Raw genomic sequence first — 57,671 nt, 5'->3', positions numbered from 1 at the left:
CAAGTCGAGTATTAATCCACCGGTTTTTTATTCGTCGGTCTTTTTTATCACATTAATGGTGATGATCTGCGCCATTTGGCCGACCGAGGCCAATCACTTTTTCAAATCCATGCAGTCGTGGATAGAGGCGAAAGCGGGCTGGTTGTATATCCTTGGTGTAGCGATTTTTCTGATTTTTATCATCTTTGTTATGGTCAGTCGCTTTGGCGATATTAAGCTAGGCCCCGATCATGCCGTGCCCGACTATAGCTATAAGAGCTGGATTGCCATGCTGTTTTCGGCGGGGATGGGGATTGGGCTGATGTTCTTCGGCGTTGCCGAGCCTGTGATGCATTATCTCGCGCCGCCCGATGCAACGCCTGAGAGTTTGGCAGCTGCCAAAGAGGCCATGAAGATCACTTTCTTCCACTGGGGCATACATGCTTGGGCCATATATGGCGTAGTCGCCCTGAGTTTGGCTTATTTTGCTTATCGGCATAAGTTGCCCTTGTTACCTCGCAGCGCACTCTATCCCTTAATCGGTGAGCGCATTCATGGCCCGATTGGCCACTGCGTCGATACCTTTGCGGTATTAGGGACTATGTTCGGGGTGGCGACTTCCCTCGGATTTGGGGTGTTGCAGGTTAACTCGGGCCTAAGCTATTTATTCGAGCAACTGCCTAATAACACCACGGTGCAAGTGTCGCTGATTATTGGCATTACCTTACTCGCCACTTTGTCGGTATTTTCGGGGCTCGATAAAGGGGTGAAGCGCTTAAGTGAGCTTAACTTAGGCTTGGCCCTTATTCTGCTGCTGATTGTGTTAATTCTTGGCCCAACGGTAATGTTGCTACAGGCCTTTGTGCAAAATACCGGTAGTTATCTGAGTGATATCGTTAATAAAACCTTTAATCTGTATGCCTATCAGCATAAGGAAGACTGGCTTGGCGGTTGGACGCTACTCTACTGGGGCTGGTGGATTTCGTGGTCACCTTTTGTCGGCACCTTCATTGCACGGGTGAGTCGCGGCCGTACCATACGTGAGTTTTTAGTCGGCATTTTATTTGTACCTTCGGCGCTGACCTTTTTGTGGATGACGGTATTTGGTAACTCGGCCATCGACGCCATTATGAATCAAGGCGCGACCTACCTAAGCGAAGCGGTGAATACCAATGTGCCTGTGGCGCTGTTTGTGTTTTTTGAACATATGCCGTACCCGCACCTGTTGTCGGGCATTGGGATTTGTTTAGTGGTGACCTTTTTTGTGACCTCATCTGACTCCGGTTCCTTAGTGATCGACAACCTGACCTCGGGGGGCGATAACAATGCGCCTGTCTGGCAACGGGTGTTTTGGGCATTGCTACAGGGTGTGGTGGCCTCAGTGCTGCTGCTTGCGGGTGGCTTACAGGCACTCCAAACCGCCGCCATTGCCAGTGCGATGCCATTTTTATGCGTGATGCTGCTGATGTGTTTAGGGCTGTATAAGGCGCTGAAAGATGATTGGCTTAAGATCAACAGCGTGCAGCTCCATACCACCAGTGTGCAATATGCTAAGACCAATATCAGCTGGGAGGAGCGTATCGAAGTTTTAGTGTCGCATCCCACCGAAGATGAGGCGCGTATCTTCCTCAATAATGTCGCGACACCAGCGTTATCTAAGGTGTGTCAGCAATTTATGAGTAAGGGCTTAACGGCGGATCTTGAGTATCTCGACGGCAAAGTGCGATTGGTGATCAGCAACGAAGCCTATCAACCCTTCGTTTACGGTGTGCGGATGCGCTGCTTTGAAATCGTTAATCCGGTCGGTGAAGAGTTAGAGCAGGGCAATAATTGGTATTATCGCGCCGAAGTGTACTTAGAGCAGGGCGGCCAGCACTATGATGTGATGGGCTATACCGAAGAGCAGCTATTGGCGGATGTGGTTACCCAATACGAGAAATACCTGCATTATTTGCACTTGTCCAATGCCGACCAAGGACATGTCGCCTAAACGCTTTGCGTGTTAGAAATATTGCCCCAAGGAATAACTCGGATTATCCTTGGGGCACTTTTTTAGGGGTCATCAGTTAGGTGTAAGCATGTCAGCAAATCCAGGCCAGAGTAAGTTAGATCAAGTCTTAGCCCAAGAGCGGGAATACCGTGCTAAACGTGAGGGCGGTTACCGCGAGCAAGCGCTCAAATTGTATCCTTGGATCTGTGGCCGCTGTACCCGCGAATTTACCTCAAAAAATTTAAGCGAGTTGACGGTTCACCACAGAGATCACAACCACGACAACAACCCATCCGACGGCTCGAATTGGGAATTATTGTGCCTCTATTGCCACGATAACGAACATTCACGCTTTGAAGAACTGATCCGCTACGGTAGTACCACAGAAACCAAGCAAGCGGCGGCGACCTATAATCCCTTTGCCGATTTAAAAGCGATGATGAAAAAGTAGCGATAAAAGTAAAAAGCCTGAAATTTAGGCTTTTTTTGCAAGTCGTGCCTCGGCTTCCAGCCATTTAGCGCGGCTTAGCACCTGTTGATTTTCGTCGCCTTCGAAATGGGCTTTGCGGGCAGGGAGCTGCGCAATAATCGCAGTGTGTTCAGCATCGCTGGCATTGCGCCAAGCGACAATCTCATCAATATGGCGAAAACAGCCCATGCAATAATCTTCATCATTTAAGCCGCAGCGAGCGACACAGGGGGAGAGCATACTTTTCCTCTAAAACTCTTCTCTTTAACTGGCTTTTTTGTGTATACACACACATGGATTGCCAACTGGTATAGCAAGTTGGCCAAAACTGCGGCGATACTAGCAGCTTTAGCCGCCATTTGGGCAGCGATATTAAGTGAAATGCACCTTGATATTCGTAAAGGCTTAATGACGGCTTGGCGACTAAGGCCAATAAGAGAGCCAAATGGAACACATCAGAGTGAAGCAAATTTAGCATGGCAATTAAGCTCGATAATCATAAGCAGGCAAGGGTCGAGCGTCAGGACAGGCTCAGGGCGCACTTTATCCAATTGGATAAGCTACTTGAGCAGAGCCGCGCCCTCTGGCAAGTCCGTGCCTTTGAGGCAAAAGCACTGCCTTGGGCGGCACAATTTCCAAGGCTAGCAACCACCCTTTGGGCGCTTGATGATGCTGTGCTCGATAGTTTGGATGCCGAGCAATCGGCGTTAGTCGATGCCTTATCTCCTGCACTCAAGCAGGATCTTGCCGCGTTAGGCTTAGACTGGGATCTGTCTTTACTCCTATCCTCCTTTGCCGAACTTTCGCTGGGCTCAGATATTGATTCAGATATAGGCTTTGATATTGGCTCTGATGATATTGAAACTGCTACTTCACCTCGTATTGATCTTACCGAGCTGGCTCACTTTAGCGCCCATATAAAAGGCCGTAAGTGGGAGCAGATCACTGCCTTTGTGCAGCATTTGCCCGATGCGGGATTACCCGTGCTGGAGTGGTGTGCGGGCAAAGGCCATTTAGGCCGCTTAATAGCCAAAGCACGTGGTGTGGATGTGTTAAGCCTCGAGTGGCAGGCGATGCTCTGTGAAGAGGGCCAAGCCTTTGCTGATAAATGGCAATTATCACAGCGATTTCTCTGTGCTGATGCCTTCGCTATCGAAGGTAATGCTTGCGAAAATTCCACTCATCAAACCAATCCTTTTCGCGCCCAGCAACAGGCGGTGGCGTTGCATGCCTGTGGCGATTTGCATGTGCGTTTACTGCAATTAGCCGCAGCGGCGGGCACCCAGGCTCTGGCGATTTCACCTTGCTGCTATCATTTAATTCAAGCTAATCAATATCAAGGCTTATCGACACTCGCCAAACACAGCGCTCTACGTTTAAGTCGCCATGACTTGCAATTGCCTTTACAACAGAGCGTGATTGCAAATCCGAAACAACAGGCGCTGCGGCATCAGGAAATCGCCTGGCGGCTGGGTTTTGATGCGTTGCAGCGAAGCTGTCGTGGCATAGATGCTTATTTACCTTTACCCGCAATAAAGCAAAGTCAGCTGAGTGGTGAGTTTGCCGAGTTTTGCCATTGGGCGGCGGCGCAAAAGGCGGTAACCTTAGCCGCAGATTGTAATTTTGACGCTTGGCTCGAGATAGGCAAACAGCGACAAAGGTTAACCCGACGCATCGATTTGGCGGCGCATTTATTCCGCCGTGCGCTGGAGCTGTGGTTAATTCTCGATCGTTGCTGCTTTTTGCAGGAAAGTGGCTATCGGGTGACCCTGAGGGAATTTTGTGCAAACAGTGTGACACCCAGAAATACGCTGATTTTGGCGCAAAAATTGAGCGAGTAAAAAACAATCTACTATTTAATGTTATACCTGACTGTTTTTTATAAAGTATTTCTTTATTAGTTCATTTTGAATTAACGGATTGGCGGCATGATCGTCACAAGGGTTTATAAACCCTGTGAGACAAGTCTAAGGCGAAAGATGGTTTTTTATTGAATCATCGGGCTTTTCTTGTTCAAATGTCGCCTTAATGACACATAACAACTAAAAACTGACCTAAAAGATCAGTGATCCTAGTGAGCGAATAAAACAGTTTCATGAAATATTCCCGCGTATTTATTAATAGCCTTGCCTATGAACTGGCACCTGTGGTGGTTTCCAGTAGCGAGCTAGAATCTCGCCTCGCGCCTCTATATCAAAAATTTCGCATTCCTATGGGGCAACTTGCGGCGTTAACGGGCATTACCGAACGCCGTTGGTGGCCTAAAGGGCATCAATTATCCGATGGAGCGATTAAAGCGGCGCATAAGGCGATTGCAGAAACGGGAATAGAAGTCGCCGAACTGGGCGCTGTGGTGTATACCGGCGTTTGCCGTGACCAACACGAACCCGCCACCGCTTGTCGGATTGCGGCGGCATTAGGTGTGTCGAAGGACACTGCGATTTACGATATCAGCAATGCCTGTCTTGGGGTGTTATCGGGCATTTTAGACATTGCCAACCGTATCGAGCTTGGCCAAATTAAGGCGGGCATGGTGGTGTCCTGCGAATCGGCGCGGGATATTGTCGATGTGACCATTGATAATATGCTGGCCGATCCGACCATGCAGAATTTTGCTCAGTCGCTGGCGACCTTAACCGGCGGCTCTGGCGCGGTGGCGGTGATCCTGACCGATGGCAGTTTGCCGCTGACGAACGTGCGTAAGCATCAGCTGCTTGGCGCCTCCCATTTATCTGCGCCGCAGCACCATCAACTGTGTCAGTGGGGCCTGCAGGAAGTGGGGCACAATATTTACCGTGAGTTTATGCGTACCGATGCGGTGACCTTACTGAAAGAAGGGGTCGAGCTGGCAAAGCACACGTGGGAGCATTTCCTCGCTCAGCGGAATTGGTTGGTCGAGCAGGTCGATAAAGTGATCTGCCATCAGGTCGGCGCTTCAAACCGTAAACAGGTCTTGAGTGCGTTAAATATTCCGCCTGAAAAAGAATTTCCAACATATCAACTGCTTGGCAATATGGGCACAGTTTCTTTACCCGTCACTGCGGCCATGGCACACGATCAAGGCTTTTTACGCCCAGGGGATCAGGTGAGCTTTTTAGGTATCGGCAGTGGTTTGAACTGCATGATGCTTGGCATTAAGTGGTAGTTTTTCAAGGATTGTTATTTGCCTTAGCCGACGCTTGAGAGCAAGGTTTGCTAGGGCATTTTTATGCTTATTGGTTTAGCGATGGGCATTAGCACTGAGCATAGGTAAAGGCGAATTTACCTGCACAGGCTACCAATACAAAATAATTAAAACAAAAGATAGGAAGCGTCATGTTAGACACTCTGTTGCCGTTTAAACGTCATTTTCTTAGCCGTAATGGCAACAAGCTGCATTACATCAATGAAGGCCAAGGTGAGCCTGTGGTCATGGTGCACGGTAATCCAAGTTGGAGTTTTTATTACCGTAATCTCGTGAGTGCCCTTAAGGATACTCACCAGTGTATCGTGCCCGACCATATTGGTTGTGGCTTGTCGGATAAGCCGGATGACAGTGGTTACGACTACACCCTTAAGAATCGCATTGACGATTTAGAGGCGCTGCTCGATAGCCTAAAGGTAAACGAAAACATTACTTTAGTCGTCCACGACTGGGGTGGCATGATCGGCATGGGCTATGCGGCGCGTTACCCTGAACGAATTAAACGTCTGGTGATTTTAAATACCGGCGCCTTCCATTTACCCGAAACTAAACCTTTACCGCTGGCGCTGTGGATTTGCCGAAATACGCTGCTTGGCACCGTATTAGTGCGTGGTTTTAATGCGTTTTCATCGATTGCCTCCTATGTTGGGGTAAAGCGTCAGCCGATGTCCAAGTACATCCGTGAGGCCTATGTCGCGCCGTTTAACTCCTGGGCAAATCGCATTTCGACCCTGCGTTTTGTGCAGGATATTCCGCTAAAACCGGGTGACAGAAACTATCAGCTAGTGTCGGATATCGCTTCTAGCCTGCCAAAGTTTGCCAAGGTGCCGACACTGATTTGCTGGGGTTTACAGGACTTTGTGTTCGATAAGCACTTTTTAGCCAAATGGCGCGAACATATGCCCCATGCACAGGTGCATGAATTTGCCGATTGTGGTCACTATATCCTCGAAGATGCGAGCGATGAGGTGATTACCCATATCAAACACTTTATGGCTGAGGCGCAAACGCCAGCGGCAGAAGTGCAGCACGTTGAAATGGTGCCGGTCACAGAGCCTGAGGCAGAGACTCAAGCGCCACAGGCCGCACATTAATGGCTAGAGTGGAGGATGCGCAGCTCGGCCATGGGACATCTACCGCCGAGCAAGCAAGCGATGCCAATATCTGTCGGCATTTAAAGCAAGCCGCCCATCACATTCCCCATCATCTTGCGGTTGCGGTGCAACAGGGCAAGGGTAAATCCCTTGCCAATCTGACTTACCAAGAATTCGATTTTATTAGCCTCGATAAACAAAGCGATGCCATCGCCTTCGCGCTCAATGCCCATGGGCTGACGCGGGGAATGAAGGCGGTGCTGATGGTCACACCGAGTCTGGATTTTTTTGCGTTAACGTTTGCGCTGTTTAAGGCGGGGATTATCCCCGTGCTGGTTGACCCGGGCATGGGCATTAAAAACCTTAAGCAATGTTTTATTGAAGCTCCGCCCGATGCCTTTATCGGTATCCCTAAAGCCCATATCGCCAGACGTTTATTAGGCTGGGGTAAGGCCAGCGTGCAGCATCTTATCAATGTGGATAGTAATCCAAGCGGACTTGCTGGCACGCTATCGCGCTTACTTACGGGCGCGCCAAGTCTAGCGTCGATACTCTTATCTACAGCTAAGTCGTCTACAACTAAATCATCAACAGCTAAGTCATCAACAGCTAAGTCGTCTGCGGCTAAATTGGCAGAACAGGGCGAGTACCCGATGGCGCTGCTTAGGCATGACGAGATGGCGGCGATTCTCTTTACCAGTGGCAGCACGGGGACGCCAAAAGGCGTTGTCTATAGTCACGGCATGTTTGAGGCGCAAATTCAGGCGCTAAAGCAGGATTATGGCATTGCACATGGCGAGCGTGATTTAGCGACATTTCCGCTATTTTCCCTCTTTGGTCCAGCGCTCGGTATGGCATCGATTGTGCCTGAGATGGATGCTAGTAAACCGATTACGGCCAATCCTGAATTTTTATTTGCCGCTATTGAGAAATACCAATGCAGCAATATCTTTGTCAATCCTGCCTTGCTTGAGCGTTTAGGCCGCGCCGGTGAGCAAACCGAGTCGAAGCGCCAACATAAACTCAGCAGTGTGAAACGCGTAATTTCCGCTGGCGCGCCCGCGACTATTGCCTCGATTGCACGCTTTAGCAAAATGCTCAGTGACGGCGTGCCTGTACTCAATTCCTATGGCGCTACCGAATCCTTACCCATCAGCATGATCGCCAGCGATGAGTTATTTACGACTACTCAGGTTACCGATAATGGTGGTGGGATTTGTGTCGGTCGCGCCATTGATGGTGTCAGCATCGCGATTATCGCCATCACTGAGGATAACATCCCTGAGTGGGATAATGGCCTGCGTCTTAACGCGGGGGAAATTGGCGAAATAGTGGTAACAGGCCCTATGGTGAGCCAATCCTATTATCGCCGCGAAACGGCAACGACGGCGGCTAAAATCTGGGACCGCGAGCGGCAAACCTTTAGGCACAGAATGGGCGACCTTGGCTATCTGGACGACAGCGGCCGGTTGTGGATGTGTGGCCGAAAAGCCCATAGAGTCGATGCCACCCAAGGTGGGCAGTTTGTTAAACGGTACTATTCCATTCCGAGTGAGCGTATTTTTAATACTCATCCGAATGTGAAGCGTTCGGCGTTAGTGGGGATCAAAGTGAAGGGGCAAGGCGGCGCGAGTGAGATTGAACCCCTCATCTGCATCGAGCTTGACCAATCTTTGGTATGCAATAAGAGTGCGCAGCTCTATCAAGAGCTGATGGCGATTGCCGAGCAGTATAGCCACACTCAGGGGATTAGACGTTTTCTCATTCATCCCGATTTCCCTGTGGATGTGCGCCACAATGCCAAAATATTTAGAGAAAAATTAGCCGTTTGGGCGCAATCGCAAACCAAAGGCTGATGTTCATTTAAGGGACTTTTAACCTTACTCGTCTAGATTTTCTGTTGCTTTTTAGTGGCATGGGGATGAAATATTATTCCATTGCATATAAGCGCTGAACTTAATACTGTAAACGACACTGTGTGTCTCGGAATAGCAAGATGACCGATAATTGTTCCATTTCTCTCGCCCCTACGGACTTAGAATGTACGCCGTCGCAACCAACAGGCCTAAACCAAGTGGGCGGTGACCAAGCATGTAGCAAACTGAGTCTCGATAAGCGTGAGCAAGTCGCGCTTTATGCCTTGGCTGCTAAGGTCAGCCATGCCTTTGTGACTGGTGCGGGGGGATTTTTGGGTAAGGCGATTTGCCTACGCTTACTTGCTGCTGGGATTAAGGTGACAGGGTTTGCCCGTGGCCATTACCCTGAACTTGAAGCTCTTGGCGTGACTATGGTTCAAGGGGATTTAGCCAATCCTGAGCAAGTCAAACAGGCGATGCAGGGCTGCGATATCGTGTTCCATGTGGCCTCAAAAGCGGGTGTATGGGGCGACAGGGACAGCTATTTTTGCCCTAATGTGAAGGGCGCCGCTAATGTGATTGCTGCTTGTAAAGCGCTTAAAATCAGTAAATTAGTTTATACCAGCACCCCTAGCGTGACCTTTGCCGGCGAGGATGAATCGGGTATTGATGAGTCGACGCCCTACGCCAGCCGCTTTTTAAATTATTATGCTCATTCCAAGGCGATAGCCGAGAAGATGATGCTCGATGCTAATCAAATCTCTTCAACTGCATCGGCGTATGCGCTAAAGACCGTCGCCCTGCGGCCGCATTTGATTTGGGGTCCTGGCGATCCCCACCTTGTGCCGCGGGTACTGGAACGTGGCCGTTTAGGAAAGTTAAAACTGGTTGGCTGTGAAGATAAACTGGTCGATACTATTTATATCGATAACGCCGCTTATGCCCACATTCTGGCGGCCGTTGAGCTTTGCCAAGTCTCGCCTAAGTGCCAAGGGAAAGCCTATTTTGTCAGTAACGACGAGCCTGTAACTATGGCCAAGATGCTGAACCTCATTCTAGCCTGTGATGGATTGCCGCCAGTGACCGCGCGCGTGCCACAGACACTGGCCTATGTGGTGGGCGCAGTGTTAGAAATGACATATCGACTGCTGAATAAACAAGAAGAGCCGATAATGACCCGCTTTGTTGCCAAACAGCTCTCCTGTAGCCATTACTTCGATATCAGCGCGGCAAAACAGGACTTTGGTTATCATGCCTTAGTGTCGATAGAAGAGGGTATGAGGCGCCTCAAGGCATCGCTCTAGTGCGGTATTTAGCACAGGACAAACTTGGTGATATCTTATGCCGTTACGGTAAGCTAATGGATTAAAACGTTAATGGCGTGCGACGATTGTAATACTTCGATTTTTCGGCAAAAGATTGGCCGCTGCAAACGCTGCATGTGGCAGTTGACGTTGCTGTCGCTTATCGGTTGGCCGTTGTGGTGGTATCTCTACAGTGACACTCCACGTGAGGTCAACTCCATCGCCTTACTGTTTTTCTGCTCAGCTTTTACTGGCCTGTTGTTACTGCATCTTGTGGTATTAGTCGTGCGTCGTCTGCTCGGTCGCGAATAGTTTTTTCGCTTCCCATCGAATCTCCTTTTTATCCTTTGTGGTGAGCGATCACACACGCCATTTACGCTATTTCAAGCGGCCATTCTTGCCCGCGGATTTTTCATTTTCGCTTAATACTCAAGTGTTAAACAGTGCGCTCAAACAGCTCGCTTTTCACACCGTTAGCGCAAACGCTATCGATTTGTGCTGGCTAAGGCGTGAGTAGTGATGATCCCGTGAGCGTTAGGACTAGGCTTAAATCTGATAAGAGTACGATAAATGCTCCGAAGATAGGGTCTAGTGCAACTAGTTGTTTTGGCTGTTTAGTATGGATTTAAACAAATTTTAATCTGCTATTTTAAACTTTTTACCCTGTTTCACTGTTTTTGGTGTCGCTAAGTATTAAGATCGAGCATAGCGATGTGGCCGAGAAAACTCGGTATTTTTAGGTTTTAGGGAGTGTTATGGAGTTTTTTACCACGCTATTTGTGGGTTACCCGATATGGGTTTGGTTAATGTTTTTTGGCTTTGTGTTGGCATTGTTAGCCTTCGACTTAGGCGTGCTACACAAAGAGCAACACGAAATTACCGTGGCAGAGAGTCTTAAGTTATCGGCCTTTTATATCTGTATGGGTCTGTTGTTCGGCGCTTGGTTATGGTGGTACAAGGGCTCCACCGCGGGGATGGAATACCTCACGGGTTACCTTATCGAAAAATCCTTGTCTATGGATAACGTCTTCGTTATCGCGCTTATTTTCAGTAGCTTAGGCATTCCCCGTCTGTATCAACACCGAGTGTTATTCTGGGGGATCATGGGCGTTATTGTGCTACGTGCCATTATGATTGGCTTAGGCGCGGCGCTGGTGGCGCAATACCAAGGCGTGTTGGTGTTATTCGGCCTGTTCTTGATTTTCACCGGTATTAAGATGCTCTTTTCCGATGATGAGCATGGTGATATCCAAGATAATAAGTTTTACAAATGGTTACGCTCTAAAATGCGTTTTACCCCAAGCCTTCATCAAGAGAAGTTTTGGGTAAGGGGAGAGGAGCATCAACTCAGCAAAGGCTGGTGGGCAACGCCTCTGTTTTTGGCGTTGATCTTAGTCGAAACCGCGGATCTGGTGTTTGCGGTGGACAGTATTCCGGCGATTTTTGCGATTACCCAAGATCCCTTTATCGTCTATACCTCTAATATCTTTGCGATTTTAGGTCTGCGGGCATTGTATTTCGCCCTCGCGGCCATGGTGCATCGTTTCGAGTACCTCAAGTATGCGCTATCGGTGGTATTGGTGTTTATCGGTGTAAAAGTCGGACTGGTGTACTTTAATCATGAAGGCATTGTGGACTTTAAAATCCCAACGGCCTTATCCCTTGGTGTCACCTTCGGCCTCTTGCTGGCGGGGGTATTATTCTCCCTGTGGAAGACGCGCGAGCAGAAGTAAGCTAATGTTTTTCTAACTAAAACTGGCGCCATAGTGCGCCAGTTTTTTATTCGGTCATCTCAAAGATAGGTTGTGATTGCCTGGGTTATTGACCGATGAAATAACTTCTATTTGCGGTTTTTAGGTTTGGTAAAAGTGTGCAAACTGTTCTATTTTTCGTATAGACAGTCGTTTGGCTCGGGCTTTCTTTCTACTTGGGTAATCGTTCGCCTTACAGCGCACTGAGCCAAATATAGATAGTCTGTTTTCATCAATTTTGCACTAATAACAATAAATTATTAGCACCATCAAATTTGTGGCTTAGCTCTTTATCTGCCGGAATGGGACGACAGTTTGGCTCATTCTGAGATGTTGGCCATTACGCCACGCCATCATTACAAATAATCGAACAGATGACCGCGAACCAGGCCGTTAATGCCGAGGATCGTACGAGGAGAAAGATCATGTCTATGGTGAGTGCGAAGGAATTTGCTCATTGGCTAAAGAAACGCTTCGAGGGTGTTGAAAAGGGCGTGAGTTTAACTCGAGAAGATATCAATCAGCTGACCGGACGCCAAAATTTTTCATTGGTGTTTGTCCATGATATTCACTACGAGTTGATGCGTTTTGGCATCGCCTTTGTGACAGACACGGGGCGCGATACATATTATCTTGTGCGGGTTTTCGATAAACCTTGGCGAAATCAATTGGAGCAGGACTCTGAAAAGGAGCTGTTCTCTAACGTAGTGTCGATTAATTTACTGCGTTAAGACGTCAATTCGTGGCATTTATCAGTGCAATTTTGCTTGAGGTGGTGAGTGCTTTCGAAGCACCTCGGCGCGCTGCTGCGCAAGCACGACAGCCCCTGTTACATGAGGATTAACAGGGTTAATAAATCGCGTCTTTACGTGACTTAACTTCTCCTAATTTCGTTACACTTTCTCTCTTTACACTTAAATCCGCCGCGAAAAGTGCAAATTTGCTTGTTCTTCGGCATGGATTTTCCTAAGGTAATTGAAAATGATTTTCACTGAGGCTCCTATGAATACTCATCTGCAATTACAGGTTAAGCATTGGCTCGAAAATGACCCCGATCCCCGCACTCAGGCACAACTGCAAGCCTTAATCGACACAGGCAATGACGCCGAACTCGAGGCACGTTTTGCTGGACGGTTAGAGTTTGGTACCGCCGGATTACGCGGTGTGGTGGGCGCAGGTCCTATGGGCATGAATCGCTTGGTTATCCGCCAAACGTCTGCAGGGCTTGGTGCCTATCTACTCGAACAAATTAAAGATGCCGCCGAGCGCGGGGTTGTGATTGGTTACGATGGCCGCCACGATTCACGCACTTTCGCCCATGATACCGCCAGTGTACTCACCGCGATGGGGATTAAAGTGCGCCTCACCGCCAAAGTGGCGCCAACGCCGCTGGTGGCCTTTGGGGTGAAACATTTTAATGCCGCTGCGGGCATTGTGGTGACTGCCAGCCATAACCCGCCACAATACAATGGCTACAAAGTGTATTGGGAAAACGGCGCGCAGATTATCCCGCCCCATGACTCAGGTATCGCCGCTAAGATTGAGCAGGCGGCAACCCAAGCAATTCCGTTTATGGATCAGGCTGATGCCATCAAGCACGGTAAATTGATTTGGCTTAATGACGATTATTACGAAACCTATCGCCGCGGCGTGATGCACGCTAATGTGCTGCAAAATCACACTGCGCCCGAAAAAGTTAGCCTTGCCTATACCGCTATGCATGGTGTGGGCGCTGAAATGGCTGAAACTGTGCTTAAGGATGCGGGTTTTACCCAAGTCTACTCGGTGGCGGCGCAGCGCGAACCCGATGGGGATTTCCCAACGGTTAATTTCCCGAATCCGGAAGAAAAGGGTGCGATGGATTTAGTCATTGCCGAAGCGAAAAAGCATGGTGCCATGCTTGCCTGCGCCAATGATCCCGATGCCGACAGATTTGCGGTAGCAGTACGTAAGGATGATGGCGAGTATCAAATGCTAACGGGTGACCAAGTGGGTGTGCTCTTTGGTCATTATCTGTTAAGCCATGCGAGCAAGGATCAACGTCTGGTGGGCACGACTATAGTGTCTTCTAGTTTGTTATCTAAAATCGCCAAAGGCTTTGGTGTTGAAAGCTATACCACGCTCACCGGTTTTAAGTGGCTGATGAATGTGGGGATTGCGCAGAGTCAGCCTGAAAATCAATTTCTGTTTGCCTACGAAGAGGCGCTGGGTTACACCGTCGGTAACATGGTGTGGGATAAGGACGGCCTGTCGGCCTTAGTCGCCTTCGCCCAATTAACCGCCGAGCTTGCCGCCAAAGGGCAAACTATTTGGGATAGACTCGAGCAGATATACCGCGAGCAGGGTTTCCATCTCAATGCTCAAGTTAGCATTGCCTTAAAACCCGATACTCCTAATATCGGCGCCTATCTGCGTGAACATCCGCCGCTGGCAATTGGTGAACATGCCGTGGTGTCGACCGATGATCTCAAGGCGTTAGAGCGCCGCTTTGCCGATGGCAAGGTTGAGAAAATCAATCTGCCCGCCAGTGATGTATTAACTTACCGCTTAGCCAATGGCGCGCGGGTGATAGTACGGCCATCGGGCACTGAGCCTAAAATCAAGTGTTACTACGAGGTGGTCGAGCCTATGACGGCGCAAGACACCTTGGCCACGGCGCAAGCGAGAGCGACTAAGGCGATGGAGGCGTTTATTTCAGCCCATCAGGCAAGCCTGCCTAAGTAATCCTGTTATCCTTCGTTAAATAAATTCACTTTCACTCAAAGGCTACTGACATGATGCTGTCAGTAGCCTTGTTTTATTCTTGTTGTCGTCCGCTGGTGATCCACATTTATAACGTGATGAATCATTGGCATTTTTCAACAAGGAGAAAGTGAAAATGTTATCAATTGCACCGTTAGTTTGGGGTGAAATTCCTGTCAGTGATATGGATCGTGCCATCGCTTTTTATCAACAACATTTCGGGGTTGAATTTAAGCGTGATGATATGGAAGACATGCAATACGCCACGATTGAAACAGAGGATGAAGGCGCACCAAGCATTGGCCTCGTTAAATGCAGCATGAGCAAACCGTCGATGGACGGTAGCACTGTATACTTGCATTTCAGCGCTCAATTGCAACCTTTAGTGGATAAACTCGTGGCCGCTAATGTGACTATGCTATTGCCTGTGACACCTATCAAGGATGGTGGTTGTGGCTATATCGCCCTGTTCGTGGATAGCGAAGGCAATAAGGTCGGCCTCTGGTCGCAAAACCAGTAATTGAAACCTTGCGGAGTCGTGCTTTGGCACGACTTTTTGCTCTCTGTTTTACATTGATATTTATAAGATATTGTTGGCTATCGGCGTCTGGCTATGCACCTAAAACAATAGATATTAAATGACAGGCCTTAATTAATAACCTTAAGTGATGGTGAAAGTGAACACGACAATGGAACTGGTTTATTTGGCGGCTCAACCTATGCTTGGGCTGAGTACGCGCACCAACAATAGCGCAGAACTGGCGGGCGAATGTGGCAAGATTGCAGCGCTATGGCAGGCTTTTTTTGAATCTTCACAGCTGACATCTATGCTCGATTCTCCCATGTATGGGGTTTACTACGACTATGAATCCGATATGACGGGAGACTATTCGGTTTTAGTGGGTAAAAGCGTCGAGTCTGTCAGCGAGACCGGCCCTTTTACGGCGTTGCAGCTGCGAGAAGGAAACTACCTTAAGTTCAGTGCGCAAGGGGAAATGCCCCACTGTGTGGTGGATCTTTGGGGACAGATTTGGCGCTACTTTACCGAGCCAGATTGCTCGCACCAGCGCTGCTACCAAACGGACTTTGAAGTCTATCTAAGTGCTGATAAAGTCGAGATTTATATTGGGATTGTGTAGTTTTAAACGATAAAGCAGGCAGATGCACTATCGCTTGGGCGGCTAAGCTTTAGCGGTTAAGATCCCAAGCTTTTGTAGCAAACCTAATTTGAGGTGTGATTACTGTCCATGCGCCGTGCCGACCGCCTATTTCAAATAGTGCAAATTCTTAAACATCGACGACTGACGACCGCCCAAGAGCTGGCGGATCGTTTAGAAGTCTCGACTCGCACGGTTTACCGCGATGTGCAGGATTTGTGTTTGAGCGGCATTCCCATTGAAGGGGAGGCGGGCGTGGGTTATCTACTGCGCCACGAAGTGAATGTGCCGCCACTGATGTTTAACGAGGCCGAATTAGAGGCGATTCAAGTTGGCATGCGTATGGTGCAAACATGGGGCGGCAAAGAGCTTGGCAGTGCAGCGCGCCAGGCGATGATAAAAGTGGAGGCCGTGCTACCTAAGCGTTTGCAAGCCTATCAATCCTTGATGTTCTCGCCGGATTTTTATCTAGATTCCAACGAGTTTCAGTTTCTCGATCCGCTCCGTAATGCGGCCCAGCGCCGTGAATACGTCAAACTATTCTATCAAGATGTGAATAAAACCCTGACAGAGCGCGAAGTGCGGCCGCTCGCCATCTATTTTTGGCGCGGCACTTGGACCTTGTTGACCTGGTGCGAATTACGCCAAGATTTTCGCAACTTTCGGGTCGATCGAATCACAGGATTATTAAGGCTTAACTGCCATTTTGAACCGACGCCGGGACAGGAGTTAGAGGATTATATTTGTCTGATGGATTCACAAAATGCACAAAAATAGTGCAGTCTATTACTCGCTGTTGATACGTTCTGCTAGAATCAAACGATAGGGACAGCTTTCATATATGTAGTGGGCATGTACATGATGATATTTAGGCATTTTAGTTTTTTAATTATGCTGGTTTATATTGGTACATGCTTTTTTCCTTCACAGTCATTCGCAACTGACGCTTTTATCATTAATACTCCTGAGTCCAATAATGATCATAGATATCAATATACCTATGATCTATTGGCATTGGTTATTGATGCAACTAAGGATGATTTTGGTGAGGCTACGCTAGAGATGTCTGGTGTTGTTATGAGTCGGAATCGAATCTTTAGGGAGTTATTAGAAGGTAAAAATATTAATGTAATGGCAGAAGCCTCTAATGCTACTTGGGATCAGCAGCTTATTCCCGTAAAAATACCAATCCGCAAAGGGATCCAAGGATTTAGACTATTTATTATCAAGAAAGATAATTTACCACTGATGGCGAATGTAAAGACTTTAGCAGAGTTAATGGCATTAGATACGGGCTCGGGTAGTCAATGGTCGACTAAAGTTGCCATGCAAAAAGCAGGATTCAATGTGATAGAGAGCACTCAATATGATAATTTATTCAATATGTTATCTGTTGGGCGTTTTGTTACATTTGGTCGGGGAGTTAATGAAATCTTTCAGGAAGTGGAGCAATTTAATAAAAAATATCCCGATTTAATCGTAGACGATAATATTTTACTTTATATTCCATTAGCTACCTATTATTACGTATCTCCAAGTCAACCTCATTTAGCAAAAAGAATACAAGTCGGCCTACAGCGAATTATTGAAAATGGCCAGTTTGATACATTTTTTTACCAAAGACACTGTGATCTTTTATTAAAAAGCAATATTAATCGCAGGATCGTTTTTAAGATTAATAATCCACTGGTTTCTGAGGCGGAAATGACATCTATTGTTGGCAAGGACTTCTTAATCAATCCAAGTAGTGACTTTTCGGCGTTATGTGAGAAGTACCATTAATCCCATATTTAATGGGAATATTAAGTTTTTTATTGTAAAAAAGTTAAATGGTTGTTAGCTGAACTGTGTGTGCTATTGATGGTTTTCATTCTTTAAAGAGGATTGGATTCTGTAACCAGATTAATACTGTTAACTGTATAGCATATAAAAATTTTTCTTTATCCTCATTGCTAGCTATTGCTGTTTTGTTGGAGCATCATTATGCTAATTTCTGTTGTATTTTCACTGATTTGCATTATGAAGTAGTTGCTAGAGGAAATGATACGTAAGATGTCGAGACAGTTGTTGAGCTCCTCGACGCTGCATTTGCAGTGATTTGTCTGTGAGCAACCAATCGATCCTCTTAAATAGCAGGAACCAGGTCGTGTCTGTTGGGATATCGATAGCGCTATTTAGGGGGCAATCGTTGTTACTACAATCATTGGCAATTGCTAATGAAGATGGTTAAACAGTAATCGTAAGTCGTATTAATGAAAAACGCTGCGGAGGCGCTATGTTGAAAATTAGTTCTAACTTATTGATGTGTTTGGTGTTGTTTGCTTGTAGTTCTATGCCGAAAGATTGGTCTGGAATGTCCGCCGATGAAATATCTGCTTGGAAGTCGGCAGGTTTTAGTTCTGAAGTTGCTCAAAAGTGGCATCTTAGTGGATTTGATGCAGCGCAAGCGTCTGACTGGAACAAGGCTGGATTTAATCTAAAGGATGCGATGGCGTGGGGAGCACAGAAATTTGCCCCAGAAGAAGCTAAAAATTGGCGCGATTCAGGCTTTGACTTAGACGATGCTATTGAGAGTCGTAATAAAGGTTTGACCCCAATTAAACGTAATTAATCGTCTAATCTTACTGCAAAAATGGACGCATTATTTTGCGTCCATTTTTTAGCCCAATATCCTAATCAGGATGATTACTTGTTTATCATTGGGTTTACGGGAGTTAAGCGCTAGCTATACTGCCAACAGTTATTCCTTTGATATCGGCAAAGGTTTCACCTTTTCACTTGGAACTCGTTTTGTGGGTGTCGCTTGTTTAATCTGCCAGCTGCAACTTAGTGAGTTCTGCGCCAGCGATAGCGCTTAAGTGCTGCGTGATTTTCTCAATCGGCCAATCCCACCATGCAATAGCAACGAGCTTATCTATCACAGTTTGCTCGAATCTTAGCTTAATAATGGTGGCAGGATTACCACCCACAACAGCATAGGGCGGTACATCTTTTGTGACGACAGATTGGCTCGCGATAATCGCGCCATGGCCAATCTTCACCCCAGGCATGATTGTGGCGTTATAACCAATCCAAACATCGTGACCGACACAGGTATCACCCTTAAAAGGAAAGTCTTCTGGCTTAGGTGTTGCCTTCTCCCAGCCGTTACCGAAGATATAAAAGGGATAAGTGGAAAAGCCCGACACTTGGTGATTGGCGCCATTCATAATGAATTTAACGTCCCGTGCAATGGCACAAAATTTACCGATAATCAGCTTATCGCCAATAAAGTCAAAGTGATAAAGCACATTTGACTCGAAACGTTCTGGCCCCGCAGGGTCGTCATAATAGGTGTAATCGCCGACGATAATGTTGTCACGGCTAATAAAGTTCTTCAGAAACCCCACCTGAGGGAATCCTTTTAAGGGGGATTTGTCATTCGGGTTAGGTCCAAGTTGGGATTGGGAATGCGTCGGCATGTTTGCCTCCCTGATGATTTAATGGTTAAGAATTGGGTCGTCGCGCAGTTAAAAGTAGAGCGCAGTTAATAACAGAAAAGCTCAGTTATACCTGCTGGTGGATCTTTTTACTCACAATAGGCCGCTTCCCTTGCCAATATGGCATGTTTACGGGTTTCACCCCAGCGATAGCCGCCAAGTTCACCACTTTGACGTAGCACTCTATGGCAGGGGATAAGTAATGCCACCGGATTGGCGCCAATCGCGGTGCCGACCGCGCGTGAGGCCTTAGGCTTACCAATGGCCTTGGCAATATCTCCGTAGGAGGCGACTTCTCCCTTAGGTAAATTCAGTAGGGCGCGCCACACATTAAGCTGAAAATTAGTGCCTTTTACCCAGAGTGAGAGCGGGGCAGGCTCGCCTTGGTGAATTGCCTGAGTATTGGGCGCTGTTAAATTCAGCGCTGCGGCACTCGAGCCCGCAAAGTACTGGCTAAAAAGGTGATCAATTAAGCTTGCTGTTTGCGCTGTGTCCTCATAAATGGTGGCCTGACTCCAGCTCTGCTTTAAACGTTCTAATGGCAATTGAATTTGCTGCATATCGACAAAATCAAACTGGCAAATGCCCCGGGCCGTTTGGGCGATAAAGGCCAACCCGAATGGCGTAGGATGATAGCCATAGGCAATGCTGATCCCTAAACCTTTTTGTCGGTATTCGAAGGGGGTGACCGCCTCGAGTTGCACAAAATGATCGTATAAGCGCGAGCCACTGCTCAGGCCTAACTCATAACTGGCACTCAAGGTCGAGTGGGACGGCTGCTGCAATAACTGTTTTGCCCGCTCTAGGGTTAAGGCCTGCAAGTAACGTTTGGGAGTGATCCCCGCCCAGCGACTAAAGAGCCGCTGGAAATGGAATTCACTTAAATGGACGTGCGCCGCAATCTCCGCCAGTGAGGGTTGATGACCCACATGCTGACGAATAAAGTCAATGGCACGCGCAATTCGCTCGTAATCTTGGGTCATCGTTATCCATTCCTTAGGTTTTACAGATGGACACACCACCATCGACCAATAAGGCTATCCCTGTGGTAAAACTGGCCGCATCGGAGGCGAGATATAGCGCCGATTGGGCAATTTCCGCGGGATCAGCGAGGCGCTTGAGGGCATGGAGATTCTTCACAAAGGCCATGGCCTCTGGAGTATTAGCAAACTCCCGCCCCATGGGTGTATCAGTGCCGCCAGGCAATAGCGCATTGACCCTAATGCCGCGCGCGCCGTATTCAACGGCCAAGGATTGGGTTAAGCCAATCATCCCCGCTTTACTCGCCGCATAGGCCGCCGTTTGCGGAAAGCCTATGGTATAGCCAACAAAGGAGGATGTAAAAATAATCGACCCTGCGCCACGTTTAAGCATTTGTGGCAATTGGTATTTTGCCGCTAAAAATGCACTGGTAAGGTTGGTTGTTAGGGTGTTTTCCCATTCGGCACGGCTAAGCGCATCCGAATCTACGCCTAACTCACCATTAATACCGGCATTATTAAAGGCGATATCCAATCCACCATACTGCTCAACGGCAAGTGCCACTAAATCACTGGCATACACCTCGTCGGTCACATCGCCCGCCAGATAAACCGCTTCACCGCCTTGAGTGATGATCTCATCCACCAATGAGGCCAATATGGCGCCGCGGCGCGCCCCCAGTACCAGTTTTGCGCCTTCACGGGCAAAGCGTTTTGCGGTGGCATAACCAATTCCCGAACTTGCCCCAGTAATGATTGCGACCTTTCCCTGTAACACTGCCATAGATATGTCTCCATTGATTGCCTCGGCCAATATGCGCCGATAGAGACATAGTGAAGGGTTAGGGCAGGTTACTCGACCCGAATCTTGCGCTTTTACACTCGGCGCTAAAGTCGTGGAAGTTGGGCGGATTGTCACTGAGTTTTAGACAACGCCAGCAGCATAAATCAGTAGCAAAGACAGCGGGGCGGAAACAACACCGATTAAGCGAAATTGATTCTTAAACGCTTGGGCTGACCATAGGGCAAATTTACGATGTTTACTCGGCGGCGTGCATGCCAAGCCTATTCCAACGCAGAGTAAGACAATGCCTATCGCAAAAAAGAGCGCTGGAAATCGGGTATCGGCGCAATATTGGATAAAAATCACACCCGCAATAATACGGCTAACCACTTCAACAATATGGAAGTAGGGCTGTTCGCTAAATGCAATGATACCGTTAGCAAACACCGCAGGTTTAAAGACCATTACAAGGCTAAAGAACAGCATCAATAGGCCAAAAGCCGCAATAAAATACATCGTCATTCCTTGTATTGGTTCTTATCTATTTGGCATGGGAAGCGTGAGTGGCTGCGCTTTATCTATTTTAACTTGAGTCGTAATTGTTCTATTTGCCTATCGATAGACGCAACCTGTGTATCAGCTTGCTGCGCTACCGCCGACATTTCTTGTGCCAAGCTTTGCTCCCAAGTCGCACCGGCAAGATTGTTATTGGCGTAACTTCTATCGTTTCTCAGCGCGACAATACGTTTATCCCTTTGGTCGATAATGAGTTTTCGGTCGTTCTCTAGTTTAGTGATTTCACGGCTAATACGTTGTTTATCAATAAAATCGGTTATTTCTTGTTTTTTATCCGAGTGAGTAACAGCGTTTGCATGGGCAATATCAGGGCCTTTAACCACGCTACCGATGCCGCTGAGATCTACGGGTTGGCTATTTTCATCACAGGGATCGGCCTGATATTTTCCGTCGGCACATTGGTATACGGCGGCATTGGCCGAAAAAGGCAAGATAAGTGTCACTAGCAATAATGATTTTCTGTCCATAGAACACCCCATTGTCGATTTTGGCTAGATTACTCTGTCGTGGTGTAAAAACCAACAGCGAGGTCATGGGGTTTCACCCCACAGCCTAATGCCGTTAAGCCGTTGGTATGGCAGATGGTCTGTTACTTACAATTAGGACATGCCAAGAATTTAACAATGGGTGTTTTGTTAAATTTTTTCTTAGAGCTAACTTAATAACTAATTGCTTGAACGTAAGTTGAAAGCACATTATGTTATTGTTTTGAAAAGGGTTGCTCGATTTTCTGTAAAAAAGGATAAACAGTGAAAATTATTCCCACGGTACCGAAAAAATCTAAATTAATGAGCTGGTTGAAGCAGTTACCAATTTCTTTGCAACTAATATTAATCATATCTTTATTCTATCTGACTTGGCACTTTAGATACTTTGTTAGCGGTGTTAATGAATCTGAACTTGTAAAAGTAGAAGGTATTCTTTACTCGATTGAATGTAAGAATAAAATTGCAGGGGCGGATAGTATTATTTTGTATACATCCTTTCCTGAACGAGAGGTATGGTTTAGTGGTTGGCAAAAGTGCAAAAATTTATCTAGAGCATTAAATGAGTTACGTTTTCCCGAAAAAGTAATCTATTATACCAAGAGGTATAATGGTGTTTTTAGCCAAAATAGTGAAGGAGCTTTATGGATTTATGCCGTTGATCTTGCGAGCACGAACGAGCCATTAATTTATCCCGTAAATGGATTAGGTGTTAATTACGAGCCGAATATTTGGTGCTTGGTGTTTCTCTTCATAGCACTATCTCTAATTGAGTCATTAAGAGAGCGTTGGTCGGATTACAGAAAATTAAAAATGAGTTAAGTAACCATTAATGACATACAAACGGAGATATATAAACTAAAAAAGTGGGTGAAAATATTGACTCCCAACTTTAATAGCGTGGCAGTGAACCTCCGGCTATACCTTGGTTAAACATTGAATAAGAGGTTTGTATGCCGCGCACTCTCAAGGGGAGAAATTCTACTCCTTAATATCCTCCCATAGTTACTCTTTTACTGCATAATTCCTATGGGAAGTGGTGAACAATGCAGCACTGTTATCATAGTATTTGTCCTAAATATACAACAGATTAAGCCGTAATTTGTTTAGGCGAATTCTATTACGGGCATGACCTTCAATAATATGGATGTATTCGAGAACCACCATGGATGGCTTTACGGCGTGTCACACAAGCTGCTGAATTTGGCGTATTCGCTATTTGAGCATATGAACCTAATCGTCATCGACTGGAAAATAGTAGGAAAAAGAGTGAGGCTACCTTCATCTTCCACGCTGGCCATTTGTTGTATTGGGAGTTGCACGTTTGAAATATACTATTTTTAATGACTTGGAGCTTTTTTATGTCTTTGATTTAAAATGTATAGCTGGATTTATTACCTCCTTGTGTTTTTTATTACTTTGGTTAAAGCAATTTATGCCATACGGGTTGTAGGTAAACTGAAAGTGCATTATGGTATGAGATAAAATGGTTGGCTAAATTTTTAATACCTAGCTAAGGATTTCGTATCTAAAAATATAGCCAAGATTAATTTGCCATAAAGGAGAATTGTTGATGCATTACTTAAATAATCAAATTGGATACCCTTTTATTATAATTTATTTCGTTGTATTGCTGTCTGTTTTTATAGTCAATAAAATTTTTCTGCAAGACTTTAAAGGTGAAAACGATTTTATTATTTTAATAGTAATATTGAGTATCATACTATTGATGACCTTTAAGTTGAGGGTGAGTATCGAAGATAAAAAGCTTACGCTAAGCTACGGAATTGGTTTATTTAAAAAGAGATTTGATCTTTCAGATGTTGCCAATGTGTCTATGGTAAAAAATAAATGGTATTGTGGTTGGGGTATGCGAATTTCATCTGAAGGAGCAATATATAATATATCCGGTTTCGAAGGTGTTAAAATTGACTTCCGTTCAGGCGTTTCAATTGTGGTTGGAACTAATAAACCATTAGAACTATATCAAGCACTTAAAACGTTTACCTCTTAATGTATCCTGCGAGTGAAAAGCACTATCGTTAAAGAACTCTTCATTGTTTAGCCCTAACATAGGCGAGTTTTCACTAAGAGGCTGTTCATAATTCTGTGTCAGGTTAATTCGATTGCTGACGTGACCTTCGATGATATGGATATCATCGCAGAGCCGCCATGGATGGCTTTACGGCGTGTCACGGAAGCAATGGAATTCGGCGTGTCCGTGACGAGATCAGAAGTGCTTTGAAAAGCCTTATATTTTTAACCTAACCTTCTTTCATCCCAGCTCTGCAAACAAAAACAGCCGCAAATATTTGCGGCTGTTTGTGATTAACACTCTGTATTTGAGTGAGATTTAAAGCTTGCACTAAATCACTCGCTATTCATTGGCCATAGCTAATAGTGCAGGTAAGAACTCTTTATCCAATGCGGCAATTTCGCCTTGCTCGATAAGCACTCGATTAAGGATCTCATGGCTAGTCAAAGGATTAGCTAATACGACGCGAAACACCACTGTGGGTTGTCTAAAGTAGCGCGCGGGTTGAATGCGGGTACGGGAGACAAAGGATTTGCCCTGTTCGCGTTGATGTTTTTGAATAAATTGGGTTAGGCCATCGAGCAGCTCATTAAAGCGAGCGAGTTTCACCTTATCGCCTTGGTCTATCGCCACTTGCATGGCGGCCTGCACCTCCGCGGGTACATAACGATAGGTGAGCAGGCACAGCTCTGGCGCGGTGACTAGCTCAAAGTCAGGGTGTGCGTCGATTTGTTCGGCAAAATAACGGGCTTTTTCAAGGCTGTTGTTGATCAGGATTTCGTAACCATCGCGGCCAATAATCTGCAAACAGGCATGCACTAACATGGCCATGCCGGGGCGTGAGCCTTCGAGCGTTTGGCTGCCTAAATCCTTAGAGCCTCGGCGCAGGATATATTCGGCGTGGTGGGCAATGGCATGGGCAAACTCAGGATTTTTAAACAGCACCATACCCGCGCCCATGGGGACATACATTTGCTTATGAGCATCGATGGTGACTGAGTCTGCCAGTTCAATACCATCGAGTAAGTGACGGTATTTATTGGATAATAAGCTTGCGCCGCCCCAAGCCGCATCTACATGGAAGTGGCAGTTTAACTCACTTGCTAAGGCGGCAAGTTCGCGCAGTGGGTCGATATTGCCCGTCTCGGTTGTGCCTGCTACCCCAACAATCGCCATGACTTTGATGCGTTTATTCGCCAGTTCGGCGGCAACTTCGCGCATTTTGGCAACGTCGACTTTGTTATTGCCATCGGTTGGGATGCTGATGATATTGTCGCGACCGATACCGAGCAGATCGACGGCCTTACCTAAGGAGTAGTGGCCGCGCTCGGAGACCAGAATTGCTAAATCATCGAAGCCATAGTGGCGCAGCGCCTTGATTAAGCCTTCGCGGGTCACGCCTTTAAAGTCGCCATCGGCCTTGAGTAATTGGTTGCGGGCAATCCACAGGGCGGTGATGTTAGCCACTGTGCCGCCGGAGCAAAATGCGCCGAGGGAATGGTTGGCACTGTGCATCCAATTACGATAAAAATCATCATCTTGAGCGTAAATCAAATGGTGCATCATGCCGAGCACTTGACGCTCAAGCGGCGTAAAGGCTTTGGAGGTTTCAATTTTGACCAAGTTTTGATTCAGCCCCACCATCATCTTCGACAGTGGTAACACGAAATAGGGCAGCGCCGAGGTCATATGGCCGATAAAACTGGGCGCCGCCGTATGCACCGAATGTGCCACCAGATTTTGCATGATTTCGTCGGTATAGTCGGAGACAAAACGTGGCTGGCTTGGAATTTCAAAGGCTTGAAAATCGGTTTCGATTTCGGAGAGCGGCTTTTCCAGCGCGGCAATGCTGTCACCCAAAAAGCCGGCTAAGTCCTCGGAAAGCTTCTGCTCGATGATGCTTAAGGTGGATTCCGCATCTTCGGGCACAGTGAAAATTCGCATCAAACTGTCTTCGGATGCGATGGCTTGGCGAGGGAGTTTTTGGGTCATGGGGCTTGCCGTCTATTAATTCTTATAGTGAAACCGCAAAGGTGATTAAGAGTATAACCAAATACATGGCGCTTAAACCCGTTTACGGATTACCAAAAAGGGAGCTCACTTTACTGCAAGGCCTTTTAGGCATCAAGCACTAAAATACCGCTTAAGTCAGTGCTTGGGTTACAGAATAAACAAAGGCGCTATGAATAGCGCCTTGGGTGTATGTCGTGAGCTATCACAACACTAAGGTAAAGTTAGCGCTTGCCCAGCATCAAGACGGCGCCAATATTACGGGCAGTATTGGTCAGATTGGTTTTGGCATTCGCCAGTACATCGTCCAGTGGACTTAAGTGTGGAATGATGGGGAAAATCGCCGCCATACCTTGCTCAAGCACGGCATTGGCATTGTCGCCAAGACAACCCGCAACCCCGATAGTCGGAATATTTTGCAGCTGCGCTTGCTTTAAGACGCCCATCGGGGTTTTGCCAAAGATGGTCTGGCCATCGATTCGGCCTTCGCCCGTGATAACAAGATCCGCGCCGCGAATTTTGTCTGCTAGTCCTACTGTTTGCATCACAATCTCAACTCCGGGTTTAAGCTCGGCGCCTAAAAAGGCCATAACGCCAAGTCCCATTCCGCCTGCTGCGCCCGCGCCAGCTTGGTTGCGGTGATCGGTGACACCACTTTGGGCGATCACATCGGCATAGTGACTTAGTGCAGCATCTAAGGTGCTCACCATCTCGGATGTTGCGCCTTTTTGCGGACCAAATATGGCAGAAGCGCCACGCTCGCCACACAGCGGATTATCGACATCGCAGGCCACTTCAAAGGTGCATTCTTTCAGTAGCGGATGGGCGTTGCTCATATCGATACTGGCAAGCTGAGATAGCGCTGCGCCGCCCGCACTTAAGGTTTTACCTTGTTTATCCAGCAGTAAAATATCCAGCGCTTGGGCCATACCTGCGCCGCCATCATTGGTTGCGCTGCCGCCCAAGCCTAAAATAATGTGTTTTATCCCGCGATTGAGCGCATCACAAATCAGCTCGCCCGTACCATAACTGGTGGTGATCAGCGGGTTACGCTGATCCCTTGGTACATGGTGTAAACCCGAGGCGGAGGCCATTTCAATCACCGCAATCGTGCCTTTGGCTTGCTGGCCTAAAATGCCGTAATGGGCTTTGACTTTATGGCCGAGTGGCCCCATGACCTCTAAATTGACAATGCTGCCGCCAGTGGCATCGACCATAGATTGCACTGTGCCTTCGCCGCCATCGGCGACGGGGATTTTGACAATCTCACAGTCTGGGATCACTTGTGTTAAGCCTTGTTCGATTGCGTTAGCCACATCGAGTGCGCTTAAGCTCTCTTTAAAAGAATCGGGGGCAATAACTATCTTCATTCAAAATCCTACAGCTTTTTGGGCGCTTGGTTGCGCCCAAGGACAAGATAACAGCGGCTTAGAGCAGCACTAAGCTTAGTACATACACGGCCAGCATGGAGGTTACACCTTGGATAAGGGTCGCCATGGTTTGGGCTTTATAGGCTTGTTTAACGCTCATGCGGCTAAATTGAGTCACCACCCAGAAGAAGCTGTCGTTGGCGTGGGAGACTGTCATGGCACCGGCACCAATGGCCATTACGGTTAACACGCGGCCCATTTCGCTGCCAAGACCGATATCGCCCAGCATTGGGGCGACTAAGGCTGAGGTTGCCACTAAGGCAACGGTGGATGAACCTTGAGCCGATTTTAATGCTGCGGCGACGATAAAGGGCATGAAAATCCCAACGCCGAGTGCTGATAATGAGCTGCCTAAAAAGTCACCAATAGGTGTGGCTTTTAACACGGCGCCGAAGGCACCACCGGCACCAGTGATCAAAATAATCGGTGCTGCGGCGACTAAGCCTTGGCTAATGCGCTCGCTAAACTCGGCGATCTTGTTATCGCTTTTCAGTAATAGCAGTGACAGGAATAGACCGATAAGCAGGGCGTTAACGGGTTGACCGAGGAAGACTAATAGGCTGAATAGGCCTTCTTTGCCCAGTGGTGCAGAAGGGAAGTTAGCGATAGAACCTAAACAAATTAATAGGATAGGCACAAAAATCGGTGCAAATGCCTTTAATGGGCTAGGGAGTGTGCCGTAGCTTTGTTTTAAGGTTTCAAAATCAGCAGCTTGAGCTTTGAGTTCTTCCGCGCCTTCGCCATCGGGTTCAACCCCTGCAAAGCGGTTCGCCCATAGCATGCCCGCAAGTGAGGCAATGGCAGCAACAAATAAACCAACACCAATCACTAGGCCTAAGTTGGACTCTAAGCCAAGGTTACCCGCCGCGGCGATAGGGCCAGGTGTGGGCGGTACAAAGGTGTGAGTCGCATAAAGACCTGTCGCTAACGCCACGCTCATGGACACGCTCGAGACCTTCATGCGGTTCGCCATGGATTGTTTAAGCGAGTTTAAGATCACGAAACCCGAGTCACAAAACACCGGAATCGACACTAAGTAGCCGATAATCGACATAGTGAGTGTTGGGAAGCGTTTACCCAAGACTTTAATCACCACGTCTGCCATGGTGATGGCGGCGCCGCTCTTTTCGAGGATGATACCGATAATGGTCCCGAGCACGATCACCAGACCGATATAGCCGAGGATATTGCCAAAGCCAGTGGTGATGGTTTTAGCAATATCGCCACTCGGTAAACCATAGGCGAAGGCGCCAATAAAGGCGGCCAGAATTAAGGTTAAAAACGGATGGAGCTTAAATTTTGAGGTCGCGATAACAATAAATGCAATCACGCCGATGAGGATGAGCACTAAGTTCATAGATTGTCCCGTTCAGTCTTGGCTGAAGTTCTTAAGTGGTTCTGGCTGTTTTTGTAGGGCGCGGCTGTTATCTGATCCTAAGTTCAAATAAAGGCTGCTTTGAGGTCATCCTATTATTGAATACTGCGAATTGAATAGCTTTGGTTAAACTGACGGAATTACGGCATAAACAGGTCATTATTTTGTGCGTGTGCACAAAATAATGCGTGTGACTTCGAATGCAATAGCAGAAATATTGTTGCGAGGGGTTGGTAAACCTGCGGTTTACCAACCTTAAAAGTGTAGCGTTTAATATCTTGAGTTATTGACGACGAATAAAAGACTCAACATAAGCCGCCGTTCTAGCATTAAGTATCGGATCGGCTGAGGGGGCAATGCCCTTAGGTAATAACAGTGGGTTAAAAATGCCTTTATCACACTGTTGCACTTGGGAGTCGCTATCGCGGTCCCCGTTAATCACCACTTGGCCGACCAGTAATCGCTTACGAGTCTCAGGCCAAATCACCGTTGGATTATTAATGTCATCACCCGATTCAGCCAGTTGAATATAGAGGTTCCATTGTGCTGGCTGGGTATTAATGCGCTGGAGTAATTCTGCCTTTAAAAAATCATCACCCAGATTAGCCAGTTCGCTGGCAGAAAGGGCTGCTGTGCCGGCTACGGGTTCAAAAATCCATTTACCCGCAACGCTGTTATTTTGCTTGTCGGTAAACAAAAAGCTGTTTACGCCAAAGTAGCGACTATTGGCAAAGCTGGGGCTGGGTGGCAGTTGTTTTACATAGTCGAAAAAGGCTTTGGCGTCGGGCTTATTATCGATAAGCCATTGTTTACCTTCGGCGCCTTGTTTCACTTTGGTCTGAAAGGTAAAAAATCATCCAGATTACTAGCAAAGAACACTGGCACATTAGTGGTGACAAAGTTCAGGTTTTCTTTATCGCCCTCAATTTTGAGTGACATAAAGCGCCCTGGTGTTTTGTCGGAGATTTGAGGATTGGTGCCACCAAGGGAAAAACGAGCAGTAACCTTAATTTGGCTTTGATTAAAGAACGGAATTGATAGTGAATCTTGTAACTCTGGGGTGGGCGCAAAATAGCCCGAAGTACAAAATCCTTTAGTGTGATTACGCAGTTTCACTTTTTTGCCGGCTTCGCGACTCGCCGCATCCGGCGTGCCATTGACGGCATCAACTAGCTCAGGAATGGTTTTTTCGGCGGCGATTAATGTGGGTGAAGTTAGTGCTAAGCCTGTGATGATGCAGGCTTGGGCGAGTAAAGTCAGCTTGAATAGGGTCATTGTGATTCCTTCAATGGATTGTAACGAGCGTTCGAAATGTCGACGCGAGAGAGTTATCCAGAAATATAGGACAGGAGATACGGTATAAATCTTTCACCGAATGTATTGCTTACTCAATAGTGTAGTAATAGTGCAGTAAATGAGGTTAGCTTGAGACATGATTGCGATATCCATTGATTGCTTAAGCCATGAGAGTTAAATACTCAGTCGTTGAATTCGGTGGCTAAAGGAGCGTCTGGTTAAACAGAGGCCGCTACTTTGGGTTCGCAGAAGTATCAAGCAGTTGTCCCAGATACAGACTTAATAAGCCGTGTAAGGATTGAATATCAGTTTTGGTTAATTGCTGAATTTTATCTAGACGATATCTTAAGGTATTTCGGTGGATAAACAGGGCATTGGCGCATTGCTGCGCATCACCAAAGTGGGTGATGTAGGCGGCTAAAGTTTTACGTAATTGGCCATTTTTATCGGCCTGTGTTAGTTGCTGATAGGGACTTGCTAGCGCTTGGCCGCGCCAGTCATGCTTGAGTCCTGAGAGCAGCACTTGTAAGGAATAATCCTCAAATAGGTATTTTGTGCCTTCAGGGTTGAGCTGTTTACCTAAGCTCAACGTTTCTTGCGCGGTTTGATAGGAGCGTGCAATCCCACCTTTTACGGGAAAAAAGTGGCCCAAGGCAATTTTAAAATTTAAGTCCATCTGCGCAGGTAATCGTTGCAATAACTTATCAATACGTTGGTTTTCAAGCTCGGGATCCCATTGTTTTCCATCTAGAAAAGCGGGTTTTAGGATCACCAGCTGTGACATGGAGGTCATGGCAATTAGGTTGCCGCGGTCGGGATTTTGCAGTAGATGCAGTACTTGCTTGAGGGTTTCGCTGACTCTGGGATTGCGCTCATCACCGCTTAGCTCGTTATCTGTTGATGTGTTTACCTGCGATATCATTTTGTAGATGGCGGAGGGTTGTTTTTCACTGACTTCAATAATGGCGGCCACTCGTGGTAGCGTGATATCAATATCGAGCTGCTTGGCCCAGCGATGCAATTGCTCATCGTCATCGGTTTGTGCCTTGATAAGTTGCAGAATAAATTCTTCACGCTGGCGGTTTTCCCACTGCAATTTATCCTGTTGATTGGCTTGCTCGACAATCATCTCGGCGGTCATTTTTAGCAGCTCGCCGTAGTGGGTTAGTTCTGCCGGGTCGCCAGTAATGCCAATCACACCAATAATTTGCCCTTGGTAATGCAAAGGTAAGTTGATGCCTGGTTTTACGCCATGAAGACCGGAGGCGACTTCTTCGCTCAATTCCACATTGCGATTTTGCGCTATGGCTAATAATGCGCCTTCGTGGACTGAACCCATTCGTTTGGGATCGCCTGATCCTAAAATCACCCCCTGACCATTCATCACATTGATATTGTGTCCGATGATTTTCATCGTACGACTGACAATTTTTTTGGCTATGGCGGAATCGAGCAGATACATGGTCTGTGCCTATTTCAATTAAGCATTTAATAATGCCGCGATACGTGATCTTATCTTAGGTATAAGCACTCGTTCAAATTCGGGATGCTGTTTTAGCCAAAGGTTGTTTCGAGGGCTAGGGTGAGGCATGACCATCAATTGAGGCCAATACAAGGACCATTGCTCAATCGCTTGGGTTACTGTGACTTTTGGGGGCGACAATGGTGTCGATAACGTTAAGTCCGGTGAGGTTAACTCCCTGCATGCTGTACTAAGACGAGCCTTAACACGTGGCAGATGGTAATCAATTGCATATTGGCCAAGGACGAGCACTAACTCTACCTGTGGCATCAAGGCTAATAACTTTTCATGCCAAGTCGTGGCGCACTCTGGGCGCGGCGGCTTATCACCTTGCTTTTTACCGTTTCGTTCAATGGTTCCCGGAAAACAAAACCCCATCGGTACTATGGCGAACAGGGCGGGATCATAGAATTGTTCTCTGCTGACATTAAGCCAAGTGCGCAGACGCTCGCCACTGGCATCATCGAAGGGAATGCCCTTGTGGTGAGTTTTTACACCGGGGGCTTGGCCCGCAATTAAGATCCGTGCTTGGCTACTGGCTTGCAAGATAGGTTTTGCTGGCAGTGGAAGCTCGGCCTGACAAAGTTGGCAGGCGCGAATTTGCTTGAGCAGTAAATTGAGTTCTGTTGAGCAAGCGGGCTCGATACTTGGGTGTGGGGCGGTTGTCATCGTTAAGCCCCTAGTTTGCTCAATAGATGATAGAGCCAATAACCAAAGAGTACATAGGAGGCGGCTAATACAAGATAACTCAATGGCTTGGCACCCAAGGATTTAGTGGGAGTTTTGGCATGAGAGGCTAAAGCAATATGGGCCAAGATGATAGCAAAGAGCGCGCAGGGCGGCAGTAGATAACTGATGCCGAGAATCAATAAGGCGCCAAGACTCAGTAACCAGCCCGCATGTTGATTGCTGGGCTGATTAAGTTGGCGTAACTGCAGCGGCAATAAAATCAGCCCAACGCCTACAATGATCATCCCAAGATTGAGTGCAAAGTCGCTCCAAGTGCGGTGTTCATAAAGGGTAAAGGTAAAAGCGAGCAGTGGTACTATCAGTGCGGTTAGTACGTGGCGTTTGGCAAAGATGGGATTACGATACTGACCCGCAAAAAAGAACAGCCCTTGCATTAAGCTATTGATCAGGGTAAATCCACCCAGACCGACAATGATAAATAAGCTTGCTGTGCCACCGCTGGAATCAAATGCCATGGCAGGGGTAGAGAACAAACTTAAACCTATCAAGGCGGGTACAGGCGATAAACGCCAAAAAGAACAAGTGAAGGACGACATCTGATATCCACTGATAATTAACGGGCTGAATTAACATCCGCTAAAGTGCTTGTAAACTCAAGGAATACCTTATTTTGAGTGCGAGTTTTGCCCCAGATTCTGATCTTATTCAAGATTTTGTGGGTTGGAATAGCGAGATGGTGTAACAAAAGTGCGGTGAGTTTTTGTATAGTTTCGCGAGCACGAGCTTGCCGGAACGAATAATATTTACTCTCGAAACTTCAACACGTTCTAATAAAAAAGCCCGCAGAGCGGGCTTTTGACCATCAATAACGCAGATTAGAGCTTGTAGCTCATACTCAGCATTAGCATTTGTGCGGTGTAGTCATGGTTGTTAGTACCAAAACCTACGACGTTCCAAATGCCATCAACAGCGATATCATTTGCGGCGTCATTGTCCTTATAGTTCTCAACTTTGTAATCGAAGCGCAGCGCGAGTTTTTCGGTGGCTTGATATTGAGCATATAAGTTAATGTTATGTACTTTGGCAAAATAATCGCCATAGTCGCCAGTGATACCTTGTCTGACTTGAGTGTTACTGTCGGAGTTGGAATAGGTGTAATCCAGTCCTAGGCGTAACTTGTTCTCCAGCAGGTTGTTGTAGCTAATACCTGCACCGACCACATCTACTTTGTCTTCAATAAAGCCAGTCCACGTCGGGGTGCTGTAATTGTTGCTACCCACCTGTTCAGACTCAATGATCTGGTAGTTGTAGAAGGCGGTTGCCAGTAAGTCTGCGGTGATCATATAGCTGATATTGGCATCATAACTGGTGTCTTTTGACTCAGTTAAGCCAATCACAGTATCGGTATAATCATCCAACGCGTAACGGGCACCAACATCAATGGTCAGGCTTTCAAGCGGCGAATGGGTGATGCGCGCTTCGACTTGGGTTCTGTCACGGTCAGCCAGATTGTACTTACGTAACAGGCTGTTAGTTTCAGAAGAAGTCCATTCAGACGCTTGGTATTGTGAGCCGTCACGTTTTCCGTAACTGCCTTTTACCCACATGTCCCACATATCGAAGCTATTGACGCGTAAACGAGCCCAAACGGTATTTTCATCCGTGGTTTCACGGTCTTGATAATCACGTTGGTCACGTTTGAAGTCATAACCACCATCAAGTTTAATATCGCGGGTAATACGATAATCTGCCGCGACTTTAAAGCGTTGCGTACGATTATCATAAGGCGTGTTATAAGCCACCTTACCGTTGACATTGTTGATGCTGATCTGGGTCCATTCTTCAACTTGGGTATTATTGTCACGGTCGTAATAATCGTAACTACCTGTCAAGCGAAGATCTTTGCTGACTTTGCTAACGACTTTAAGGTTCATGCCCAATAGATCGACTTTCGCATCAACCGCATCGCTTGTTAGCTGGCTGGAATAACGATAGTTATCCGTTACTAACGCCTGATCTTGGCTCATTTGTCCAGTAAGAATACGACCCGATAGGGCGTTACTGCCATCGTTGTACTGTCCCATCAATGACACTGTGTGTGCCTGATTATCGGGATCAAGCGCCAACGTACCTTGGGTTTGGGCACCAAAGGTAGGATTGAATGCACTATCAAAGTCCAATTGGTTGTATTCGTTTTTGAATATAGACCCATTGTAACTGAGCGCTGTGAACCAACGATCACCCTTGAGTTTGACACCCGCTTCAATGGTGTCAGTAGTGTAATCCACTGGCTCTGCTAACATCATCGATTGGTTGAAGAAGCTACCAGAGGCTTGTTTTAAGCCAGTTTTTTCTTCACGCATGTAGTTAACATAGGTGCTCCACAAGGATTCGCCTTGATATTCAAATCCCAATCCCGTGCGTTCACGTTTAAGTGATAATTCGAGGGCATTGAGGCTATCCATCAACAATGGCATTTGGCTGCTTGAACCAGCAGTTACCCAGTTATCCGGTAACGTCAGGTTATTGCCACCAATACCCGCGTAGGGCGATAGGGCGCTATTGCTGTCGTAGGTTGCAATTTGGCGATAGTTTACATTGACGTTGTACTGGCCTTGTTTGCCCGCATTCACATCTAAACGACCGCCATCCATACCGAGTTGATAAGCTTCAACACTGGCACGGTAACCTTTTTCACCTTTAAAGCTTAAATCGGCATCAAATTTGCCCGCGACTTCATTGGATGTTCCAAAGGCATTGGCTGAGCGAATATCCTCTTCACTGTTATAACCAACACCGACACCCACAGTGCCAGATGTGCCGGTTTCAACCACGCAGCCTTTGCAGCTCCATGCGGATAATTTCACTTTATCAGTATTGGCATTAGCAAGACCATAACCATCAGCGGCTACGGCAAAGCCAGTGTTGGCTAATAACGCTAGAGTGATCAAATTGAGTTTAAATTTCATTTTCTCGTCTCCTTAGCGCTGTAATAGCTTGCCAGATGGATGGTTAGAACCATGGACCTGACTATGGCAATTTAAGCAGCTTCTTCCACCCGTAAAGGCATTGTCACCGACATTAGAACCTAAACCAGTGTTACCTAAGTAAGCATTGCTGGCGTGGCCATCGCTAGCATGACATTGCTGACACAGCTGCGGCGCGCGGGTTTTCAGCATGGCATCATTCACACTACCGTGAGGATTGTGGCAAGTGACACAATTCTCAGTGACGGGTGCATGCTCCCAAAGTTTTGGGCCGCGTTTCTCGGCATGACAGGAATAACAGGTATCATTAACACTAGGCTTGTTAAGATCGGAATCTGTCATGCTCCCATGGGGATTGTGGCAGTCGCTACAGGTCATTTGGGCCCATTTGAGTGGATGACTTGAGCGTTTATTCATATCCGCTTTTTGCTTAGTGTGGCAGCTAGTACAGACTTCCATCTCAGTGTTTTTAGATAACACAGGATCTTTAGCTACGTGTACTTGGTGACAAGAAGCACAAGCAACATCGGCGTTGTCATGGTGACCGCCATTCCAAGACATACGTTTATCATCTTGGTGACAGCTCATACATACGCTGTTTTGCTTATCGGCACTTAAGGTTGATTGCTTACCAAAAGTGATCATCGGCTCGTTGCCGCCTTTGTTGTGCTGACCCATTGGGCCGTGGCACGCCTCACATTGCAGGCCAGCCATGGGGCTTTTTGACGAATCAATCGCGCCGTGGACACCTTTGAAAAGGTCCATCACTTTTTCAGATTTTTTATGGCACATGATGCAAGAGTCTGCACCTTTAGGGGAGTAGTTGCCTTCGGCAAACTTCTTATCCAAGGTCGCTTCGACTTGCTCAGGGGTCATTTTTTCATCCCACTTCGACGCGTAAGCGTTTGGTGTGATGCATAAAGACATAACTGCTGACATTGCCATTGTGATGACAAATGCCGGCAGTAGATTTTTCATTTTGTGACTGTTCTTCATAATAGGCTTCCCAATTTGTCCCAACAAAATTCAAGAAAGGGGGAGCGAACTCCCCCTGCTTGGGCAAATTACATTTTCACTTGAGTGTGATCTGCAACTGTTGGGGTATGGCAGTAGAAACAGGTTTCTGACTGTGCCGCTTGGTTGGCTTGAGTATAATCGCCATTCACAATCGCACCCATATTTTCTAAACCGTGGCCGATAGATTCTGGCGCGTGGCATGAAGTACAAGTTGCTGTGATTGGGGTGGTGTATTTACCTGCAGAAGTAGCCAGTGCACCTTTCACTTTAAATGCATCTAAGTTGAAGTCGTTGTGGCACTGAGTACATTCTTTGATCACGCCTTGCTCACCGTGAACCACGTGTAGTTTCATTTCGAAACCACCTTTGTTAGCACCGTTTGCATAGGTACCATCTGGTGTGTGACAGGCAACACAAGCATCAACACCCACGATAGGCTTACCGTTTGCGTCTTTGGCATGTGAAACTTGTTCAGACATCACAAAGCCTGCATGGTGACCTTTGTGGATTTCAAAGGTGTCACTGTGACAGCCTTGGCAAGTGCTGAAGTTCACTGAGTTAACATGACGTGTACTAGGCGCTTTACCAGATTTAGTACCAAAGGCTAACTCGGCTTTCATACTGGTGGTTGTGCTATTAGCAGTACAAGCCGTTAATGTGGTACCAGTGTTACACATTTCTAAGCCAATAAAGGTAAAGGCGGTATCAGTATCGCCCGCACCAAATGGCAGTGCAGGAGTAGTGAACACCAGTTTACCATCAGCGATGGTAACATCAGCTTGTAATGCACCATCTTTGACTAGATCTTTGGCCACTTTAGCTGTACCGCTACCTGGGCTCTTGTTATAGCCCATGATGGGGAAGTTAGGTCCAACGTTAGTGATAGTTTCTAAACGTTTAATCTTATTTTGTACACTCGCCGCATCAATGGCATTGCCGTTTTTATCTAAGATAGACACGGTTAATACCGCAGTATTGTCTGCTTGAGCAGCTAATGTTGCAGACATACCTAATTGAGCGATAACGGCTTTTTTGTCAGCGGTTTTAGCTGTATGTAACTCGGCTGTCCAAGTGCTGTTATGGCAGGCGATACAGTTAGAGTTATCGAGTTGTTGAGAGTGGCCTTTACCCGCAGCAAAATCCACAGTGCTATGACAGCTTCCACAGGTTGCGGCAGTTGGAATACGTGACCAGTTGCCCCAATCAGGTGTTGCTTCATTTTCAGTGTGACAGCTTTGGCAGCTTTCTAATGAGCCTAAGGTCAGGTCTTTATGCTTGGCGTGAACTAGAGCATTAAACTCTTTACCTACGCCCACTTTGCCTGCGGTGTGGCACGTTGCGCAGTAGTTAACATCTGAATACGCACCACCATGTTTAACCTGTGCTAAGTCTTGGTGACAAGTATTACAGCTTTCAGTGGCAACGATTTTACGGCTATAACCAGGCTCGGCACCTGTGTCAGCGGTGAAATCTACAAAAGCGTTGCTGTTAGGCACTAAGGTGCCATCTGGTAGTGGCGTATTGTAAGCGCGGATTAGCACACGTTGAGCCAACTGGTCGTTGTAGGTGATCTTAGCATTGGCAGTTAAGTTCATCTTGAAGGTATAGCTGTAGTGGCCGTTCTTCTTGTCAACAAAAGTACCTGGGCAAGTTGAAGCGAGATCACAGGTTTCATCACCAAAGTATTGCCACTGAGAGGCATTACCGGCACCTGTAGCGCCTTGAGGAAGTAATTGAGCTGCTGCAAAACGCATTTTTTGCAGACCCACGACCGGTAAATCGTCTTCGTTGGTGACAGTGAATTCAACACTAGGTACACCGTTAGTCACAACAGATTTGTTGAATGTAAAATTGAGCTTTTGAATAGCGGGAGCTGGCTCTCCACCAGGTTCACCGGGTTTACCATCGTTACCATCGCTACCACCACAGCCTGTTAAGGCCATAGTGACGGCACTTGCTGCAAGCAGCAGTGCGAATTTTGATTTTTTTGCGTTCATCATTTTTTTCCCTGCATAGGTTTGGCATTACTTAAGTGCTTGTCTTCTTCACCCGACAGATTCTTTGTCTGTGCTTTGGTCTTGAAGGCAACCTAAGTGGATGCTGGAAATAGAATTCCCCAAGGAAAGGCTAACCTAACATGCCTCTAAAATCTTCTAAGCCTTTGCTAATGTGTGACTTGGATCTTTCTATTTCTAAAGAGGTAGTTAAACCACAGGGGAAAAACAAATTTAGATCAAAAAAACGGCGGATTGTGAAGCTAAAATAAAAAAGAGAGAGGGGATACCTCTCTCTTTTTGTTCTTACTCTCTATTGAGAGAATTACGTCGGCTTAGTTACCGTGAGCTTCCATCAATTGTGATGGAGTATGGCAAGTCGCACAGCTTTCAGAGGCACGAGTTTGAACATCTGCTGCACTTGAGCCATTTAAGATACCGCCATTAGTCTCGATGTGCGATTTGGCAGCGTCAGACAGATATTTCTGGTGACAACTTAAGCATGCACCAGCATCGGAAGATACCCAAATATCAGCACCATTATTTGTGATATCACCGTAGCGCCATACACGTTCTGGTGATCTGCCTAAAGCAATACCCGTTACAACGTTTGATTTATCTGCAGTATGACATGTTGCACAATCGGTTTTTAATACAGTACCAGATTGTACGCCTGCATATTTCAGATAATGTCCTTCACGCTCGTGCGCTTTCCAAGCAAAGCTGGTTGGTATCTTACCGCCTGGATAGGCCGCATCATTTTTCAGGGTTTTGTCCGATGTATGACAAGTTTGGCAGTTTACACCGTTGTCATAGTGGTGGATTTCCTGATTGTGACAGCCTTGACACTTAGTTGGGTCGATGATTTCACGACGTGCTTTAGCTTTTGCAGTGCTATCCACACCACCATCTTTCCAAACGAAGTGATATGGTGCTTCTTTAACTGGTACTTTACGGACGTTAGGTACAGTACAGTCTGTCATCACAACATCAGCAACGCCATAGCCGCCATTGTTGAAGCAAACCTCTAATGTAGACCAGAGTTCAAATGTTTTACCGTTAGCATCCGCTGGTAAGCTGAACTTAGTACCTGTTAGTGAATAGGTTTTGGTCGCTTCATTATAGGTACCTTCGTTCAGGGCGATACGACGGTTGCTATAAGAAGCTGCTGCTGAGCTTGGGTAATCTTTGTCAGAATCCCAAGCCACAACAACGCGTGAGGTTTGGTTTACATAGGCTTTATCGATTGCATTGCCATCTTTATCAATCACTTGTACATCGAAAGTGATTTTTCCTGTTGCATTTACACCCACATTGCTGAACTTAATACCCATCGCTTTGGTGTCAGAATAGGCTTTCAGTACATCGCCATGACGTTTGGCTGCGCTGCCAGTACCGCCATAAGGCTCTGTCGCATTGTGGCAAGAGGTACAGTCAGTGCTGCTATGGTGAGCAGATGGTTTTTCAGTATGGCAACCAATACAAGCTTGATTGCTTAAGTCTGCTTTGAATAGGTCTGCATTGGCAGGTGCACCGGCACCTACAACGTGACAAGCTGAACAATCAGCAGCAGGTTTTAATGGGAAGCCTACTTTGCCGTAGTCGATCACTTTACCACCGTAACCGACAATCTTATAAGGAGCAGGTACTTCTGCGCCTGTCTCATCGAAGGTATGACGCTCACCACCTTTGTGGATAGCGTGGATCATGTAAGTAAATTCAATGCTATTGCCTGATTCTGGATCGCCAGAGGTCGCAGTATGGCAAGAGGCACAGTTTTCAATATCGATACGACGACCACCATGAAGCTCTAAGCTTTCAGGTTGGTGACAGGTATAACAAGCTTGAATAGAAACCACGTTACGGGTTTGAATACCTTCCGTCTTACCAGTAGAAGGTTGCCAGTCGAAATGGGCGTTGGCTGTGAGTTGTGGTAATTCAAGCTCCATCGTCGCGCGTTGAGTCGCGTCAGCGCTGTAAGTGACGGTTAATGGCTGAGTTACATTGGCAATGTTGGCTTGGTAGGTGTAGCTATAGCTACCATCACCATGGTCAACTAAGCAAGTATCACATTTACTTGCTGCTTCAACGTTTGCTTGGTATTGGGCTGATGGCTTGAGGTTATCAACGCCGGATGGAATAGTACCTGGCTCTTTTTTGGCATTAATATAAGCTTGCCATTGATAACCACGGTTAGCTTCAGTTTCACCCACTTTTTCTTTAACTGGAGTTAATTGCGCAATACCAAACCGTAAATCGTGATCTTTAGTTAAGCCTAATACGGCAACGCCATTAGCATTTTCCAACGTAAAATCAACGGTGACTTTGCCTGCATCAACAGTGGCATTTGTGAATTTTGCTTTTAAGGTTGAGGTGGAGTTGATATTGACACCAACAACGCCTGGTTTACCGTCTTCACCATCTTTACCGTCACTGCCACCGCAGCCAGTGAGAAGAAGTGAAAGTAAACCGGCACCCAACATCGCTTTTGTTGCGGTATTGAAATTGAACCGTTTCATCATGATATTTCCCTGCAATAGTTTTAATCATCATTAAACACTTATCAAATAAGAATAAATCTCATTATTGGCATTTAATGTGTGGGATTAGATCCCACCTGTAAGGCTAACTAAGTCATTGGTATTTATCAGTCACTTTAAGCGGGTTATGTGATTGAGATCTGACTATTTCTTTAGAGGTAGAAGACTGCATAGTATGAGTTCCTTTTATATCTGCAGTTGCAGGCCTTTTGGCCTGCATCATAGGGTTAATTAATTGGGTGGACTTTGAGTACATCGGCGGCGGCCCCTTGTCCATGGCAGAATGCACAGGTTTCAGTGCCTGCGGTCGCATCTGCTTTTGTTCCAGCAAAGACAGCGCCTTGCTGCATCATATGGTTGTGGGTGGTATCACTTGAGTGACAGTTACTGCATACGGCGGCTATCGGGCTGGTAAAGGTGCCATTGTTAAGCGCAAGCGGTTGAACCGCTGTATTTAAGGGCAGGGCAACCGTTGAAACGCCTGCTGCATCTTTGATATGGCATTGAGCACAATTACCGATTTTGCCTGGGTAGTTGAGATCTGCAAAACCAGCAACTTGGCTGGTATGGATCCCATGAATTAACTGTTTAAAGTCAAAGGAGGTAATGGAGGGATTTGCCGCTGTAGCATCGGCCTGCATATTCGGGTTGTGGCAAAGTTGGCATTGGCCTGCTAAATCGTTGCGCGCACCATGAATATTCAGTTGTTGATCGCCGTGGCAGCTAGCACAGTTGGCATTGCTAATGATTTCGCGGCGGCCAGTGCTGGTTAATGCAGACATATTGAAGTAACTATGACTTGATTTGATCACCAGCACTTCTGCCTGTTCGGTGCTGCAATCCACTAAGACTTTGTCTTTGGCGCATACCCGGCCCTGAATCGCTAAGCCTCCATGGTCGGCCTCAGTTCCCGCTGGAACGGTGAGACCTGAAATAGTGTAAACGTAGGTGCCATTGCTGCCAGAAACTGGCGTGGAGTCAGGGAGACGAATTGAGCGCGCAGAGCGGGTACTGTAATCGAAACTGGTTCCCCAGTTAGCATAAACCCTTAGGTCGCTGATAAATTTGAGTTTATCTGCGCTATCTACGTAAGCAGTGCCTGTGCTGGGGTTGATCAGGGTCACCGCAACAGTCACTGTGCCATTGGCATCCATGCTTGCACTACTGATGCTTGGACTAAATTGAGCTAACGCGGCTATTTGATCTTCATTGCCGTGTACGCTTGCGGTCCAATCGGCATTATGGCAAGCAACGCAATTGCTATTATCCGCTTGTGCTGGATGGCCTTGGCCCGCAGGGAAATTAATTTGGGTATGGCAGGCACCACAGGCTTCCATGGTGGGTACCCTATGCCAATTTTGACGCTCGGCTAAATCTGGATTATCAACGTGGCAAGTCTGGCAATTACTGATGGATTGAGGGAATCCCGTTAAATGTTTGCTGTGTATCATTTGCGGGAAAATATCCGCGGGATTGCTGACCTTCTTACTGTTATGGCAGGTTACGCAGGTTTCAACTTGGTTATAACGTCCACCATGGAACGCTAAATTGTTGTGGCAGCTATTACAGGTTTCAATGGTAATTAAGTTACGGGTATAAGCTAAGGTATTCCCCGAGGTTTGCCAATCATAGTGCTGATTAGTTATAGGGAGCGCTGTGCCATCGGCTAATGCATCACCGCCCAGTTTGATGACTACTCGTTGGGTGGCGTCGTTAACGAATGTCACCCCATTCATGCCGTTAAATGTGGCGCTAAAACGATAGCTGTAATGGCCGTTTTTATGGTCAACAATCGTGCCTGGGCAAGAAGCGGCGCACGTTTCAGAGGTGAAATGTTGCCACTCACTGCTATTACCAGCACCTGTGGCGCCCTGAGGTAGTAATTGCGCCGCAATAAAGGTGGCTGAAGGAATACCAACCACGGCTTCATCGTCTTGATTGCTCACCTGATAATCGACTTGGGCAATGCCGTCGGTCACGGTAACTTTATCGACCATGATGTTTAGGCTAGTGATCGTTATTGCGGGTGGTTTCCCCGGCTCACCGGGTGAGCCATCATTACCATCATTGCCCCCACAAGCGGAGACAAGTGTGGCGAGGAGCAGCATCAAACTATATTGTGTGGTTAATTTGGCAAACTTGTTCATATTTCTATCCTTGGAATACGCTGTCAGTGCCTAAGTTACATTTGGTAGCTTAAGGTCAAACCTAAGTAATGAGCATTGTAATCGTGGCTGATGTCGCCAAAACTGAGCACATTGGGGACCGTGTCCCAAGTGATGTTTTGGTTTTGCCAGTTTGCATCTTGATATTTCTCGAACAACCAATCGAAGCGTAATGACATACTGTCGGCCAGCTTATATTTGGCGTAGGCGTTAATATTGTGCTTGCGACTGTAGTAGTCACCGTAGGGGCTAGTGATGCCATAGGTGATTTCAGTATCGCTTTGACCATCGGAGTAGCTGTAGTCCAATCCCAGATCTAAACGATTATCCAGCAGGTTTTGATAGGCGATACCCGCGCCAATCAGGGTCGATTTCTCTTCAGCGGTGCTGTACCAATCAGGTGTTGAGAAACGATTGCTTCCGGCCTGATCTGAATCGCGCCAGTCTTGGTTGAGATAGGCGTTAAGACTTAGATTGTCGCTAATTAGATACTGCGCAGTTACATCGTAGCCAAGGTAAGACACTTGGGTGAGCCCGACTGATGTATGGTTATAGTCATCATCAATACTGTGTAAACTCGCACCCACAGAGAACCCTATATCGGTTTGGTAATCTGTGTGCAAGGTGACTTTTTGACGTTTGCGATCAGCAAGATAAGACTTACGTAGCCAAGGATTACTCGGACTTTGTGTGCTTGTTACAGCATCGTATTCACTGCCATTACGATCTAATACTTCGCCCTTTAACCAAGCTGACCAAGCTGGCGAATAGCGGTAGCTGAGTTTGGCAAAGAGACCCGATTCATCGATGGACTGCCTATCAAGCTCCGAATAAATGATTTCATCTCGGCTATATCCCGCTTCAGCATAGGCCGACGGCGATAGGCGGTATTTGCCTTTGAGATCAAATTGTTTACTGCGTTTATCGTAGAGACGATTTGTAGCTGTGCCTTGATAAAAGCTGTCGGTCACGACCTGTGGGAAATCTAACTGAGCCGTCTTGTTTTCCCTGTCTTGATAGTTATAACTGGCTTGAACACTCAAATCCTGTGTGATGCGGCCTGAATACTTAAGCACCATATCTAGGATGTCCACTTGGGCATCCAGATTATCGGTTGGCAGTACAGGGGAGGGGCCATTAATGGTTGCTGGTAGAAAAGCCTCATCCTGTGACATGTTACTGATGCCCACGTGCATAAGGATGTTATGACCATTTTGACCACCACTGGCCTCGGCGGCGATCCGATAGGCCTTGTTATCTGGGTCGACGGCATTTTGGCCAAAGTAGGCCGCACCAAATGTGGGCGTATAGGCCGATTGCCATAGCAGTGCCTGATGGTCATTCTTATATTGGCTTATCTGGCTGTTTATGCCCGCTTGCCAGCCTGTGCCGCCAAAATAAACTCTGGCATCGACTTCATCAGTGCTGTCATCAATTGGCTGCGCCAACATCACACTGTTAGTGAGAATATTTGCGCTGGTCTTTTTCGTGCCGCTGCGGTTTTCATGCTGGTAGTTCACCGAGGCTTTGTAGCGGCTGCTCGATGAGATATGGCCTGCGTAGTAACCGCCGAGGTTAAATCTATCCCGCGTAATGCTTAAGTCCTGCTCGATTAAACTCGATTGCAGTAACGGCATGGAGTGGGTCGTTGCTCCCGCTACCCAATTATCAGGCAAGAGCATCTTATCGTTATCGGTGAGATAAGGGCTCTTTAGCTGATTGTATTGGTAATTGGCGAGCCCTTTATAACCTAATTGGATTTGGTAGTGTCCGGGTTGGCCTGTGGTGAGCTTGGCTGACCCCGTGTCAAATCCCAATTTATCGGCCTCTAGCCGGGTTTGGTAACCACTCCCAGCTTGGTATTGCATATCGGCGCCCACAGCACCGACCAAGCCATCTTTATCCGTGCCAGTGCGATTACCAAAACGGCTATCTTCGCCGTCATTGTAGGCGAGCGTGGCGCTGACGTTGACTTGGCGCCCTGTTTTGGGCTGGCATTGCTTGCAGCTCCATGCCTCACTTTTTACGCCACTGCGATTCGCTTTTTGGATTTCATATCCTTCAGCATGGGCTGTGTTGAGTACGCCACTAATCGCCCAAGCCAGTAATGTGAGTGAGAAACAAGCTTTAGGAGTCGATATGTTCATTATTTGCATGATCATTCCCTTGTTATCTCTGGAGCAACTTGCCGGATGGATGGTTTGAACCATGCACTTGTCCATGGCAATTCATACAGGAATTACCCGAGGTGAAGGCATTGGTTTGATTACCAAAGTAAGCATTACTGCTGTGGCCATCGGAGGCGTGGCACTGTTGGCATAACTGTGGCGGTTTGCTAATAAGCATGGATTCGTTGACGCTGCCGTGGGGGTTATGGCAGTTCGCACAATTGTCGGTGACTGGCGCATGTTCCCACAATTTAGGACCGCGTTTTTCAGCGTGGCAGCTGTAACAGTTTTCGTTGACGCTCATTTGTTTCAGACTGGCATCATTTAAACTGCCATGGGGATTGTGGCAATCGCTACAGACCATTTGTTGCCACTGTAGTGGATGGGATGAGCGTTTGTGCATATCCGCTTTTTGCTGAGTATGGCATTGGGTACAAATCGCCACTTCGTTGGCTTTGTCGCTGATAGGATCTTTTGCTACGTGTACTTGGTGGCAGCTACTGCAAGGGATATCGGCATTGTCATGGTGATTACCTTTCCACGCGATGCGTTGATCGTCGTTATGGCAACTCATACAAACACTGTTTTGTTTTTGCGCGGGAACGGGGGAATTCTGGCCGAAGGTGATCATCGGCTCTTTGCCGCCCTTGTTATGATTACCGAGTGGGCCGTGGCAAGCCTCACACTGTAAGTCGGCCATGGGGGATTCTTTAATATTAGGATTACCGTGCACACCATCGAAAATGGCCATTACAACCGCACTTTTTTTATGGCACATCAGGCAAGTGTCAGCCCCTTTAGCCGAGTACTTACCTTCGGCAAACTTTTTGTCCAAAGTCGCGACGACCTCCTCGGGTGGCTTGTCATCCCAAGGTGTCGCTAACGTTGAAAGGCTGAGTATCGATAACATCAGAGCAAGCATAACCTGAGTTATGCTTTTGAACTTTAAACCAATATCCATGTTCATCTATTCCCGAGTGCGTTTTATTTGTTATTTTTCAAGCTTTCAACATCGCTAATTTAGCTGATTAATATTAGAACAAGCATGTGACAAGTGCTTAACATTTTTTAGCGGGTTGACTGTAAAGAGGAATGATTTTGTAGGGATAAACAATAAGTGTGACCAATGTCTCATTTTATAACGGGGATGACTTTTTTTAACGCTTATTGAACATGTTGTTCGATTGCGATAAAGGGTGGCAGCTAGCTGGCATTTTTATTTTCGGTCAGGCGTTTATTCATTGAGATTTTTGTCACATAATACTCAACACAATTGAAAACTATTATCGTTACCAGTCAAAAAGCTTGATCTAGGTAAAGTTATTAGCTCCATAGCTCAGATACAATGAACACAGTTTTTCAAGCTGAAGCTGTTACAAGGTGAAATAGGTAATGAAGTTAAGCGAACTCAGTCCCGGTGACCGTGGCATTATTTCTGAAATCGGGCGATTAGATTTGCCGCAAACAGTGAAGCGTAAATTATTGTCCATGGGCATTACCCCAAATACACGATTTTCTTTGATTCGCCGAGCGCCAATGGGCTCTGGTTTAGAGCTGGATATTCGTGGTAGTAAGCTTTGTATGCGCAGAGACTTGGCAGACATTATTGAGGTGGAAAAGGCGAATGACTAAGCAGTTTCATTGCGTCACCGTTGGTAACCCAAACGCTGGGAAATCAACACTCTTTAACGCGCTTACAGGCGCTAATCAGCAAGTTGGCAACTGGTCCGGTGTGACGGTTGAGAAAAAAACCGGCCATTTCACTCTCAATGGTGCTGACGTTTACTTAACCGACTTACCCGGTATCTATGATTTACTCCCTGCGGGTAATAGCTGTGATTGTTCTCTCGATGAGCAGATTGCTCAACAGTATCTCGCCGAACAACGTGTCGATGGCATCATTAACTTAGTTGATGCGACCAATATCGAGCGCCACCTCTATTTCACGGCACAACTCCGTGAATTGTCGATCCCTATGGTGGTGGTGTTGAACAAAATCGATGCTGCTATCAAGCGTGGCATTCGTGTCGATTTAAAGAAAATGAGTCAAGAATTGGGCTGCCCAGTGATTGGGGTTTGTTCTCGCGATCCTGCTGATGTTGCTAAAGTACAAGCGCAAGTGCTTGACTTACTTCAAGGTCGTGTATCTGAAGCGCCTTTGTTACTTGATTACGACGAGCAAATTGAAGCAGGCGTGCAACTACTTTGTAGTAAAGATCCCAACTTAAGCCGTGGCCGCGCCTTAGCTATGTTGGGTAACGGTTCTGGTTGTGGTAGCTGTAAAAATGCTGAGCTTCAGGATGAGGTGAATACTTGTACTCAGCAAATTTCGCAGCAAGGACACGACATTGAAGTGATGGTCGCAACCACTCGCTTTAATTTTGTTGAGCGAGTATTCCAAGGTTCCGTTAAAGCCGATGGCTTCTTAACCTTGAGCGATAAACTCGATAAATTAGTCTTACATCCTGTACTTGGGATTCCGGTGTTCTTATTTGTCATGTATTTGATGTTTATGTTCAGCATCAACATCGGCAGTGCGTTTATCGATTTCTTCGATGTGTTTGCAGGGGCATTACTGGTCGATCATTTTGGTGCATTGCTCAATAACATAGGCGCGCCAGCTTGGTTGGTGACTATCCTTGCGGGTGGTGTGGGCCAAGGTATTCAAACGGTTTCTACGTTTATTCCTGTGATTGCGGCATTATTCCTTGGTTTATCTGTTCTTGAAAGTTCGGGCTATATGGCTCGTGCCGCGTTTGTGGTTGACGGATTAATGCGTCGCATAGGCTTACCGGGCAAAGCTTTCGTACCAATGATCGTGGGCTTTGGTTGCTCTGTGCCAGCCATTATGGCAACGCGTACCTTAGGCAGTGAGCGTGAGCGTATTGTCACGGGAATGATGGCTCCCTTTATGTCTTGTGGTGCCCGGTTGCCTGTGTATGCACTATTTGCGGCGGCATTTTTTCCAGACTCTGGCCAAAACCTGGTATTTTTACTGTATATCATCGGGATTTTTGCGGCCATCGGTACCGGATTGTTGCTGCGAAGCACTTTATTACCAGGCACCAGTAGTGCGGTAGTGATGGAGTTACCAAGCTATGAGTTGCCTAAATTTAAAGCAGTGATGGTGCGTACTGGTAAGCGGACTAAGAGTTTTATCCTTGGTGCGGGTAAAACCATTGTGCTGGTGGTGACACTGCTCAACTTTATCAATGCGATTGGTATTGATGGCACTTTTGGCCACGAGGATAGCCAAGCGTCACTCTTAAGTGTAGCGAGCCAGAAAGTGACTCCAATCTTTGCGCCGATGGGGATTGAACAAGATAACTGGCCTGCAACCGTAGGTATTATCACCGGGATTTTTGCTAAAGAAGCGGTGGTGGGAACACTCAATAGCTTATATACCAATGCGGCGCCTGAGGACGGTGAATTAACACCACTAGCAGACAGCTTTAACGAGGCACTTGCGACCATTCCTGCAAACTTGTTCGGTTTGGATTTGGAAGACCCGCTTAAGTTATCTGTGGGTGATGTATCCAGTACCGATGTTGCGGCAGAGGCGCAAGGTGTTGCAACGTCAACCTTTAGTGCCTTGCAATCTGGGTTTACTACCAAGGTAGCGGCGTTCTCTTACCTGTTGTTTATTTTACTCTATACTCCCTGTGTTGCGGCGATGGGCGCTTTAGTGAACGAGTTTGGTACTCGTTGGGCAACGTTTGCAGCGACATGGACATTCTCTCTGGCCTATGGCAGTGCAACTATCGCTTACCAAGTAGCAACCTTTGCCGAGCACCCATTGCAATCGGGTTTATGGATTGGTTTCTTCCTCAGTGCGTTAGTCATATTCTATCTATGGCTAAAACGTAAAGGGCGCAGAACTCAGCAAATTATCCCCGGCGTGCGGATTATTACTGAGTAAATCCCTGAGTAATAAATGTCAGCTTAGTGGTTACAAAGATAAAAGCAGCTTTCACGGCTGCTTTTATTGTTTTACTATCCACGGCATAACCCTTAGTTTTTAATACTGGGCATTGTAACTGGCCGAGATCTGTAGGATCATGCTGGTTTTGTTAAAATTGCCATTGTTCGCAAAGAGGAATTCCATGAGTCATGTGGACACTGAAGTACGTCCGAGTAACTTTATTCGTAATATCATTGATGAGGATCTGAAAAGCGGTAAGCACACGAGTGTGCAGACGCGTTTTCCACCCGAGCCAAATGGTTATTTACATATAGGTCATGCTAAGTCCATCTGTTTGAACTTTGGCATCGCCCGCGATTACCAAGGTCTCTGTAACTTACGATTTGATGATACCAACCCTGAAAAAGAAGACATCGATTATGTCAATTCTATTCAGGCGGATGTGCGTTGGTTGGGATTCGAGTGGGATGGTGAGGTGCGTTATTCCTCTAACTATTTCGACCAATTACATCAATATGCCGTTGAGTTAATCAATAAAGGCTTAGCCTATGTGTGTTTTCTCAATGCTGATGAAACCCGTGAATACCGTGGCACGTTAAAAGAGCCTGGTAAAAATAGCCCTTATCGCGATACTCCTGTGGAAGAAAACCTGCGCTTATTTGAAAAAATGCGTCTAGGTGAATTCAAAGAGGGCGAATGTGCGCTGCGCGCTAAGATTGATATGGCATCGCCTTTCATGTGTATGCGCGATCCGGTGATTTACCGTATTCGTTTTGCTCACCATCACCAAACGGGTGATAAGTGGTGCATTTATCCAATGTACGATTTTACTCACTGTATTTCCGATGCGCTCGAGCACATTACTCACTCATTATGTACACTTGAGTTCCAAGACAACCGTCGTCTGTATGACTGGGTTCTCGATAATTTAGATGATTTCCAAGCGCCAAATCGTACTCGTCAATATGAGTTTTCACGCTTAAATCTTGAATATACGCTGATGTCTAAGCGTAAATTAAATGACTTAGTGACACGCAAGTTAGTAACTGGCTGGGATGATCCCCGTATGCCAACAATTGCAGGTCTACGCCGTCGTGGTTATACCCCAGCGTCTATCCGCGAGTTTTGCCAACGTATTGGTATCACTAAGCAAGAAAACATGATTGAAGCGGCGATGCTCGATGCCTGCATCCGTGAAGAGCTAAACGAACATGCCCCACGTGCGATGGCCGTACTGCGCCCATTAAAAGTGGTGATTGAGAACTACCCAGAAGGTCAAATCGAGACGATTCAAGCGGCTTCTCACCCAAGCGATGAAAGCATGGGGACGCGCGAACTCGCCTTTGGCCGCGAACTGTATATCGATGTGGCTGACTTCAGAGAAGAAGCCAATAAGCAGTACAAACGTCTAGTCATGGGCAAAGAAGTGCGCCTGCGTAACGCCTATGTGATTAAAGCCGAACGTTGTGACAAAGACAGTGAAGGTAATATCACTACCGTCTACTGTAGCTACGATGCCGATACTTTAGGTAAAAACCCTGCCGATGGTCGCAAGGTGAAAGGCGTAATCCATTGGGTTGAAGCGACTACGGCTAAACCTGCTGAGTTCCGTTTATACCAACGCTTGTTTACTGATCCAAATCCAGCTGCTGCCGAGACAGTGGATGAAGTGCTTAACCCTAACTCACTTGAAGTGGTTAATGGTTTAGTTGAAGCAAGCCTTGCGAATGCGCCAGCGGAAAAAGCTTATCAGTTTGAGCGTGAAGGTTATTTCTGTGCTGACAATAAAGACTCTTCAGCCGAGCATTTAGTGTTTAACCTAACGGTTGCACTGCGGGACTCATTTGAATAGCAAGTTGTTGGCCGCGATAATCTCTGTCGCGACTAACTGTCAACAGCAGTAAAGAATAAAAAGGCCCTTAGTGTTTTCAAGCTAAGGGCCTTTTCTGTTTTACAACTTTTCGTTTTCAACACGTCTATTTGCCACTATCAATTTGTCACTATCAGTATTTCAAGTCGTTTGCACCTGAGTGCGGATTAATCCCTTATTGGTACATAGGACCAAACCCAATGCTCCAGAGGATAACACTGGTGGCCATTAATCCAACTAAGAGCACTAAACCTGCTGTGACCATAGAACTGGCGTAAATAAAGCCTTTCTCTTCAGGGATATTCATAATAATGGGCACACCTGCATATAGTAGATAAACAGAGTAGGCTAAGCCAATCAGCCCAACAATCATAATAAACCAGAGTACTGGGTAGAGTGCCGCCAAACCAACCATAAATAGCGGTGTTGCGGTGTACGACGCGAGTTCTAATGCTTGGGTGAAAGTTGGCTGAGCATCGAAGGTTTTTGCCATCCAAAAGGCTAAATAGGCGAGGGCAAACACGCCTGCAATTAGGCCAAAATACATACCTACGGACATAAACATTGCACTTTGCGGCGTGAGATAAATAGGATCACCGGCTCCTGGATTCCAGCCAATGTAAGCTGTTGCAATAAAGCTACAGACAGCGGGAATGAGTGCGATGAGAAGAACGTGACTTAAGCTACTTTTGAGTGCTTCATGGTTTTGTTCAATCGCATGCCACTCTTGCTTTGGATGAGTGTATAACCCCATTAAGTGATTCAGTATCATTATAATTATCCTTGTTCAGCATTGATGATGGCTCGCCAAACGTCAGACGAGCTGATAACAGCTCTGCAATCAGGGTTAATGCTCCACAATCCCTTTAACTCCCGATTGCCTACTCTTTGAATTGAGATGTGCCGTGATCAGGATCTCAGTTCTTAAAGTGTAGATTATTTATTGAACAAAAAGTTCAGCTAGTCAAGTTTACTGGTGTCTAAAGCTATAGCTTGTTGATAATTACGCGTAAAATATGGTGATATTTTCTTTAAAATTTTTGAGTGATCCCATGCAGCAATTACTGGCACCTGTTCATGCGTTTCTTCGTTGTGAGACGCCGCAAACTTGGATTGATGTAGCAAGAGCCTCTGCCTCGTTAGATGAACTCTTAATTGACCATTGTAATTGTGAGCTAAAAGCGGCGCAGACTGCGATGTTCTTATTGAGGCGATATGCCTTGGATAAAGACAGCGGACAATCGCTATTGGCATGGGCGAAACCCTATGAGGAATTTGTTTATCATAAGGATCGCGATATCGAGCAGTTTTTGGCTCGTGATGTCAAAAAGAACGAGTTGGTAGCCAATCTACAGCCGAATCAACATTTTGCTTTTGCACAGGATCTGATCCCACCACTGATCCGTTTGATAAAAGAAGAATTCCATCATTTTGAGCAAGTGCTGGAGCTTATGCACGCACGGCAAATCCCATATCGTAATATTCGTGCTGGGCGTTACGCAAAAGGGATGATGAGCCACGTGACCACCCATGAGAAGGATATTCTGCGGGATAAGTTGATTGTGGGGGCATACATTGAGGCGCGCTCCTGTGAGCGTTTTGCCAAATTAGCGCCTTACTTGGATGCAGAGTTAAGTAAGTTTTATGTGTCACTGCTGCGCTCAGAGGCGCGTCATTTTGAGGATTATCTTAAGCTGGCGCAGTTAGTATCGACTGAGGATATCAGCGAGCGAGTTGCTTATTTTGGCGAGAGAGAAGCCGAATTGATTATGGCGCCCGATGACGAGTTTCATTTCCACAGTGGTCAACCCTTAGTTGTCCAGCGGGAAAGATAAGTAGCGGCCTCAACCATATTCAGGTATGAGGCCTTAGCGGTAGATGTGTTAATGGTGAAGACGCTATAGGTGCTTAGCTGGCGTCGAAGGGCAGGCTTTTTAGCTCCACGCCGTCGGCGCTGACCACTAACACGCTGCCTTGCTCGTACCAATCACCGACTACAATCCGTTTGCAGCCATTGTTTAATTCATGGATAGCAGGCCTATGGGTATGACCGTGGATCATCTGTTTGCTGTGGGTTTGAGCAAATAACGCATTCACCGCACTGGGTTCTACGTCCATAATCACATAGCTTTTTTGCTGATTACTGCTTTGGCTATTACTGCGGATTTTATTGGCGATTGCTTGACGTTTTTTCTTCGGCAAACAGCTATAAAGCCAACGGGCAAAGGCAAAACTGCGTAATTTGCGAAAGCGTTGGTAGGCTTTATCTAAGGTACACAAGCTGTCGCCATGCAAAATAACCGTGTTAACACCATAGAGATCTAAGCATTTGACTTCGGGCAACATTTGCATACCCGCAGCATCGGCAAATTGTTTGCCTAACATAAAGTCTCGATTACCGTGAATAAAGTAGATGGGCAAGGTTTGGGAGACTTGTTTGAGCTTGCGCGCTAATTCGAGGGCAAAAGGTGCGGCTAAATCGTCGCCGACCCATACCTCAAAGAGATCCCCCAGAATATAGAGAGCATCTACATCATCAAGTTCGGTATCGAGAAAACGATTAAAGGCTTGGGTGATATCGAGGCGATCGGCACTTAAGTGCAGATCGCCAATAAATAAGGTTCGCATCCTAGGGAATTAGGCCGCACTTACTTTTTCAATCACAACCGCTTCTAATGGCACATCTTGGTGCATGCCACGATTACCAGTGCTGACAGCTTTGATTTTTTCAACGATGTCCATGCCTTCAACCACTTCACCAAACACGCAGTAACCCCAACCTTGCATGCTTTCAGATTTGAAATCGAGGAAGGTGTTATCGTTGACGTTGATGAAAAACTGAGCCGTCGCTGAGTGTGGATCTGAAGTACGCGCCATCGCGATAGTACCAGTACGGTTTGATAAACCGTTGTTGGCTTCGTTTTTCACTGGCTCATGGCAACGTTTTTGGCTCATTTCAGCGGTAAAGCCACCGCCTTGGATCATAAAGCCGTCAATTACACGGTGGAAAATGGTGCCGTCGAAGAAACCTTCGTCAACATATTTCATAAAGTTTGCCACGGTCAGCGGTGCTTTTTCGGCGTTCAGTTGCAGTTTAATGTCGCCAAAATTAGTGTGTAATGTGATCATGTTTTCATACTCTCAGTAAATAGTGGCGCGATTCTAACTTATCTCGGATTGCGCGCAAAGTGCAGTATTCAAAACCCTCGTCAGCGTGGTAGACTGACCCCTTGATTTTACACTTGAATCTATCTTTGAAGAGAATACCGATGTTGAAGATTTACAACAGTATTACCCGCCAAAAACAGGAGTTTAAGCCTATTAATCCCGGAAAAGTTGGGATGTATGTATGTGGCGTGACCGTTTACGATCTCTGTCATATTGGCCATGGGCGTACTTTTGTTTCCTTCGATATGATTGTTCGCTACCTGCGTTACGCGGGTTATGAAGTGAATTTCCAGCGCAACATCACCGATATTGATGACAAAATCATCAAGCGTGCTAACGAAAACCAAGAAGACTGCAATACATTAACCGACCGCTTGATTGGTGAAATGCACAAGGATTTCGATGCGCTGAATATGAAACGCCCTGATTTTGAGCCGCGTGCCACACTGCACATTGCTGAAATCATCGATATGGTCGAACGTTTATTGGCCCGTGGTCATGCTTATATTGCTGCCGATGGCGATGTGCTGTTTAGTGTGGCCTCTTTTCCTGAATACGGTCGCCTATCTGGCCAGAATCTGGAGCAATTACAGGCTGGCGCACGGGTTGAGGTTGATGATAATAAGCAAAATCCAATGGATTTCGTGCTGTGGAAAATGTCTAAACCGGGTGAGCCAACATGGGAATCGCCATGGGGACCGGGTCGACCAGGCTGGCATATCGAATGTTCGGCGATGAATAGCAAGCACTTAGGTTTACATTTCGATATCCACGGTGGCGGCTCAGATTTACAGTTTCCACACCATGAGAATGAAATTGCCCAGTCTTGCTGCGCTCATGACACGCCTTATGTGAATTATTGGATGCACACTGGCATGGTGATGATCGACCGCGAAAAGATGTCTAAATCTTTAGGCAACTTCTTCACCATTCGTGATGTATTAAGTCATTACGACGCAGAAACCGTACGTTACTTCCTGCTATCGGGTCACTATCGTAGCCAAATCAACTACTCTGAAGAAAACCTCAAGCAGGCGCGTGCGGCGTTAGAGCGTTTATACACTGCGATTAAAGATGTTGACCTGACTGTAGCGCCAGCACCTGCCGAAGAGTTTGTTGCTAAGTTTAAAGCGGCAATGGACGATGACTTTAACACCCCTGAAGCCTATTCAGTGCTGTTTGATATGGTGCGTGAGATCAACCGTCTGAAACTCACTGATATGGCAGAGGCTTCTGCATTAGCCGTGTCAATGAAACAACTTGCTGATGTGCTGGGCTTACTGCATCAATCTCCCGATGCCTTCTTTAAAGGTGAGGGCAGTGACGATGAAGTTGCAGAGATTGAAGCATTGATCGTTGAACGTAACCGCGCTCGCAGTGAAAAAGATTGGCCAGCGGCTGACGTGGCGCGTAATCGTTTAAATGAGCTTGGTGTGGTCTTAGAGGATGGCCCAAGTGGCACCACTTGGCGTAAGAAATAGGCTTAATTAGCGATAGTCTTTAATCAAAAAATCTTCAGCCAATAAAAAACCTGCATTATGCAGGTTTTTTTATGCTTGCCGAACCTAGAACCTAGAACCTAGAACCTAGAACCTAGAACCTAGAACCTAGAACCTAGAACCTAGAACCTAGAACCTAGTCGTGATATTGCTCGGCGGCATACAAGGTGTTTTCTAAAAGACTGGCTATGGTCATTGGTCCCACACCGCCTGGTACAGGTGTGATAAAGCTAGCATTTTGCGCAGCAACATCATATTGTACGTCGCCCACTAAGGTGCCGTTTTCTAAGCGGTTAATACCCACATCGATAACGATAGCGCCGGGTTTGATCCATTCACCGGGGATAAAGCCAGGTTTACCCACGGCAACCACCACTAAATCGGCTTGGCGAATTTTTTGTTCGAGGTTTTTAGTAAAACGATGGCAAGTTGTGGTGGTGCAGCCTGCAAGCAGTAGCTCGAGTGTCATTGGTCGGCCGACAATGTTCGAGGCACCAACGACAACCGCATCTAAGCCATAGGTATCGACGCCAGTGGATTTAATGAGTGTCATAATGCCCATCGGCGTGCAAGAGCGTAATACGGGAATACGCTGTGCTAAACGGCCAACGTTATAGGGGTGGAAACCATCGACATCTTTATCGGGGCGAATGCGCTCGATCACTTTAGAGTCTTCGATATGGGCCGGTAATGGTAACTGCACTAATATCCCATCAATGTTAGGGTCATCGTTGAGTTGATCAATCAAGGCTAAGAGTTCAGCTTCGCTGCAGCTGGTATCGAGATCGTAGGAGCGAGAAATAAATCCCACTTCTTCACAGGCTTTACGTTTACTACCAACATAAACCTGAGAGGCGGGGTCTGCTCCCACGAGAATCACGGCTAAACCTGGTACGCGTTGTCCAGCCTCTTTACGGGCGGTAACTTTTTCGCGCAGTTGAGTGCGGATGGATTGAGCAATCGCCTTGCCGTCGATTATTTGGGCTGTCATGGGTGTAGGATATCCTTTATATTGGCGATGGTTAAAACGGTAGTTAACACAGAGATTGGCAATCGCGGCTATTTTAACAGGGCGTAGCGGGTGTGTCATGGCAAATGCCGTCGTGAAATGGATAAAAAAAAGCGTATTCGACTGATAATTCAGCATCTAGCATGAACGGTTAAAAAAATCGTTGACGGGTGCAAAGTGAGGGGCTAAGATGCGCTCCGTTCTCGAGCAGATGTGTTGATTTGCTTTGAAGACTTTTTTGGTGATTAGCACAGTACTGTAATAAATCCAGATTTTGGATGAGAGCAGAACAGAGGAAACCCTCTGAGTTAATGCCAAATATAGTAAGACCTTCGGTGATTAGCGCAGTCCGGTAGCGCATCTGGTTTGGGACCAGAGGGTCAGAGGTTCGAATCCTCTATCACCGACCACTTTAATTGTTATTTGCTCGCGTGTTTACATGAGCGAGTAGCATGGATAGCCAAATGCTATCCAACGCCGGTTAGGATGCAGAGTAATCTGTAGACCATGCGCCCGTAGCTCAGTTGGATAGAGCACCCGCCTTCTAAGCGGGTGGTCGCAGGTTCGAATCCTGCCGGGCGTACCAGTTTCAGTGGTGATTGTAGCTCAGTTGGTAGAGTCCCGGATTGTGATTCCGGTTGTCGTGGGTTCGAGCCCCATCAGTCACCCCATTTTTAGTACTTTGAGTACAAAATAAAAAAAGCGACCTCTGGTCGCTTTTTTTATACCCTAGATTCGGCCGTTGAGGCTCGACTCTGCACAAAACGGTGGCTATAATGTCGCGTCTTGATAGATATCAACTAACAGCGACCTGTGCCAAAAGCCAGTAGTGGTGGGCATTGTAGTCAAATTTAATGATCAAGAAACGAATACCTGAATAGTTGAAGATTCGACTATTACAAAGGACGTTAGACAAATTTCGAGGTAAAACAATGCAAGTTTCTGTTGAAGCAACCCAAGGCCTAGAGCGTCGCCTGACCATTTCTGTTCCTGCTGAACAAATTGAAAAACTGGTTAAAGACAGTTTACAACGTGAAGCTAAGCGTGCTCGTATCCCAGGTTTCCGTCCTGGCAAAGTGCCTGTTACTGTAATCAACAAACGTTATGGCGCAGCTATTCGTCAAGACATCACTGGTGAAGTGAT

At 46.7% G+C, this 57,671-nt stretch carries 47 protein-coding genes, 3 tRNA genes and 1 pseudogene (2 of these 51 cut by a window edge); 27 read left to right on the top strand and 24 right to left on the bottom strand.

All coding sequences use genetic code 11. The features are described from left to right. Positions 1-1,969, top strand: partial view of a BCCT family transporter gene (locus AEA42_RS01820; RefSeq protein WP_055646784.1) — the 3' portion only. Its footprint begins 8 nt before the window's first position; 1,969 of the gene's 1,977 nt are visible here — the last part of the coding sequence; its start codon lies beyond the left edge, outside the window; the stop codon is at positions 1,967-1,969. An 88-nt stretch (positions 1,970-2,057) separates the two neighbouring features. Beyond that, positions 2,058-2,420, top strand: a complete 363-nt coding sequence (locus AEA42_RS01815) for a YajD family HNH nuclease (protein WP_011717601.1) — start codon at positions 2,058-2,060, stop codon at positions 2,418-2,420. Positions 2,421-2,444: 24 nt separating this feature from the next. Here AEA42_RS01815 and AEA42_RS01810 read toward each other — a convergent pair whose 3' ends face one another. Then, positions 2,445-2,678 carry a DUF1289 domain-containing protein gene (locus AEA42_RS01810; RefSeq protein ID WP_047538543.1) on the bottom strand — a complete coding sequence of 78 codons (234 nt, stop codon included), beginning with the start codon at positions 2,676-2,678 and terminating at the stop codon, positions 2,445-2,447. A gap of 236 nt (positions 2,679-2,914) precedes the next feature. Between AEA42_RS01810 and AEA42_RS01805 the strand changes: the two genes are divergently transcribed. The 14 genes from AEA42_RS01805 (at position 2,915) to AEA42_RS01740 (ending at position 18,137) form a co-directional block, all read left to right on the top strand. Continuing rightward, positions 2,915-4,279 carry a methyltransferase gene (locus AEA42_RS01805; protein WP_055646783.1) on the top strand — a complete coding sequence of 455 codons (1,365 nt, stop codon included), beginning with the start codon at positions 2,915-2,917 and terminating at the stop codon, positions 4,277-4,279. A gap of 254 nt (positions 4,280-4,533) precedes the next feature. Next, positions 4,534-5,583 (top strand): 3-oxoacyl-ACP synthase III, encoded by a 1,050-nt coding sequence (locus AEA42_RS01800; RefSeq protein ID WP_011717598.1) that lies wholly within the window; start codon positions 4,534-4,536, stop codon positions 5,581-5,583. Positions 5,584-5,753: 170 nt separating this feature from the next. Further along, the gene (locus AEA42_RS01795) at positions 5,754-6,716 is read left to right on the top strand and encodes an alpha/beta fold hydrolase (protein ID WP_055646782.1); all 963 of its coding nucleotides are present in this window, start codon (positions 5,754-5,756) and stop codon (positions 6,714-6,716) included. Continuing rightward, the gene (gene oleC / locus AEA42_RS01790; protein ID WP_055646781.1) at positions 6,716-8,572 is read left to right on the top strand and encodes an olefin beta-lactone synthetase; all 1,857 of its coding nucleotides are present in this window, start codon (positions 6,716-6,718) and stop codon (positions 8,570-8,572) included. Before AEA42_RS01795 ends, oleC begins: the two co-directional genes overlap by 1 nt. Positions 8,573-8,712: 140 nt before the next feature. Next, entirely contained in the window at positions 8,713-9,876 is a 1,164-nt protein-coding gene (gene oleD, locus AEA42_RS01785) for a 2-alkyl-3-oxoalkanoate reductase (RefSeq protein WP_082389597.1), read from the top strand. Positions 9,877-9,948: 72 nt separating this feature from the next. Further along, complete coding sequence (locus AEA42_RS01780) at positions 9,949-10,188, top strand: DUF3624 domain-containing protein (RefSeq protein ID WP_047538531.1); 240 nt, start codon at positions 9,949-9,951, stop codon at positions 10,186-10,188. A gap of 443 nt (positions 10,189-10,631) precedes the next feature. Beyond that, positions 10,632-11,609, top strand: a complete 978-nt coding sequence (locus AEA42_RS01775) for a TerC family protein (protein WP_037417025.1) — start codon at positions 10,632-10,634, stop codon at positions 11,607-11,609. A gap of 443 nt (positions 11,610-12,052) precedes the next feature. Further along, positions 12,053-12,358: a hypothetical protein gene (locus tag AEA42_RS01770; RefSeq protein ID WP_055646780.1), complete on the top strand. Its 306-nt coding sequence runs from the start codon at positions 12,053-12,055 to the stop codon at positions 12,356-12,358. A gap of 271 nt (positions 12,359-12,629) precedes the next feature. After that, positions 12,630-14,351, top strand: a complete 1,722-nt coding sequence (locus AEA42_RS01765; RefSeq protein ID WP_055646791.1) for a phospho-sugar mutase — start codon at positions 12,630-12,632, stop codon at positions 14,349-14,351. A 154-nt stretch (positions 14,352-14,505) separates the two neighbouring features. Then, positions 14,506-14,889: a VOC family protein gene (locus tag AEA42_RS01760; protein WP_037417091.1), complete on the top strand. Its 384-nt coding sequence runs from the start codon at positions 14,506-14,508 to the stop codon at positions 14,887-14,889. 169 nt (positions 14,890-15,058) lie between these two features. After that, positions 15,059-15,508, top strand: a complete 450-nt coding sequence (locus AEA42_RS01755) for a GyrI-like domain-containing protein (protein WP_055646779.1) — start codon at positions 15,059-15,061, stop codon at positions 15,506-15,508. 108 nt (positions 15,509-15,616) lie between these two features. After that, positions 15,617-16,303 carry a YafY family protein gene (locus AEA42_RS01750; RefSeq protein WP_055646778.1) on the top strand — a complete coding sequence of 229 codons (687 nt, stop codon included), beginning with the start codon at positions 15,617-15,619 and terminating at the stop codon, positions 16,301-16,303. 81 nt (positions 16,304-16,384) lie between these two features. Further along, positions 16,385-17,308 carry a hypothetical protein gene (locus AEA42_RS01745; RefSeq protein ID WP_055646777.1) on the top strand — a complete coding sequence of 308 codons (924 nt, stop codon included), beginning with the start codon at positions 16,385-16,387 and terminating at the stop codon, positions 17,306-17,308. A gap of 493 nt (positions 17,309-17,801) precedes the next feature. Beyond that, complete coding sequence (locus tag AEA42_RS01740) at positions 17,802-18,137, top strand: hypothetical protein (RefSeq protein ID WP_231640340.1); 336 nt, start codon at positions 17,802-17,804, stop codon at positions 18,135-18,137. Between the two features lie 196 nt (positions 18,138-18,333). On the opposite strand, the gene AEA42_RS01735 is transcribed toward AEA42_RS01740, so the two are convergent. The 5 genes from AEA42_RS01735 to AEA42_RS01715 all read right to left on the bottom strand — a co-directional run bounded on the left by AEA42_RS01735 (position 18,334) and on the right by AEA42_RS01715 (position 21,812). After that, positions 18,334-18,987, bottom strand: a complete 654-nt coding sequence (locus AEA42_RS01735) for a Vat family streptogramin A O-acetyltransferase (protein WP_055646776.1) — start codon at positions 18,985-18,987, stop codon at positions 18,334-18,336. Between the two features lie 107 nt (positions 18,988-19,094). Continuing rightward, positions 19,095-19,988: a methylated-DNA--[protein]-cysteine S-methyltransferase gene (locus tag AEA42_RS01730; RefSeq protein ID WP_055646775.1), complete on the bottom strand. Its 894-nt coding sequence runs from the start codon at positions 19,986-19,988 to the stop codon at positions 19,095-19,097. Between the two features lie 13 nt (positions 19,989-20,001). Further along, entirely contained in the window at positions 20,002-20,769 is a 768-nt protein-coding gene (locus AEA42_RS01725; RefSeq protein ID WP_055646774.1) for an SDR family oxidoreductase, read from the bottom strand. A 141-nt stretch (positions 20,770-20,910) separates the two neighbouring features. Then, positions 20,911-21,285, bottom strand: a complete 375-nt coding sequence (locus tag AEA42_RS01720; RefSeq protein ID WP_055646773.1) for a hypothetical protein — start codon at positions 21,283-21,285, stop codon at positions 20,911-20,913. Positions 21,286-21,347: 62 nt separating this feature from the next. Beyond that, on the bottom strand, positions 21,348-21,812 hold the full coding sequence (locus tag AEA42_RS01715; protein ID WP_055646772.1) for a hypothetical protein: 465 nt from the start codon (positions 21,810-21,812) through the stop codon (positions 21,348-21,350). A gap of 282 nt (positions 21,813-22,094) precedes the next feature. Between AEA42_RS01715 and AEA42_RS01710 the strand changes: the two genes are divergently transcribed. Together AEA42_RS01710 and AEA42_RS01705 are read left to right on the top strand one after the other, a co-directional pair. Continuing rightward, positions 22,095-22,652, top strand: a complete 558-nt coding sequence (locus tag AEA42_RS01710; RefSeq protein WP_037427900.1) for a hypothetical protein — start codon at positions 22,095-22,097, stop codon at positions 22,650-22,652. 751 nt (positions 22,653-23,403) lie between these two features. Beyond that, entirely contained in the window at positions 23,404-23,844 is a 441-nt protein-coding gene (locus tag AEA42_RS01705) for a hypothetical protein (RefSeq protein ID WP_037417125.1), read from the top strand. A 363-nt stretch (positions 23,845-24,207) separates the two neighbouring features. Here the strand turns inward: AEA42_RS01705 and panP are convergent, their stop codons facing one another. The 14 genes and pseudogenes from panP to AEA42_RS01635 form a co-directional block, all read right to left on the bottom strand. Next, positions 24,208-25,857: a pyridoxal-dependent aspartate 1-decarboxylase PanP gene (panP, locus tag AEA42_RS01700; RefSeq protein ID WP_011717571.1), complete on the bottom strand. Its 1,650-nt coding sequence runs from the start codon at positions 25,855-25,857 to the stop codon at positions 24,208-24,210. A 242-nt stretch (positions 25,858-26,099) separates the two neighbouring features. Continuing rightward, entirely contained in the window at positions 26,100-27,245 is a 1,146-nt protein-coding gene (locus AEA42_RS01695; RefSeq protein WP_055646771.1) for a glycerate kinase, read from the bottom strand. A 58-nt stretch (positions 27,246-27,303) separates the two neighbouring features. After that, positions 27,304-28,662 carry a GntP family permease gene (locus AEA42_RS01690; RefSeq protein WP_037417134.1) on the bottom strand — a complete coding sequence of 453 codons (1,359 nt, stop codon included), beginning with the start codon at positions 28,660-28,662 and terminating at the stop codon, positions 27,304-27,306. A 301-nt stretch (positions 28,663-28,963) separates the two neighbouring features. Continuing rightward, positions 28,964-29,955: pseudogene (locus AEA42_RS01685) on the bottom strand (catalase family peroxidase). A gap of 253 nt (positions 29,956-30,208) precedes the next feature. Next, positions 30,209-31,438, bottom strand: coding sequence for a sugar diacid recognition domain-containing protein (locus tag AEA42_RS01680; protein WP_037417139.1), 1,230 nt, complete (start codon positions 31,436-31,438; stop codon positions 30,209-30,211). 18 nt (positions 31,439-31,456) lie between these two features. After that, positions 31,457-32,167, bottom strand: a complete 711-nt coding sequence (locus tag AEA42_RS01675) for a uracil-DNA glycosylase family protein (RefSeq protein WP_052184000.1) — start codon at positions 32,165-32,167, stop codon at positions 31,457-31,459. Between the two features lie 2 nt (positions 32,168-32,169). Beyond that, positions 32,170-32,784 carry a hypothetical protein gene (locus AEA42_RS01670; RefSeq protein WP_055646770.1) on the bottom strand — a complete coding sequence of 205 codons (615 nt, stop codon included), beginning with the start codon at positions 32,782-32,784 and terminating at the stop codon, positions 32,170-32,172. Positions 32,785-33,063: 279 nt separating this feature from the next. Continuing rightward, positions 33,064-35,157 carry an MtrB/PioB family decaheme-associated outer membrane protein gene (locus AEA42_RS01665; RefSeq protein ID WP_055646769.1) on the bottom strand — a complete coding sequence of 698 codons (2,094 nt, stop codon included), beginning with the start codon at positions 35,155-35,157 and terminating at the stop codon, positions 33,064-33,066. Positions 35,158-35,169: 12 nt separating this feature from the next. Further along, positions 35,170-36,171: a decaheme c-type cytochrome MtrA gene (gene mtrA, locus AEA42_RS01660; protein ID WP_037417148.1), complete on the bottom strand. Its 1,002-nt coding sequence runs from the start codon at positions 36,169-36,171 to the stop codon at positions 35,170-35,172. Positions 36,172-36,239: 68 nt separating this feature from the next. Next, positions 36,240-38,192: an OmcA/MtrC family decaheme c-type cytochrome gene (locus tag AEA42_RS01655; RefSeq protein ID WP_037427913.1), complete on the bottom strand. Its 1,953-nt coding sequence runs from the start codon at positions 38,190-38,192 to the stop codon at positions 36,240-36,242. A 329-nt stretch (positions 38,193-38,521) separates the two neighbouring features. Next, entirely contained in the window at positions 38,522-40,708 is a 2,187-nt protein-coding gene (locus tag AEA42_RS01650; RefSeq protein ID WP_055646768.1) for an OmcA/MtrC family decaheme c-type cytochrome, read from the bottom strand. A 245-nt stretch (positions 40,709-40,953) separates the two neighbouring features. Further along, complete coding sequence (locus tag AEA42_RS01645) at positions 40,954-42,873, bottom strand: OmcA/MtrC family decaheme c-type cytochrome (RefSeq protein WP_055646767.1); 1,920 nt, start codon at positions 42,871-42,873, stop codon at positions 40,954-40,956. A 35-nt stretch (positions 42,874-42,908) separates the two neighbouring features. After that, entirely contained in the window at positions 42,909-45,047 is a 2,139-nt protein-coding gene (locus tag AEA42_RS01640; RefSeq protein WP_037427916.1) for an MtrB/PioB family decaheme-associated outer membrane protein, read from the bottom strand. Between the two features lie 13 nt (positions 45,048-45,060). Further along, on the bottom strand, positions 45,061-46,026 hold the full coding sequence (locus tag AEA42_RS01635; protein ID WP_156312285.1) for a DmsE family decaheme c-type cytochrome: 966 nt from the start codon (positions 46,024-46,026) through the stop codon (positions 45,061-45,063). A gap of 425 nt (positions 46,027-46,451) precedes the next feature. Here AEA42_RS01635 and AEA42_RS01630 point away from each other — a divergent pair, with 425 nt between their 5' ends. The 3 genes from AEA42_RS01630 (at position 46,452) to glnS (ending at position 50,833) form a co-directional block, all read left to right on the top strand. Continuing rightward, positions 46,452-46,691, top strand: a complete 240-nt coding sequence (locus AEA42_RS01630; RefSeq protein ID WP_011623257.1) for a FeoA family protein — start codon at positions 46,452-46,454, stop codon at positions 46,689-46,691. Then, positions 46,684-48,978 carry a Fe(2+) transporter permease subunit FeoB gene (gene feoB, locus AEA42_RS01625; protein ID WP_055646765.1) on the top strand — a complete coding sequence of 765 codons (2,295 nt, stop codon included), beginning with the start codon at positions 46,684-46,686 and terminating at the stop codon, positions 48,976-48,978. Before AEA42_RS01630 ends, feoB begins: the two co-directional genes overlap by 8 nt. A 184-nt stretch (positions 48,979-49,162) precedes the next feature. Continuing rightward, positions 49,163-50,833 carry a glutamine--tRNA ligase gene (gene glnS, locus AEA42_RS01620; protein WP_055646764.1) on the top strand — a complete coding sequence of 557 codons (1,671 nt, stop codon included), beginning with the start codon at positions 49,163-49,165 and terminating at the stop codon, positions 50,831-50,833. 193 nt (positions 50,834-51,026) lie between these two features. On the opposite strand, the gene AEA42_RS01615 is transcribed toward glnS, so the two are convergent. Then, positions 51,027-51,623 carry a Yip1 family protein gene (locus AEA42_RS01615; RefSeq protein ID WP_037427921.1) on the bottom strand — a complete coding sequence of 199 codons (597 nt, stop codon included), beginning with the start codon at positions 51,621-51,623 and terminating at the stop codon, positions 51,027-51,029. A gap of 280 nt (positions 51,624-51,903) precedes the next feature. Here AEA42_RS01615 and AEA42_RS01610 point away from each other — a divergent pair, with 280 nt between their 5' ends. Then, positions 51,904-52,686 (top strand): tRNA isopentenyl-2-thiomethyl-A-37 hydroxylase MiaE, encoded by a 783-nt coding sequence (locus AEA42_RS01610; RefSeq protein WP_055646790.1) that lies wholly within the window; start codon positions 51,904-51,906, stop codon positions 52,684-52,686. A 73-nt stretch (positions 52,687-52,759) separates the two neighbouring features. On the opposite strand, the gene AEA42_RS01605 is transcribed toward AEA42_RS01610, so the two are convergent. After that, positions 52,760-53,479 (bottom strand): UDP-2,3-diacylglucosamine diphosphatase, encoded by a 720-nt coding sequence (locus tag AEA42_RS01605; RefSeq protein WP_055646763.1) that lies wholly within the window; start codon positions 53,477-53,479, stop codon positions 52,760-52,762. A 9-nt stretch (positions 53,480-53,488) separates the two neighbouring features. Next, complete coding sequence (locus AEA42_RS01600) at positions 53,489-53,980, bottom strand: peptidylprolyl isomerase (protein ID WP_011623251.1); 492 nt, start codon at positions 53,978-53,980, stop codon at positions 53,489-53,491. A gap of 140 nt (positions 53,981-54,120) precedes the next feature. Between AEA42_RS01600 and cysS the strand changes: the two genes are divergently transcribed. After that, positions 54,121-55,500, top strand: a complete 1,380-nt coding sequence (gene cysS, locus AEA42_RS01595; RefSeq protein WP_047535621.1) for a cysteine--tRNA ligase — start codon at positions 54,121-54,123, stop codon at positions 55,498-55,500. A 154-nt stretch (positions 55,501-55,654) separates the two neighbouring features. On the opposite strand, the gene folD is transcribed toward cysS, so the two are convergent. After that, a complete protein-coding gene (folD, locus tag AEA42_RS01590; RefSeq protein WP_037428154.1) occupies positions 55,655-56,509 on the bottom strand; it encodes a bifunctional methylenetetrahydrofolate dehydrogenase/methenyltetrahydrofolate cyclohydrolase FolD in 855 nt (284 codons plus the stop codon). A gap of 351 nt (positions 56,510-56,860) precedes the next feature. Here folD and AEA42_RS01585 point away from each other — a divergent pair. From AEA42_RS01585 to tig, 4 genes are all read left to right on the top strand, one after another. Next, positions 56,861-56,937: transfer RNA gene (locus tag AEA42_RS01585), tRNA-Pro, on the top strand. A gap of 99 nt (positions 56,938-57,036) precedes the next feature. Next, positions 57,037-57,113, top strand: a tRNA-Arg gene (locus AEA42_RS01580). 9 nt (positions 57,114-57,122) lie between these two features. Next, positions 57,123-57,198 (top strand) — tRNA-His (locus AEA42_RS01575). A gap of 261 nt (positions 57,199-57,459) precedes the next feature. Further along, positions 57,460-57,671 carry the 5' portion of a trigger factor gene (tig, locus tag AEA42_RS01570; RefSeq protein WP_047538512.1) on the top strand. The gene runs 1,093 nt beyond the window's last position, so 212 of the gene's 1,305 nt are visible here — the first part of the coding sequence; its start codon is at positions 57,460-57,462; its stop codon lies off the right edge, out of view.

The sequence above is a fragment of the Shewanella sp. Sh95 genome (assembly GCF_001308045.1).
Lineage (GTDB): Bacteria > Pseudomonadota > Gammaproteobacteria > Enterobacterales > Shewanellaceae > Shewanella > Shewanella xiamenensis.
The sequence above is the reverse complement of the archived record's forward strand: the minus strand, read 5'-3'. Positions and strand labels throughout refer to the sequence as shown.

Excerpts from the sequence above, each read along its gene's own strand:
- AEA42_RS01795 (WP_055646782.1), top strand. The coding sequence starts at position 5,754 with ATGTTAGACACTCTGTTGCCGTTTAAACGTCATTTTCTTAGCCGTAAT.
- feoB (WP_055646765.1), top strand. The coding sequence starts at position 46,684 with ATGACTAAGCAGTTTCATTGCGTCACCGTTGGTAACCCAAACGCTGGG.
- AEA42_RS01650 (WP_055646768.1), bottom strand. The coding sequence starts at position 40,708 with ATGATGAAACGGTTCAATTTCAATACCGCAACAAAAGCGATGTTGGGT.
- AEA42_RS01705 (WP_037417125.1), top strand. The coding sequence starts at position 23,404 with ATGCATTACTTAAATAATCAAATTGGATACCCTTTTATTATAATTTAT.
- AEA42_RS01610 (WP_055646790.1), top strand. The coding sequence starts at position 51,904 with ATGCAGCAATTACTGGCACCTGTTCATGCGTTTCTTCGTTGTGAGACG.
- AEA42_RS01805 (WP_055646783.1), top strand. The coding sequence starts at position 2,915 with ATGGCAATTAAGCTCGATAATCATAAGCAGGCAAGGGTCGAGCGTCAG.
- AEA42_RS01770 (WP_055646780.1), top strand. The coding sequence starts at position 12,053 with ATGTCTATGGTGAGTGCGAAGGAATTTGCTCATTGGCTAAAGAAACGC.
- AEA42_RS01755 (WP_055646779.1), top strand. The coding sequence starts at position 15,059 with ATGGAACTGGTTTATTTGGCGGCTCAACCTATGCTTGGGCTGAGTACG.
- AEA42_RS01615 (WP_037427921.1), bottom strand. The coding sequence starts at position 51,623 with ATGATACTGAATCACTTAATGGGGTTATACACTCATCCAAAGCAAGAG.
- AEA42_RS01815 (WP_011717601.1), top strand. The coding sequence starts at position 2,058 with ATGTCAGCAAATCCAGGCCAGAGTAAGTTAGATCAAGTCTTAGCCCAA.
- AEA42_RS01750 (WP_055646778.1), top strand. The coding sequence starts at position 15,617 with ATGCGCCGTGCCGACCGCCTATTTCAAATAGTGCAAATTCTTAAACAT.
- AEA42_RS01730 (WP_055646775.1), bottom strand. The coding sequence starts at position 19,988 with ATGACCCAAGATTACGAGCGAATTGCGCGTGCCATTGACTTTATTCGT.
- AEA42_RS01635 (WP_156312285.1), bottom strand. The coding sequence starts at position 46,026 with ATGAACATGGATATTGGTTTAAAGTTCAAAAGCATAACTCAGGTTATG.
- AEA42_RS01725 (WP_055646774.1), bottom strand. The coding sequence starts at position 20,769 with ATGGCAGTGTTACAGGGAAAGGTCGCAATCATTACTGGGGCAAGTTCG.
- AEA42_RS01735 (WP_055646776.1), bottom strand. The coding sequence starts at position 18,987 with ATGCCGACGCATTCCCAATCCCAACTTGGACCTAACCCGAATGACAAA.
- AEA42_RS01640 (WP_037427916.1), bottom strand. The coding sequence starts at position 45,047 with ATGCAAATAATGAACATATCGACTCCTAAAGCTTGTTTCTCACTCACA.
- folD (WP_037428154.1), bottom strand. The coding sequence starts at position 56,509 with ATGACAGCCCAAATAATCGACGGCAAGGCGATTGCTCAATCCATCCGC.
- oleC (WP_055646781.1), top strand. The coding sequence starts at position 6,716 with ATGGCTAGAGTGGAGGATGCGCAGCTCGGCCATGGGACATCTACCGCC.
- AEA42_RS01665 (WP_055646769.1), bottom strand. The coding sequence starts at position 35,157 with ATGAAATTTAAACTCAATTTGATCACTCTAGCGTTATTAGCCAACACT.
- AEA42_RS01670 (WP_055646770.1), bottom strand. The coding sequence starts at position 32,784 with ATGTCGTCCTTCACTTGTTCTTTTTGGCGTTTATCGCCTGTACCCGCC.
- AEA42_RS01655 (WP_037427913.1), bottom strand. The coding sequence starts at position 38,192 with ATGATGAACGCAAAAAAATCAAAATTCGCACTGCTGCTTGCAGCAAGT.
- AEA42_RS01715 (WP_055646772.1), bottom strand. The coding sequence starts at position 21,812 with ATGGACAGAAAATCATTATTGCTAGTGACACTTATCTTGCCTTTTTCG.
- cysS (WP_047535621.1), top strand. The coding sequence starts at position 54,121 with ATGTTGAAGATTTACAACAGTATTACCCGCCAAAAACAGGAGTTTAAG.
- AEA42_RS01765 (WP_055646791.1), top strand. The coding sequence starts at position 12,630 with ATGAATACTCATCTGCAATTACAGGTTAAGCATTGGCTCGAAAATGAC.
- AEA42_RS01600 (WP_011623251.1), bottom strand. The coding sequence starts at position 53,980 with ATGATCACATTACACACTAATTTTGGCGACATTAAACTGCAACTGAAC.
- AEA42_RS01800 (WP_011717598.1), top strand. The coding sequence starts at position 4,534 with ATGAAATATTCCCGCGTATTTATTAATAGCCTTGCCTATGAACTGGCA.
- AEA42_RS01760 (WP_037417091.1), top strand. The coding sequence starts at position 14,506 with ATGTTATCAATTGCACCGTTAGTTTGGGGTGAAATTCCTGTCAGTGAT.
- AEA42_RS01605 (WP_055646763.1), bottom strand. The coding sequence starts at position 53,479 with ATGCGAACCTTATTTATTGGCGATCTGCACTTAAGTGCCGATCGCCTC.
- AEA42_RS01720 (WP_055646773.1), bottom strand. The coding sequence starts at position 21,285 with ATGTATTTTATTGCGGCTTTTGGCCTATTGATGCTGTTCTTTAGCCTT.
- AEA42_RS01745 (WP_055646777.1), top strand. The coding sequence starts at position 16,385 with ATGATGATATTTAGGCATTTTAGTTTTTTAATTATGCTGGTTTATATT.
- AEA42_RS01695 (WP_055646771.1), bottom strand. The coding sequence starts at position 27,245 with ATGAAGATAGTTATTGCCCCCGATTCTTTTAAAGAGAGCTTAAGCGCA.
- AEA42_RS01810 (WP_047538543.1), bottom strand. The coding sequence starts at position 2,678 with ATGCTCTCCCCCTGTGTCGCTCGCTGCGGCTTAAATGATGAAGATTAT.
- AEA42_RS01740 (WP_231640340.1), top strand. The coding sequence starts at position 17,802 with ATGTTGAAAATTAGTTCTAACTTATTGATGTGTTTGGTGTTGTTTGCT.
- AEA42_RS01780 (WP_047538531.1), top strand. The coding sequence starts at position 9,949 with ATGGCGTGCGACGATTGTAATACTTCGATTTTTCGGCAAAAGATTGGC.
- AEA42_RS01690 (WP_037417134.1), bottom strand. The coding sequence starts at position 28,662 with ATGAACTTAGTGCTCATCCTCATCGGCGTGATTGCATTTATTGTTATC.
- AEA42_RS01630 (WP_011623257.1), top strand. The coding sequence starts at position 46,452 with ATGAAGTTAAGCGAACTCAGTCCCGGTGACCGTGGCATTATTTCTGAA.
- AEA42_RS01680 (WP_037417139.1), bottom strand. The coding sequence starts at position 31,438 with ATGTATCTGCTCGATTCCGCCATAGCCAAAAAAATTGTCAGTCGTACG.
- oleD (WP_082389597.1), top strand. The coding sequence starts at position 8,713 with ATGACCGATAATTGTTCCATTTCTCTCGCCCCTACGGACTTAGAATGT.
- AEA42_RS01675 (WP_052184000.1), bottom strand. The coding sequence starts at position 32,167 with ATGACAACCGCCCCACACCCAAGTATCGAGCCCGCTTGCTCAACAGAA.
- panP (WP_011717571.1), bottom strand. The coding sequence starts at position 25,857 with ATGACCCAAAAACTCCCTCGCCAAGCCATCGCATCCGAAGACAGTTTG.
- AEA42_RS01775 (WP_037417025.1), top strand. The coding sequence starts at position 10,632 with ATGGAGTTTTTTACCACGCTATTTGTGGGTTACCCGATATGGGTTTGG.
- mtrA (WP_037417148.1), bottom strand. The coding sequence starts at position 36,171 with ATGAAGAACAGTCACAAAATGAAAAATCTACTGCCGGCATTTGTCATC.
- glnS (WP_055646764.1), top strand. The coding sequence starts at position 49,163 with ATGAGTCATGTGGACACTGAAGTACGTCCGAGTAACTTTATTCGTAAT.
- AEA42_RS01645 (WP_055646767.1), bottom strand. The coding sequence starts at position 42,873 with ATGAACAAGTTTGCCAAATTAACCACACAATATAGTTTGATGCTGCTC.